Genomic DNA, 55,807 nt, shown 5'->3' with positions numbered 1-55,807 from the left:
GCCGCCGGGCGTAAGCTGGTTGAAGCCGTCGATTGCCCGAGCGACCTCGGGCGCGCAATTGCTGCCCTGTACAGCGACCGGCCAGATCAGCACCTTGCGCGGAAAACGGTCGCGCAGGCGGTGCAGGATGTCGCGGATCACCGCGCCTGAAGGAGAGGTCACAACACCGATGATCTTCGGCAGATAGGGCAGCGGCTTCTTACGCTCGGGCGCGAACAGCCCTTCGGTCTCAAGTTGTTTCTTACGCTTCTCCAGCAGCGCCATAAGTGCGCCCTGTCCGGCGACGGCAACCTCATCAACATTCATGTTGTATTTCGATTGTGCGCCAAAGGCGGTAAGGCGCCCGGTGACGACCACCTCAAGCCCTTCTTCCGGAACCACCGACAACCCTGAAATCTGACCCTTCCACGTGGTGCAGGCGAGCACGTTCCGGTCATCTTTGATGTCATAGTACAAATGCCCGGAACGCGCTTTGAACACGCGCCCAACTTCTCCGCGCACACGGATTCGTCCGAACGAGCCTTCCAGGGTGCGTTTCACCTCGCCAGAAATCTCGGAAACCGTGTATTCGGGGGTATTTTGACCCGGAAGCGGGTCGTCGAGCAGGTCGGACATTTCAGCGCCTTGTGTCAAATGCCCGCCCAGCTTAGAACGCCCCGCAAGCGAGGCCAAGCAGATCGGAGAGCATTCATGAACATCCTCATTCTCGGCGGCGGTGGGCGCGAACACAGCCTGGCCTGGGCGGTGATGCAGAACCCTAAATGCGACCGGCTGATCGTGGCACCGGGCAATGCCGGGATCGCGCAAATCGCCGATTGCGCGGCGCTGGATATCGAGAATGGCGGGGCTGTGGTCAGTTTTGCCGAAGAAAATGCCATTGATTTCGTGATCGTCGGCCCCGAGGCCCCCCTGGCCGCGGGTGTAGCCGACCGTTTGCGCGAAGCCGGCATTCTGGTTTTTGGCCCTTCGGCCCAGGCAGCCCGGCTGGAGGCGTCAAAGAGCTTCACCAAGGAAATTTGTGATGCAGCGGGAGCGCCCACAGCGGCCTATGCCCGGTTCACCGAGGCGGAACCTGCCAGAACCTATATCCGTGAGCAGGGTGCCCCGATTGTGGTCAAAGCCGATGGTCTGGCAGCCGGCAAAGGTGTGATCGTTGCCATGGACGAACAGACTGCCCTGGATGCCATCGACGATATGTTCGGCGGTGCTTTTGGCGGGGCCGGGGCTGAGGTTGTCGTCGAGGAGTTCATGGAGGGCGAGGAGGCCTCTCTGTTTGTGCTGTGCGATGGTGAAAACATCCTTTCGGTCGGCACTGCGCAGGACCACAAGCGTGTGGGCGAGGGCGATACCGGTCTGAACACCGGCGGCATGGGCGCGTATTCTCCGGCGCCCGTTTTGAGCGCCGAAATCGAAGCCCGCGCGATGGATGAGATTGTGCGGCCGACCATGGCCGAAATGAAACGCCGGGGCATGCCGTTTCAAGGTGTTTTGTACGCAGGTTTGATGATCAAGGACGGGCAGCCCCGGTTGGTGGAGTACAACGTCCGCTTTGGCGATCCGGAATGCCAGGTACTGATGATGCGCCTTGGGGCGCAGGCGATGGATTTAATGCACGCTGCCGCCGAGGGTCGGTTGAACGAGGCCCGGGTAAACTGGGCCGACGATCACGCGATGACGGTAGTGATGGCCGCCAACGGTTACCCCGGGTCATATGAAAAGGGTACGTTGATTAGTGGGTTGGACGCTTTGCCTGAAGACAGCATGAATATGATTTTTCATGCGGGAACCAAACTGGCCGGCGGCAAACTTCAGGCGTCGGGCGGTCGCGTTCTGAATGTCACGGCTCGCGGCGATACTCTGCACGAAGCACGGGATCGGGCTTACGCGATGGTGGAAGGTGTCGACTGGCCGGATGGCTTCTATCGCCGCGACATCGGCTGGCGAGCGCTCTGACCGGGGGGCTCCCGCGCCCTGTTGCTGCATCAAAGATGCAACGCCAAAGGCTTTGGGCCGGGCAGCTCGCTGTCGCGGGCTGCGGTTGGTTCATGACGAGCAGCTCAATTCACGTTCCATCGTGCCTTGCGAAAAGCGACCAAGTGACGTCTCTACCCAGCCCTCATTGAATCGCACACTCACAATGTCGCGCCAGTCGGCACTGGCGATGATGAGTTCTAGGCCTGTGCCACAATCCCTTACGCCGCCGGAGATAAAGTCTTCGCCGATCCGATGATTGGTCAGGCCCGGCCGTATGGCGATCTCTGTCAGAGCGCCGTCCACAAACCGCCAGATGCGAAGCGTTTTTGCAAGGTGAGGGCGGTCGATATAGGCAATTTCGATATTGCCGTCACCGTCCAGATCGGCGGCACCAATCGGGGCGAGCCAGCGGAACCGGGTGCCGATATGGGGTGTTGCAGCAATCTTTTGACCGCGCGCGTCGTAGATCGCCAGTTGCGCTCCTGTGCTGTCTTGGGATTCAACGACGATGGCTTCGCGCGACCCGTCCAGATCAACGTCCACTAACCGGGGCGCCAAGTCTTCGAAAACTCGATCTGATGGAAGTCGAATAATCTCGACCTTGCCATCGACCGTCAGTTCAAGCGCGCCATACTCGATATTGTCGCCCAATACACCGTGGGCATAGCGCGTGGTGGGTTCCGTGAAACGGGCACTGTCGATTGTGTCGGCTGCGGGCATTGAGGCAATACCTGCCGGCCACAGGCTCAACAGCAGCAGCGCGCCGCGAGCCCGGCCTGGCCACAGGCAAGCGGGCAGACGCGGCGCTTTGGTGCGCATCAGATCTGCTTTTCGGGCATCTGTACGATCAGGCCGTCCAACGCATCGGTGACCTTGATCTGGCAGGTCAGGCGCGAGCGGGCGGGGTCGGGCTCATAGGCGAAGTCCAGCATGTCTTCTTCCATGTCATCCTTGCCGGGGATTTTCTCGACCCAGTCGGGGTGGATGTAGACATGGCAGGTCGAACAGGCGCATGCGCCGCCGCAATCGGCTTCGATGCCGGGGATGTTGTTGTCACGGGCCCCTTCCATGACGGTCAGTCCGTTGGCGACCTCGACTGTGTGTTCGGTACCGCCATGCTCGACATAGGTGATCTTTGCCATTGCGTGCGTCTTCCTTTTGCGATGTTCGAAACGTTGTTTAGTGAAGGGATTTAGGTCTTTCCAGCCTCATTTGCGACTCAGCGTGCCGCGACTGGACTTTCCTCCCTTTTGTTCTATCTTTGTTCTCATGCTTGTTGTCCCTGTCCGCCCCGCATCCCCAAACAGCGGCTGGCCGCGCCCGCCCGCCTGCCTGCCCGCCTGTCAACTGGACGCCCCACCCGAAGGTGCGCGGGTGGCGGTGGCGGGGCTGGTGATCCTGCGGCAGAGACCGGGGACGGCCAAAGGGGTGATCTTTGTCACCCTTGAGGATGAGACCGGTGTCGTGAACGTGGTGGTCTGGCGCAAGATCTACGAACGCTTCCGTCGCGCGGTGATTTCGGGGCGGCTGTTGCGGGTGACGGGGCGGATGCAGCGGGCGCATTCTGTAACCCATGTGATTGCGGAAGAGATCGAGGATATCTCGGGCATGTTGGATGTACTGGTGCAGGGGGAAGGCTAAGGTCTTAACGGCAAACGGGTCCGCCGCGACGGCGCGCCGTATCAAAGTGGAAATGCCCCTTGTGATACTGGTCCGCATCGGGGCCGAGCACCGTACCGAACAGACCACAGGCGCCACCGTGTAGCCTGCGCATGACCTCGCCCAAATCTTCGTCGTCCCATCCGTCGCGAACGTTGATGATGGTGCCATCCTTCAACACAAAAGAGGCGATATCGATCGCTCGACCCCTGGCATGTTCGGACAGGCGTGCGCGGGGTTGGTTGTTCTGCGTCTTGCAGGAATAGTGACCGACAAGCCGCATCCCAATCAAGCCACCGCCATAGTCGGCAAAAGCCGGTTTGGCGACGACTTCTATCCATGTCTTGAACGTAATCGCCGTTTCGCAATCCATCAGCGCAAACTGGCTGAGCATGATGTCAGAAACCAGGTGAATCCGAACCGGGTCGGCAATCCCGCATCCCCGATACCGTCCAGAAATAGGTTCGAGTGTTTCACCCAGAATGGTCCAGTCACTGCACACCGCGCCACGCTCGCGTAGTTTCTCGCGCCCGACTGCGATCAGGCCGAATTTGCAGGGTCGCAGCGCTGGCCTCAGTGAGACCAATACCTCCGGGTTGGATTTTGCAGATGCGTCTTCGGCAAGTGGTTCTTCGTCACTGATCGGCTCGTACGCAATCAGGTGGGAGGGTTGAGCGAGCGGGCTTTCGGCGCAATCCTGTGCGGCAATTGCCGGACCGGCCCAAAGTATCAGAAATGTGGCCAATGCCCTCATAACTCAGCGTTTTCCTTCTTTGGCGCCAAATCCTTATCTGCGTGGCCCAGCTAAAGTAGAGCGAATGTTCGAATTAAAACAAGTATGAACCCCGATTTCTGCTTGTTTCAAATGGGTTACGTGACATCGCGTACCATATGCAGATGCAAACCAATCCCATGCGCTTCGTCCAGTGCCGGAACACGGGTTTCAACCTCAACCTGAAACCCGGTGTGCCGGTAAAAACCAACGGCCTCATTGTCTGCTGCGACATCAAGGCAAATCTGGGTGCACCCGTTTGCAAGAGCCCGTGTTTCCGCCTCATTCAACAGTTGGGCAGCGATGCCTCCGCCTTGTGCCCGTGGGCTTACGGCAAACTCAAGAATATAGTAGGAACCCTTCCGTGGAGCCGGGAAAAGGCGATCCATCCAATGCAGCGCGGATTGTAAATGCTGCGCGTCTTTGTCCCCAAGGGCAGATGCCTGACATTCCAGTGAAAAGTCGAAGTTTGCTGAATATTCATCTTCTGTATGGCCAATAAGCAGCCCAACAACTTCGCCATTGTCCGATGCGGTAAAGGCATTTCTATGCGAGAATAAGCCCTGTTTTTCGGGCCATTCGCAGCCGATAATGCTGTGCAAGACGGCCTCGTTTCCAAACATATACCCATTCAGTTTCGGATCAGTGCTCCAAAGGAGATTTGCCAGGTCCTGTGGCGATACAGATGTTGACGCAGGCGCTATTACGACGGTCAAATTGATGCTCCTGAGATGGATTTCCTTCTAATCGGTTTTGAAATTCACGCGCATTCTGTTTGCTCAGAATTGCAAGTTTAGGGCAGTTCTGGTGTGATCCAGACTAGCCACACCGCTTGGAGTTTATCAACATAGTCACTGACCTCACCTTTTGAACAAAACCCGCTGCGCCTGCCTGTCCCGATGATCCCCACGCAGTTCGGCATGCAGCGCACGGCCTGCCTGAACCCCCGGGCGGGCGCTCATCATCTCCAGCCAGCGGGCAAAGTGAGGTTTGTCGTCCAGCACCTGCTGCTGACCTTCCCACAGGCTGGCCCAGCCCCAGATGGACATGTCAGCGATGGAGTAGAAATCGCCCGCAACATACTCGTTTTCCGCCAATCTCCGGTCCAGCACGCCATAAAGACGACCGACTTCGGTGCGGTAGCGGTCCTTGGCATAGGGCAGGTCCTGCGGCGGGTCCAGTTGCGGGGCGTATTTCAGGAAGTGATGCGCCTGGCCGGCCATCGGGCCGACGCCGCCCATCTGCCACATCAACCACTCTTCGACGGCAATCCGGTCACGTTCGGTTTCGCCATAGAAACGCCCGGTCTTGCGGGCCAGATACATCAGGATCGCACCGCTTTCGAACACGGAAACGGGGGCTCCGTCCGGTCCGTCCGGGTCCATGATGGCTGGCATTCTGTTGTTGGGAGAGATTTTCAGGAATTCAGGGTCGAACTGCTCACCCTTCCCGATATTGACCAAATGAGTGGTATAGGGCAGCTCCATCTCTTCCAATGCGATGGACACTTTCCAGCCGTTCGGCGTGGGCCAGAAATACAGATCGATCATGGCATCTCCTCAGGTTGAGGAAATCATGAGGCTTTCTGAGCAAACGGCAAGAGCTGTTGCGGGCGGGGTATCGCAAAAAGCCGTGACCAGCGGCGGTGGGTTTGGGGTGGAAGACCGCGGCGCAGGGTCTCAAGGCAAATTCGCTCGGGATGACGCAGAAGGCAGTTGTAGACGCGCAATACACCGGGGCGGGTGTAGCTGGACCAATGGCAAATACGGCGCTGTGGGGCGGCAATCGGGTGGATCATCGAAGACAAATGATCCAGCGTCGCGTCGCAGTCGATTTGCAGCGTAACGGCATTTGGGGCTTCGAGACCGTTGCCGATGCTCCGATCGCCCAATTTGGGAGGCTGGACCAGGCGCTCGTAAAGAAAATCGAACAAATCGTTCTCGCGACTGGTGATATTGATCAGTTCAGCCTTTTGTCCGGCCGGAGTTGCAAGCGCTTCCAATGCCCGGGAGCGATAGGCAGCTCCGGTCATTGAGATGATACGGTCCAATGCGCCCGGTGGGATGTGATGCAGGGCTTCCAGGACCAGTTCCGTACCCAGGGAGTGTCCGATGAAATGGATCGGGCGGTTTGGGTTCAACTGATGCAGATCGGAAATGAGGCGCGCCAGGCTGCGACCGGCTGAACCGGCCCGTCTTTGGGCAGCCCATAGCGGCCCTCGGGCATCCCATCCGAATGCGACGGCAAGCCCCTCGTCCTCGAAACCCGAATCGAATCCCAACTGTTGTGGCCAGCTCGGGCTGTAGCAAGCCGGGTCTCGAGATTGCAGCGCCAGGATTTGCCTGTGCGGACAGGCGGTTGCGGCATCCGGACGATATTTGTAGCCGTGGGTCATTATGATGACTGGCCCCTCGGTGTCACGCGTCTGTCGCAAGGCGCTGTGCAGGGGTCGGGGGCTGCCGTGCAGCCGTACGGTGTCGCCGATGGCGTTGATCCTGATCACTGGCATTGCTCTGCCTCACACAAGATGTTGTGGTGCCGATCTTTCATAACGCTATGACGATTGCGTGAATGTCAGGTTACAGAACCGTGACGATGCATTCGGAATGCTTGACGCCCATTCACCTGAGGCGTAAAGGCAACAGCATCACGTGGCGATTTGTTACCGGATTGCGGGCCACGCTAAACAACACCGCTAAAAGGTCAGGATGAAAGACCCCTTTCGCTTGGCCGCGTCTGGGGTTTTTTGTTTGCCTCTATCCACGGGGCGGAAAGGAATGAGATGAGCGAGAGCTGGAACAAACGCACCCAAGCCATCCACGGCGGTATCCGTCGCAGCCAGTACAAAGAAGTAAGCGAGGCGATTTTTCTGACGCAGGGCTTTGTCTATGACACAGCCGAACAGGCCGAGGCGCGTTTTATCAAAACAGGCCCGGATGAGTTCATTTATGCCCGTTACGGTAACCCGACCGTGTCGATGTTCGAGCAGCGTATCGCGGCATTGGAAGGGGGCGAGGACGCCTTTGCAACCGCGTCGGGCATGGCGGCAGTGAACGGAGCGTTGGTATCCATGCTGCAGGCGGGGGATCACGTTGTCTCTGCCAAGGCGCTGTTCGGGTCCTGTCTGTATATTCTGGAGAATATTCTGACCCGCTATGGTGTCGAGGTTACGTTCGTCGACGGAACCGATCTTGAGCAGTGGGAGGCCGCAATCCGGCCCGACACCAAGGCGGTTTTCTTTGAATCCATGTCGAACCCAACGCTGGAAGTGATCGACATTGCCGCTGTGTCCAAACTCGCCCACGCGGTTGGTGCGGTCGTTGTCGTGGACAACGTGTTCTCAACCCCTGTGTTTTCGCGTGCGATCGAGCAGGGGGCGGATGTCGTCATCTATTCCGCCACCAAGCATATTGACGGGCAGGGCCGCGCTCTCGGCGGCGTAATCATTGGCACAAAGGACTTCATCCGCGGCACCGTCGAGCCATATCTGAAACACACCGGTGGCGCGCTGAGCCCGTTCAACGCTTGGGTCATGCTCAAAGGCCTGGAAACCATTGCGTTGCGGGTCAATGCACAAGCGGAAACGGCTCTGGCTTTGGCCGAGGCGCTTGAGGGGCATCCGGCGCTGGAGCGCACGCTTTATCCCGGCCTGAAAACCCACGCTCAGAACGCGTTGGTCCAGTCGCAATTGTGCGGCAAGGGCGGGACGGTACTGTCGCTGGATATTAAGGGCGGAAAAGAGGCCGCTTTTGCTTTCCTGAATGCGCTGAAAATCCCGGTGATCTCGAACAATCTCGGTGACGCCAAGTCGATCGCGACCCATCCCGCCACCACAACGCATCAACGACTGAGCGAGGAACAGCGGGATGAGCTGGGCATCACCCCCGGCCTGATCCGGTTTTCGGTCGGCCTAGAGGATGCCGGCGATTTGCTGTCGGACATCAATGCAGCACTGGCCGCGTCCCAGACGTGAAACGGGTCTCCGGGTGGAGCGTTCGCCCGGAGAACACTCGTCTGTGCCGCGAGGGCATGAGACGTTTTCGCACCGAAAAAGACGGATTTGCACAGATATTATCGATCCGGGCTGATATTTTGTGCGTATCGGGCTTACTGGTATGTGACCCGAAACCGTCTATAATCCGGCGGCCAAACAAGGAAACCCTGCGCATGAACCTGCATCCCCGTGACTTGGACAATGCCCCCGACCGCGATGAAGCCGCCGCTGCTCTGAGCGTGTTGCGGAAATGGGCGACTTCAGCTTCCGAAGCTGAAATCAGCCAGCTTGATCCGGCGATTGCACGCCTCGTGCCCGGCCTCGCGCCCGTTAACTATCCGTCACTGTCGCGGGAATATCCCGAAGGGTTCGTGGCGGATGAAGCGTACAAAGCCACCTTGCCGGATCTGCAGAACGGACCCGCCAGCCTGATCCGGGGTGCAAAGCAGCAGATTCAGCATGTCGGGATTTCCAACTTCCGTCTGCCGATCCGCTTTCACCGCAAACATGGCGAGGACCTGACGCTCGAGGCCTCGGTCACCGGGTCCGTCAGTCTTGAGGCCGAAAAAAAGGGCATCAACATGTCCCGGATCATGCGGTCTTTCTATAAGCACGCCGAGTGCACCTTCAGCTTTGAGGTAATGGAAGCCGCGCTGGAGGATTACAAGACAGACCTCGACAGCTTTGACGCGCGTATTCAGATGCGCTTTTCGTACCCCGACAAGGTCAAAAGCCTGCGGTCCGGGCTGGAAGGATACCAGTTTTACGATATCGCGCTGGAGCTGGTGGAGCGTGGTGGTGAACGCCTGAAGATCATGCATCTGGATTACGTGTACTCCTCGACTTGCCCCTGTTCGCTGGAATTGAGCGAACACGCAAGATCAACGCGCGGGCAGTTGGCTACGCCGCACTCGCAGCGTTCGGTTGCGCGGATTTCGGTTGTGGTGGATTGCAATGCCGACTGCCTGTGGTTCGAAGACCTGATCGCCCTGTGCCGCCGCGCCGTCCCGACGGAAACGCAAGTCATGGTCAAGCGTGAGGACGAACAGGCATTTGCCGAGTTGAACGCAGCCAATCCGATCTTTGTCGAGGATGCCGCCCGCCTGTTCTGCGCCGAATTGCATGCCGACCATCATGTTGGGGATTTCCGTGTGATTGCCAGCCATCAGGAAAGCCTGCACAGCCACGATGCGGTATCGATTCTCACCGAAGGCCCGACCTTTGAATCCGCCAGCCTGGACCCGCGTTTGTTCACTACGATGTTCCATGTCGGCTGATTGACGTTGCGGAACCCGCTGGAAACACGCTGAAAATTTGACCATTGGCGATTTATTGCCGCAATGCAGCGAGATATGCTGCAATTGCTTGGTTATTTGCGGTAACGTCGCCCCGAGCGCAGCTGCTGCCTGCCATAGTTGTGGTGCAGCCTGAAAGGAAGCCGGGACGTGCGACGCCTTGGACCGCGAATCCGTGAAACCGCCCGGAGGATCGGGACGGCCAGGGCTATTTTCTCTTATTCCGACTGCCTCGCTTTCACAGGAGAGAAATGTAATGAATCCGATTACCAATACCTTTGAATTCCAGGCGGCAGCCTTTCGTGTGGCGGGTTATGCAATGGCCAACCAGATGAAGATTATGCAGATCATGACCCGTTCGGCGATCGAACTGCCTATGGTGCCTGTGCACGCCCTGCATGCCGCGTCCGCGATGCCGCGCCCTGCATCGGCAAAACCCGCGTCAACGAAGGCCGTTGCAAAACCAAAGTCGCCTTCTGCGAAACCCGCCAAACCGGTAGTGGCCAAAAAGAAGGCAGCGCCAGCAGTTGCCAGGGCCAAGCCCTCGACGCCTCAGGCCAAAACGGCTGCACAGGCGAAACCGGCTGTTGCAAAGGCCAAGCCCGCCGCCACAAAGCCCGGAACAGCCACGCCTAAGGCAAAACCTGTGGCATCAAAACCGGCTCAGGCGCCCGCCAAAACCGCTGCGGCTGCGGCCAAAGCCAAACCGGCGGTGACCGCCAAACCTGCCGAGAAAAAGGCTGCAACCACACCGGCATCAGAGGCGACAAAGGCGGCACCCGTGGCTTTTAAACGTGCTACGCCGGCCAAACCAGATGCGCCCGTGACACCGGTGGCCAAAACTGCAACGACACAGAAAACTACCCCAAAGCCGTCTACGCGCGCTGCCGCATCTGCTCCGGCCCCCGCGGCACCCGCGAGATCGGCGGATGCTTCAATTGCGGAAGAGCAGCCCAAAGCATCGTCGCGTCGTACACGTGCACCGTCGAAACCACCCTCAATGCCGGCACCGACCGCAAAAACCGGCGACTAAGCGGGGATCATCTGCTTGACACGGTCGGGCAGGCGCGCCAACGCTGCCCGTCATGATGGATCTTCGCCCGGTCGGATATGTGATAGGCCTTTTGGTCGCCGTTCTTGGGGCGACCATGCTGTTGCCCATGCTCGCGGACCTGATCGACGGCCGGGGCGAATGGACCGTCTTTTTCGAAAGTGCGGTCATCACGATTCTGACCGGCGCGGTCCTTGCCATGAGCTGCGCGAACGGGGTGGGTGAGGGGTTAACCATCCGTCAGACCTTTTTGCTGACAACGGGTGTCTGGGTGGCCCTGCCGGTCTTCGGCGCCATACCCTTCCTTTTTGGTGAGACCGAGCTGCGCTTTGTTGACGCCTATTTCGAGGCGATGTCCGGCCTCACCACCACCGGCTCGACCGTGATATCGGGGCTGGACAATCTGCCGCGCGGGTTGTTGCTGTGGCGCGGTTTGCTGCAATGGCTGGGGGGAATTGGCATCATCGTGGTTGCGATGGTTTTCCTTCCCGAGCTGCGCGTGGGAGGAATGCAGATCTTCCGGTCGGAAGGTTTTGAAACTATGGGTAAAATCCTGCCTCGCGCGCAGGAAATCGCCGGGCAGATTTCGTTGATCTACGTGTTTCTAACCTTTGTCTGCGCCCTGGTTTATGCCGGGTTCGGCATGAATTTCTTCGACGCGACGGTGCACGCGATGACGACAATCGCAACGGGTGGGTTCTCGAACTACGACAGCTCGTTTGCAAGGTTTTCCGGTGCTACCGAATACGCAGCTTCGGTCTTCATGATTTTGGCGGCTTTGCCCTTCGTACGCTATGTCCAGCTTGCGAATGGAAACACCAGTTCATTGTGGCAGGACAGTCAGATCCGGGCGTTTCTGGCAACCATCCTTGTTTTGGTAATTGTCATGTCCATTTTCTTGACGTCGGTCTTTCCACACCACTGGGAGCAGGCGGTCAGGGAATCGCTGTTCAACATCACGTCGATCATCTCGGGCACGGGATATGCCAGTGTCGATTACATGGGGTGGGGCAGCTTTCCGATCATGGTGTTCTTTTTGATCGGGTTGATTGGCGGCTGTGCGGGGTCGACTGCGTGTTCGATCAAGGTATTCCGGTACCAGTTGTTATTCGCGTCGATCAAAACGCAGATCAACCGGATCAGAACGCCACATGGAGTGTTCATGCCAACATATGACGGCCGACCCATCGGTCGCGATGTTCTGACCTCGGTCATGAGCTTTTTCATGTTCTTTGTGCTGTCGATGGGTGTTCTGTCGTGGGCTCTGGCCTTCACCGGGTTGGATTTCATCACTTCGGTTTCGGGTGCCGCGACCGCATTGGCTAATGTGGGGCCCGGACTTGGATCTCAGATCGGCCCCGCCGGAAACTTCGCCGGTTTGAACGACACCGCCAAATGGCTGCTGACGATCGGCATGCTGGTTGGACGACTCGAGCTGTTGGCTGTTTACGCAATATTCACCGTGCAATTCTGGAGAGGCTGATGAGAAGACCCCTTGGTGCGCAAATTTCGCACATGCTCAGGGATCGGGGAGTGGATGTGATCTTTGGCATTCCCGGCGTGCATAACCAGGAAATGTATCGCGGGATCGAGGAGGCCGGGATCACGCATGTTCTGGCACGCCATGAGCAGGGCGCAGGGTTCATGGCTGATGGATATGCGCGCGCAACGGGCAAGCCTGGCGTGGCCTATGTGATCACCGGGCCGGGACTGTGCAATATCATGACCCCGGTGGGGCAGGCCTATACTGACTCGGTTCCGATGCTGGTGCTGTCGTCCTGCCTGGACGAAACGCAGGCCATGCGAGGCCAGTTGCACCAGATGAAAGATCAGCGTCTGGCTGCGGAAACGGTCTCTGACTGGTCATGTCAGGCGAATACTGCTGAGGCGGCCTATGGCCTCATCGAACGCGCCTTCGAAGAGTTGGAAGTGTCTCGCCCCCGGCCCAAACACATTCAGGTGCCGATCGCTCAGTTGGAGGCCGATGCTGATCCCGCGCCTTTCCCGAATCAACCGGCGCTGCGCACTCAGGTGCTGCCGCCTGACGTCGCACCGGTCTTGTCTCTGCTGAATATATCGAAGCGCCCGCTGTTCATTCTGGGCGGCGGTGCACGGTCGAACCTGTGGCGGCAGATCCTGACGCAGCTGGGTGCGGCCTGTTTCACCACATATGCCGGGCGCGGGATGGTGGGTACAGGCTATGCGCTGGACTTCGGTGCGATGTTGCCCCGCCCCAGCAGTGCCGAAGTGATTGCTTCCGCAGACCTCATTGTCGCCGTTGGCGCGGAACTGGGCGAAGTCGACCTTTGGCGGAATGATCTTGGTCACTCCGGTCATCTGGTGCGCGTCGATCTGGATCCCGAGGTGCTGTCGGATCGCCATCGCGCGGCAGTCAAGTTGCAGGCAGACGCCGAGAGCTTCGCTCACGCATTGTGGGCCGCGTCGGATCAGGTCAAACCCGCAACCGGTTGGACCCCGCAGGAGGTAGCCGACGCCCGCGCTCGGTGGCGCGCCGAAGTTGATGCAGAACGGCCAGGTATCGTGCCGGTGTCGGACGCCCTGCGCGCGGCCATGCCAGCGGATACCATGATCTACTCGGACATGACCCAATTCGCCTATGTCGCGAAAGAGATTTGGGACATGTCCTATCCCTACCATTGGCACCACCCGACCGGTTTTGGGACGCTGGGTTACGCTCTGCCAGCTGGTATCGGTGGAGCAGTTGCCCGACGCGGCAAGCCCACTGCGGTCATAGCGGGCGACTACGGCTTTCAATACACGATGCAAGAGCTTGGAACGGCAGTCGAATTGAACCTGTCTTTACCGATCATCCTTTGGGACAACGGCAAACTGAAAGAGATCGAAGACAGCATGGTGCGCGGCCAGATCGCCCCCAATGCGGTCGTGGCGCGCAACCCCGATTTCTGCAAACTGGCCGAGGCATTCGGCGCGTTGTCCGCCGAACCCAAGGAACTGACGGATCTGCAATCGGCTGTTCAGGCCGCTTTTGACGCTCCGGTTCCTACTTTGATCCGGGTGACGCCAGACATTCTTTAGCCGGGCACGAAAAACGGCACCGCAATTCAGGGGTGCCGTTTTTCGTCTTTTCCCGATGACCTTAGTCCCAGCAGTGCACCAGCACAGTCATGCCGCTGGCACGCCGGTTCAGTTCATTTGGTGAAATCGCCGAGGAGCCTTGACCGGATTGCCCGGAAACACCGGCTTTGGTCAGGACCTCTGTCAGGCTGTCCACATTTGCCGCAAGACTAACGCTGGCGGGCAGGGTGCGTCCTTCAGAGGGTTTGGGAAGCAGCATCCCGACCACATTTCCGTTTTGGTCAAAGACCGGCCCACCGGCATCGCCCGGCTGCGCCGACAATGCCAGACGCTTGACGCCGGTTTCCCCGTTCAGGCCGTGAACGTCAGCGATTTGCCCATAGGTCAGCGTCGGTGCGCCCAATGCGCCCTCATACGAGTAACCGGACACTGCGACTTCGGACTGAAGGCGGGGTTGTTCGGCATTGAACTCAGCCACGCTGATCGGGGCGAGGGTCTGACTGGGGCGCAATACGGCAATGCCCTGGTTGCCATCGGACCAGGCGACCTGAGCCTCCTGATCTCCATCCAGCGTGATGCGCGAGCAGCCATCGGTAATCTCGGACACTGTCAGAACTGAACCACTTGCATCCGCAAAGAAACCGGAACGGGACAGGCGCGGCTTGCGGACTTGCAGGCCGGAAACTAAGTCAATCCGTTGTTCCTTATCAGCACCGGCTCCGGCGTCCAGAACGGCGTTCGTGGTGGCATAGGTTGCACGCATCGCGGCCAGAACCCGCGCCCTGCGGTCGTCGTCTCCTTCGGGCCAGACCAGAGTGAAGCCTTTTATCTTGCCATCTTTCAGCGAGGCCTGAGTAAACGAGACGACACCGTTTCCACGGCCTTCGATGGTGAACGCATCCCGGCGCAGTTCACGCGGGCCGTTCAGCGGGACAATTTCCAGCGACTGCATCACTTCATAAAGCGCCTGCAGCGTTGACCGAGTGCCCTCCTGGCTGATCAGCAGCACTTGCGCGTCCAAGTCCGATGTCGAATTGAAATGTGCAAAAGGCGCCTCGTAGCGGTCAAAGGCGACGATACCCAGAGGCAGATCTATGGTGATCCCGGCTTGTTCGTCGACATGTCGTTTCATGCCGACGCTGATAAGCGGTGCGTTATAGTCGTCCATCAGTGTTTTGCGTTGCAAAGTCGTCAGCACGCCTGTGGGTTCGAAGCCGTTGAACCTTTGCCATTCCGACATCGAGCGGCGCGTACCTGCGCCGAATGCTCCGTCAATTGTTGAATTATAGAACCCGGCCGCCTGCAACGCGGTCTGCAGATTCTTGCGCTCCTGCGCGCTCAACAGGCGCTCGCCCTGCAGGGCCTGCGACCGGGTTTCTTCCCCCGGTTGCACGGAAAGGCTGGTTACAGGCTGTTCCGGTTGTGGCTCGACCGGTGGGGTGACGACGCCCCGGTCCAGAATGTTCGCACCGACCGGCCAGAATTGCTGCCCCAGCGCGCTGGAGAATGCGATGAAACTGTCCGTAGGGATTTGGCCTTCGGCTCGGTAAACGCGCAATACCTGCTCGGCATCCGAGCGCAAATATGGCCCGATAACAATGGCATACCATCCACTGTTCAGGCGAAATCCGTTCACGTCGGGCAAGGTTTGGGCATAGGCCTGCGCGCGGTCCTGCGCCTCGCGCAGCGAAGGTTGCGCCTCGACCTGAACCCAGACGCCCTGGTCTTGCTGAGCGATTGCAGCGCGCAGCCCAAAAGATAGAAACAATAGAATTGCCGTGAATATGCGTGTCATTTTCTGCCCGTTTTATGCAGCGTGTTTTCCTTGGCGCAGATTACGCGATTTCGCGGGTCAAACGCCATGCCCGCATTACGGGGAATTTCCTGTGTGGCTGCGCAGCGACAGGCTGGCGTGATTGGCCCGTTGACGCCCCTCGGCCCCTTGCATAGGAAGGGCAAAACCCACCGGAACCGGGCTAAGAAACGCCCAAAGGGAAAGTCATGACCCAACCGTCCAGCGCACCTCGTTCATTTCAGGAGATTATCCTGCGGCTCCAAACCTATTGGGCTTCGAAGGGATGCGCGATTTTGCAACCATATGACATGGAGGTTGGGGCAGGAACGTTCCACCCCGCGACGACATTGCGTGCGCTGGGGTCAAAAGCGTGGGCTGCGGCCTATGTGCAACCGTCGCGCCGTCCGACCGATGGGCGTTATGGAGAGAATCCGAACCGCTTGCAGCACTACTATCAGTACCAGGTGCTTATCAAACCCAGCCCGCCGGACCTGCAAGATCTGTATCTGGGATCGCTTCAGGCCATCGGCATCGACATGGATTTGCACGATATCCGCTTTGTCGAAGACGACTGGGAAAGCCCGACGCTGGGGGCGTGGGGCCTGGGTTGGGAGGTCTGGTGCGACGGTATGGAAGTCAGCCAGTTTACCTATTTCCAGCAGGTCGGCGGCCATGACTGCGCGCCTGTGTCCGGCGAGTTGACTTATGGTCTGGAGCGTCTGGCGATGTATGTACTGGGCATCGACCACGTGATGGACATGCCGTTCAATGACCCTCAATCGCCAAGCCCGTTGACCTACGGTGACATCTTCAGGCAAACCGAAGAAGAATACGCCCGCTGGAACTTCGATATTGCCAATACCGAGGTGCTGCTGCGCCATTTTGAAGAGGCCGAGGCCGAATGCGCCGCCATTTTAGCGCAGGAGCATGACGACCCGAAAACCGGCAAGCGCATAATCATGGCGCACCCCGCTTACGATCAGTGCATCAAGGCGTCACACATTTTCAACCTGCTTGACGCGCGGGGGGTAATCTCGGTCACCGAACGGCAGGCTTATATCGGCAGGGTCCGGGCACTGGCCAGGCAATGCGCGGACGCATTCGTTCAGACCGAGGCCGCCGGGTTCGAGGTCTGATGGGGCGTTCAGGCCAAACCCGGAAGCAGCGCTTTAAGCCCATCGGCGATCATGCCGATCGCGATGGCGGACAGGATCATGCCCATGAACCGGCTCATGATTACACGCGCGTTGTCCGACAGCCGTTCAGCCAGCCAGGACGCGTTCCAGAAGGTCCCCAAGAGCAAGGCGACGACAACCAGGAAAACTCCGGCATAAACAACGGTTTCAAGCGGGGTTTTGATGTGGTGCGCGTACAGGATCAGCGTTGTGATCGTGCCGGGGCCGACCAGAATGGGAAAGGCCAGCGGATAAAAGGCAACTGTGTCCGGCGCCGGGTAGGATTGCTTTTCCCCTTTGGTTCCGTGATGCGAACTGCTCTCGTTTCCGTTCAGCATATTGAGGCCGATCATCAGAACAACCAGACCGCCGGCAACCCGCAGGTGGTCGACGCTGATCCCGAACAGACCAAGCACCTGGCTGCCGACGGCCGCGAACGCACCGCCAAGGACCAGGCAATACAAGGCCGTTTTCACTGCGATTTTCCGTTGATCCGCCGCGGTCAGGCTGTCGGTCACACTCAGAAAAACGGGCAGGTTGGTGATCGGGTTCATGATGGCAAACAGCGCGCCGAAAAACCCAACGGCAAGGGTCGATTCCATAATGATAGCCTCGTTTCTGCCTCTTCCCATTGGGAACCTGTCCTATTTTACAAGAACTTGAAAGAGGCGGCGTGAGCGATGACGGGTAAACTGCTGGCAATTATCCTTTTGGTTTCTGCCGTGTTGGCCGGCGCAGGCATGTATTATCTGCAGGTCTACGGCTTCTACTACGATGTGGCGCCGCAACCCGGACAGGACGTTGCTCTGCTGGCCGAAGGGGCTGACGCGCCTACACCCATTGCATATTCGGCATTTAAGGCGATTGATGCCGACAGCTCTCCGATCCGTTACCGGGCGTGTTTTGAGACGGATCTCACACTGGATCAACTCGCTTCTTTTGTTCCTGCGGATGACCCCGAACCGCTGACTGCGCCGGGATGGTTTGACTGTTACGATGCCGTGTCGCTGGCGGAAGCTTTGGAATCCGGCCAGGCACAGGCTTTTGTCGGCACGAAGAACATCCACTTCGGGGTCGACAGGATCGTCGCCGTTACCAATGACGGCAAGGGGTATGTATGGCACGCGTTGAACAATTGCGGCGAAAAGGCCTATGACGGAACAGTCATAGGTGAAGAATGCCCGCCCAGACCGCAGAACTGAGGGGGAACCGGTGGGCTTTGTCGCCGAAATCCCTGATTTCCTGACGGCCACGTTGGGCTTTGCCGTCTACCTCATCGGGGCCGAGATCAATGCTCGCGTTGCCGCGCTGCGCAGCTTCAACATCCCCGAACCGGTGACCGGAGGACTTCTGGCGTCTCTGGTCGTTTTGTTGCTGTATCTGCTGTTTGAGATCGAACTGTCTTTTGAGCTCAGCACGCGTGACTTCCTGCTGGTACTGTTTTTTGCCGGGATCGGGCTGAACGCGCGGCTATCGGATTTAATCGCGGGCGGTAAGCCGCTTCTTTTTCTGCTTATTTTGACGCTTGCGACCATCGTATTCCAGAATGTGATCGGGGCATTCGGCGCATCGCTTTTTGGCTACCCGGCCCAAGCTGGTGTTCTGTTTGGATCGGCCGCTTTGATCGGTGGGCACGGCACGGCCATCGCCTGGGCACCCGAAGTCGCGCAGGTCGCTGGGCTGGAAGGTGCGACCGAATTAGGGGTGGCTGTGGCGACCTTGGGTTTGGTATTGGCCGCTCTGGTCGGCGGCCCGATCGCGCGCTTTCTGGTCGAAGGTCGCAACCTCAGCCCTGATCGTCCGGATGAGGAACACAGCGTCGGTCTGCCGGATGATCCCAAGGCCAAGAAACCCGATATCGATCATCTGACCATAATGCGCGTTCTTCTATACCTGAACGTTGCGATCATTCTGGGCTATATGCTGGGCGAGGCGATATCAGCCGCGGGCCTAAAATTGCCTTTGTTCGTGCCCTGCCTGATCATGGGTATTGTCATCGCCAATCTGCGCAGCGCGTTTTTCCCTTCCGCGCCGCCCGTTGCACGCACGCCGTCGCTGGCGCTGATTTCGGAATTTGCGTTGGGCGCGTTTCTGGCGATGTCCCTGATGAGCTTGCAATTGTGGACCATTGCAGAATTGGGCCTTGCTATTGTCGTGATCATGACGGCCCAAACCCTTTTTGCCGTCGTGTTCGTGTTGTGGGTTCTGTTCCCGGTCATGGGATCGAACTACCGCGCCGCCGTCCTGGCCGCCGGATTCGGAGGCTTTGCTCTGGGCGCCACCCCCACTGCAATTGCCAATATGACCGCCGTGACCAAGCGATATGGCCCTTCGCCTATTGCCTTTATCGTGCTCCCCCTTGTATCCGCATTCTTTGTGGATATCGCCAATGCCATCGTCATTCAGACGATTGTAAATTTCTAAGGACCGAAAATGCCCGACCTGCTGATCGAATTGTTTTCCGAGGAAATCCCCGCGCGCATGCAGACCCGCGCGGGTGAGGATCTGAAAAAGCGGATCACCGATGGTTTGGTCGAGGCCGGTCTGACCTACGCCTCAGCCGCCGCCCTCACAACGCCGCGCCGCCTGACGCTGGCGGTCGAGGGGATGTTGACTGAAAGCCCAACGATCCGCGAGGAACGCAAGGGTCCGAAAGTCGGCGCGCCGGACAAGGCCATCGAAGGGTTCCTGCGCGGTGCGGGCCTGACCCGCGACCAGCTTGAGGAACGCGAAACATCCAAGGGTGCGGTCTATTTCGCCACTGTTGAAAAAGCAGGACGCCCGGCGGCCGAGATCGTGGCCGAAGTGCTTGAGGCCACAATCCGCAACTTCCCCTGGCCCAAATCCATGCGCTGGGGCGGCGGGACCCTGCGCTGGGTGCGCCCGCTGCATTCGATCCTGTGCACCCTGACCGACGAGGCCGGCGCGCAAGTGGTGCCGCTGGAAGTTGAAGGGATCACATCCGGTGACACGACCGAGGGCCACCGTTTCATGGCGCCGGGTCGGTTTTCTGTTACCTCCTTCGAGGATTACGCCGCCAAGCTGAAGCGCGCCTTTGTGGTGCTTTCACCCGAGGAGCGCGCCGAGCACATCTGGAACGACGCGCAGAACATGGCCTTTGCTGCCGATTTGGAAGTGGTCGAAGACAGGGGCCTGCTGGCCGAGGTTGCCGGTCTTGTTGAATGGCCCGTGGTGCTGATGGGGCAGATCGACGAGGAGTTCCTGGAGTTGCCGCCCGAGGTGCTGCAGACCTCGATGAAAGAGCATCAGAAGTTCTTTTCCGTGAAGAACCCCAAGACGGGCCGGATCGAACGCTTCATCACCGTCGCCAACCGCGAAACCGCCGACAATGGCGCGACCATTCTGGCAGGCAACCAAAAGGTGCTGTCGGCCCGTCTGGCCGATGCGAAGTTCTTCTGGGAGAATGACCTGCGCGTCGCCAAATCGGACATCGCCCAATGGACCCGCGCGCTGGAGAATGTGACCTTCCACAACAAGCTGGGCACCCAGGCCGAACGCATCGACCGCATCGCCGCGCTGGCCCGCGAACTGGCCCCGGTGACCGGAGCGGATGCTGGTGACGCCGAGAAAGCCGCGCGTCTGGCCAAGGCCGATCTGAGTTCCGAGATGGTCTATGAATTCCCCGAACTTCAGGGGCTTATGGGCCGCTATTACATCGAAGCCGCCGGCGAGGACGCCGCCGTAGCCGCCGTGGCACAGGAGCATTACTCGCCGCTGGGTCCGTCGGACGACGTGCCGACCGCGCCGCTTTCGGTGACCGTGGCACTGGCCGATAAGCTGGATACGCTGACCGGGTTCTGGGCGATTGATGAGAAGCCGACCGGATCGAAGGACCCGTTTGCCCTGCGCCGTGCCGCGTTGGGGGTTATTCGGTTGATTTTGGAGAATGGGCTGAACGTACGCCTTGTTCCGTTAATCAGAAAGAAGTCCACCGAAGTCACAGGAGAACTGCGCCTCAAGGGTTTCTATGATCTGATGTCAGCAATCGACCATGTGAAGGCAGACATTGGAGCAGTGGGTAGAACTTTGGACAAGGCGATGAAAGTCGCAGTCGATTCCTTCTTGGAGCAACCAAACGACCGAACAGAGCAGTCAATTTTGGAAGCTTTCGGTCGAGTTCATGCACGTAACCTCCTCTCCTTCTTCCACGACCGCCTTAAAGTCTTCCTTCGCGACGAAGGTATCCGCCACGACATCATTGACGCCTGTATCGCGATGGAGGGGAATGACGACCTCAATCTGCTGGTCAAACGCGCCCGCGCCCTGAATGCGGTGATCGCAACCGAGGACGGGGAAAACCTCGTGCAGGGCTTCAAGCGCGCCAACAACATCCTGACGCAGGCCGAGGAGAAGGACGGGGTCGAATACTCCTATGGCGCGGATGTGAAATTTGCCGAGACGGACAGCGAAAAGGCGTTGTTTGCCGCTCTGGACCAAGCACAGGCCAAGATCGATCCGGCGCTGAAGGCCGAGGATTTCCCGACCGCGATGTCCGCCATGTCCGCCCTGCGCGGGCCGGTGGATGCGTTCTTTGAGGATGTGCAGGTCAACACCGACAACGACATCCTGCGCCGCAACCGTCTGAACCTGCTCAGCCAGATCCGGCAGGTCTGCTCCAGCGTCGCCGATCTGACCAAGATCGAAGGATAAAGGCACGGGCGCGCGGCAATGCGCGCCCAGAACGCCCTTGCGTGAAGGGCGCAGGCGCTTATGCTGCGGTGAAACAAAAAGGTGCCGCAGTGCAGAATAACCCGCATACCACGCTGATCACATCCGATGCGCCCGTTGCTGCCAACACCCATGGGGGCCGGGCAAAGTGCCTGCAACGACTGGTCCGGTTGGATATGCCCGTGCCGCGCACGGTGGCGCTGTCTTTTGACTCGGTGCATCATATCGCCGAAGGGCATGTCCCTGATATCGAGGCCATTCTGGAACAGTTCGATCCATCGGCTCTGCTCTGTGTGCGTCCAAGCTCCGAAGACCCGGACTGGGGCGGACCGGGTGCCGTATTGAACATCGGCATGAACGACGCCCGCTATCTGGACCTGTCCGCGGAAATGGGTCGGGACGCTGCGGCTGCGCTGTACCTGCGATTTGTTCAAAGCTATGCGATGCATGTTGCCCGGCTGGACCCGGACGTCTTCGACGATATCGACGCCGACGGCCGCGAGGGGTTGAGCCTGTCGTTGCGCGCCTACGAAGATGAAACCGATGAGGCCTTTCCGCAAGACCGGGGCGAGCAGTTGATTGCGGTCCTGCGCTCGATGGCGCGCGCTTGGGATGGGACATCCGCGCGTTTGTTGCGACAGGCCAAGGGCGCCCCGGCGGATGCCGGTCTGGGATTGGTCATACAGGAGATGATTCCGGGTGTCGGGCAGGGGGAATGCGGCTCGGGCGTGTTGCAACTGGTGGATCCGACCACGGGGATGCCCCAGATCACCGGGCGATATCTGAGCCAGAGCCAGGGCAGGGATGCCTTGGGCAAGGATGTGTCGGCGCTCTACCTGGAAAAGGACTCGCGCGGTCAGTCGCTTGAGGACGTAGCGCCGGACGCGTTCGCTGATCTCAAGGCCCACGCAGCCCTGATGCGCCAGAAGCTGCGCGAGGAAATGCAGGTCGAATTCGTTGTTCAGGACGGCGAGGTGCATATTCTGGACGGCGTTCGCGTTCAGCGCGGCTCGCGCGCGGCGATGCGGATTGCGGTGCGATTGGCCGAAGACGGTATTATCCCGCCGCAAGAGGCGGTGATGCGGATCGACCCGCATTCACTGAACGAGCTGTTGCACCGTCAGGTTCATCCGGACGCAAAACGCGATGTACTGACCACGGGGATTGGGGCAAGTCCAGGAGCCGCGACAGGAAAAATTGTCTTTACCGCCGCCGAGGCTCAGGCCAGTGCCGCGCGAGGAGAGCCGTGTATTCTGGTGCGCCGGGAGACCTCGCCTGAAGACGTGCGCGGAATGCATGCGGCGGTGGCGGTCCTGACGGAAAAGGGCGGGATGACCAGCCACGCCGCCGTGATCGGTCGCGGGCTGGGTTTGCCCTGTATCGTCGGAGCCTCGGAAATGCGGTTCCAGACCAAGAAAAAGTTGCTGACCGCGCCTGATGGGCGTGTGTTCAAGACCGGTGATACCCTGACCATCGACGGCAGTTCCGGGCAGGTATTGGCCGGTCAGCCAGCGATGCTCGAAGCCGCTTTGGACGATTGTTTTCAAACGCTGATGGGCTGGGCAGATGCCGAGCGGGACATCGAAATTCGTGCCAATGCAGACACGCCCGCGGATGCTCAGACGGCTCGGAACTTCCAGGCCCATGGCATCGGGTTGTGCCGGACGGAACACATGTTCTTTGATCCCGGCCGCCTCACGGTGATGCGCGAGATGATCTTTGCCCAGACGCCTTCAGGGCGCTCGGCGGTGCTGGAACGTCTTCTGCCCATGCAAAGGCAGGATTTTGTACAGCTTTTTCGGATAATGGAGGGGCAGCCCGTCTGCATTCGCCTGTTTGACCCGCCACTGCACGAATTCCTGCCCACGACCCGCAGCGGGCAGCGCGAGTTGGCCGAAGCCTTGGACCTGCCGGTTTCTGACGTCGAGCGCCGGGTCGTCGCGATGAGCGAATACAACCCGATGCTGGGGCTGCGCGGCGTGCGTCTGGGTGTGACCGTGCCGGAAATCTATGACATGCAGGCCCGCGCGATTTTCGAGGCGACGCTTGAAGCCAGCAAGGACGGTGACCCGGTGGTGCCCGAGGTAATGATCCCGCTGGTCTCGGCCAAGCGCGAAGTCGAACTGGTCAAGGCCCGTATCGATGCCGTCGCCGCCGAGGTCGCCTCGGAAAGGGGACAGGAATTCGATTATCGGCTTGGCGTGATGGCCGAAACACCGCGCGCCTGTCTTCGCGCGGACGAGATTGCGCCGCACACGGCCTTTCTCAGCTTCGGAACCAACGATTTGACGCAAATGACTTATGGGCTGTCGCGCGACGATGCGGGACGGTTCATGTCTGCCTACGTGCGTCTGGGTGTTTTCAACGAAGACCCGTTTCACGTTCTGGACGCGGATGGTGTGGGCGAATTGTTGCGGCTGGGGGCTGAACGCGCCCGTTCCGCCCAGCCCGACGTGACCCTGTCAGTTTGCGGGGAACACGGCGGAAACCCCGAATCAATCTCGATTTGCCGGGATTTGGGCTTTGACTATGTGTCTTGTTCACCGTTCCGGGTGCCGGTCGCTCGGCTGTCTGCCGCTCAACTGGCAATTTCGTCCAAACTTGGGGGTTGACTTGCCCCCAAAGCCCAAGGATTAGTGGGTTTGGGATGGACCTGTGGTCAAAACTTTTTGGCCTCACGGGCAAGATTCCACTTGCTTTTTTTTCAGAACTGGACGTTTCGCTTCGTCTGGGTTATGAGCCTCGTCGCGCCCGCCGGGGGAGGGTAAGGCGCGTTTGTGCCTGTGCGAGGTTATCTGATGAAACGCTACATAGTGGCTGTTGCCTTAACGGCGGCAACCGTGCTGCCGAATGTGTCCATTGCCGAACGGCAGGACGTAGAAGTGACAAAAGATGAGCTGGTTGCCCGCAATGAATTGCCGGGGCAAAGCTTTCGCGACTATCTGAAATTGTTCAAGCCGCGCAAAGCGCCCGAGCAGAAAATGTCCTATACCAAGGACTGGCTGGACCAGCAGCCGAAGGCGACCGGGGACGAAGGTTTCCGCTGCCTCGCCGAGGCGCTGTACTTTGAGGCGCGCGGCGAAAGCGTGCGTGGACAATTTGCTGTTGCCGAAGTGATCATGAACCGTGTGGAGAGCAGTCGGTTTCCGGACACGTTGTGTGGCGTCATCAAACAGGGGACAGGCAAGAAATATCAATGCCAGTTTACGTACACCTGCGACGGCTACAAAGAGGTCATCCACGAAAAGCGCGCTTATGAGCGTGTTTCGAAGGTTGCGCGGGCCGCACTTGACGGTATTGCCGACGAAATGACGGCCGGCGCCACGCATTATCACACCAAGGCCGTGCGTCCGTCCTGGTCCAGGGTGTACAAAGAAACCGCCCGGATCGGTGTGCATATTTTCTATCGGCACAACTACCGCACAGCCAGCAACTGATTGACGCACCTGCGCTGGAAGCTTCATGGCGCGGGGCAGGGTGCAGTCCTATATTGCGGGCCAGGAGGCCCGTAATGACATTGAACAGAAGACAAGTCCTGAAATCGGCAGCAGCCATGGCGCTGGTGCCAACCTTGGCACGGGCAACGCCCCCTTTGCTGGAGGCACGTGAAGCCGCTCAGCAGCTGGCGCCACAAGGGTATCCTGAGACCAAGATCTGGAGCTTTGGGGGTTCGGTTCCCGGCGCGACCTTGCGCCTGCAACAAGGAGAGCGTGTCCAGCGCAGACTGGTCAACCGGTTGCAGGATCCGACCTCGGTCCACTGGCATGGTATCCGTATCGACAACGCAATGGATGGCGTGCCGGGTTTGACTCAGGCAGTCGTTCCGCCGGGCGCCAGCTTTGATTACGATTTTGTTGTGCCCGATGCCGGAACCTATTGGTATCACGCGCATAACCGGTCGATGGAACAGGTGGCGCGAGGCCTGTATGGCCCACTGATCGTGGACGAGGCGAAGGGGCCGGACGTTGATCAGGATCTGCTGATGGTTCTGGACGACTGGCGCATTGATCCGGATTCCGGCCAGATTTCGGATGACTTCGAAAATGGCCATGATCTGAGCCATGCCGGACGCCTTGGTAACCTGATTTCGGTAAATGGTGCCTTCGATCCGTCCTTTTCAGTCAAGGGCGGCCAACGTCTCAGGCTGCGTCTGATCAATGCTGCGAACGCCCGGATATTTGACATCGGAGTAGACGGACTGGCTGGCTGGATTGTCGCGCTGGATGGAATGCCGCTGGAAATCCCTCTGCCGCTTGATGGTTCCTTTCCACTGGCGCCGGCACAACGGGCTGATCTTGTGGTCGATGTGACTGCCGAGGCTGGAAACACCGCCAGCCTGATCAGTGTTGAGCAGGATGGCGCGTATGGGTTGGTTCGCTTGGATGTGTCGGGGCAATCGACCCGTGCCGTCCGGACGGGAATCGATCCACTGCCGCCAAACCCGTTGCCCAGGGTATTTGGGCTCAAGGAGGCGCCGCTGCATCGGATGAGCCTTCAAGGCGGCGCAATGCGTTGGCTCGACAGTGCCCGGATCGGGGATGCGGAATTGTCTGGTAGGGAACTGGCCCAATTGGGTCGCTTCTGGGCCTTGAATGGATACGCAGAACGTCCCGGTGATCCGTTTCTGGACGCGACGTTGGGCAGCGTGCATCGTATTGAGTTTGTCAATGAAACGGCTTTTCCGCATGCTATGCACCTGCATGGGCATCATTTCCGGCTTGTACTGGACAAAGGCGAACTCGGCCCGTGGCGCGATACAGTTCTTGTCGAGCGTGGTCAGACACGGCAAATTGCGCTGGTTGCGGACAATCCAGGGAACTGGCTGCTGCATTGTCACATGCTGGGCCACGCCGCCTCGGGCATGATGAGCTGGTTTCGGGTCACTTAACGCCGCATTCGGCGGGTGGAATGGCGTTTGTATGAGTGTTATAGGCCCCTTCAACGCCTAGACTGGGCGAACATATCCACAGAGCCCGAAAAGGCACGCTCATGAGTTCAGAAATCCGCCTCGCCTTTGCGCATCCCTCCGAACGGGCTGAAGCGACCGCGCCAAGAGGTCCGCTCGACCGCATTTCTTTGCGCGACCATATCGTCGAGGTTGAGATCGGCGCGTTTCAAGCCGAGCGTGGCACAACCCAGCGCATTTGCTTTAACATTGTGGTCGAAGTGCGCCCGCTAACCGGTCCGATCGACGACGATGTGGATCGCATTCTGTCATATGACCGTGTAACCGAGGCAATTGCCTATGAGCTGGCTGCAGAGCGCCTGAACCTTCTGGAAACGCTCGCCGATCGAATTGCCGAGCGGATCTTGCTTGAGCCTCAGGCTGTAAGAGCTTTTGTCCGAATAGAAAAGCTGGATCGCGGGCCCGGCGCTTTGGGTGTCGAAATTGTGCGCGGCAAAGACGCAGTGCACCACGACGTTACCGAAGAAGAACGCCCCCATCCGCGTCTGGTATTCCTGTCGAACGAGGCGATTGCCTCGGGCAATCTGACCGGTTGGATTGACCAGTTGGAAAACCGCGTTCGGCCATTGATCCTGTGCGTCGGTGCTTCTGATCTCGCCGTACCGCAGACCGGGCACGCAATGACACAGCGTCGGATTGATCTTTTGGCGATCGAGCAGAACGCATGGGTATTGGCGGCGCGTGACCATCGTTGCGTTGTGGTCTCGACCCGGACCGAGCTGGACTGGGCCATGAAGAATGGCCAGATTTGCGTCTGGGCTCCGTCCAAAATCGTGCTGGACGCCGTGGACGGCCCGTCTGCGGCGCCTTCTGATGCGGTCGCGCTTGCCGCTTGGTTTGCCGCTACCTTTGAAGCCAGCGAGATGATGGTCATTGGCGGTGACCTTCCTAAAGAACCTAAAACGCCATTGCGTGCAGTGCCGGTGGGGCAGGCGCAACTGTGACGGTCTACTATCGACCGCTGGTCCAGCACGGCCCGTTGCGCCCGGATGGAGCGGCGGCGCTGGCCGGACAAGATCTATGGTTCACCCACGCCGAGCGACTGGTTCGTGGTGCGCCAGCTGAAATCGTAGAAATATGCGAAATACCAGATGATCACCTTGGATTCCTAACCCGCTTTCGTGAGGACGTGGCTGGGTTGAACATGGGTCACCCGCACATGATGGGCATTCTGAACGCAACGCCTGACAGCTTCTCGGATGGTGGCCTGCACAATTCCCTTGACGCAGCTCTTTCGGCCGCCGTTGATATGGTGGAACACGGGGCCAGTATACTTGATATCGGCGGAGAATCGACGCGACCGGGTGCTGCTTACGTTCCCGAAGACGAAGAAATCGCGCGCACCCGTCCTTTGATCGAAGCAATCCGGGCGGAAACCGATGCGCTGATCTCAATCGACACCCGGAAGGCCAGCGTTGCCAAAGCCGCTTACGAGGCGGGGGCAGGACTGATCAACGACGTGTCAGGTTTTACCTTTGATCCCGCGCTGGCGCCATATTGTGCTGAAATCGGTGCGCCGGTTTGCGTGATGCACATGCAGGGCGATCCGGCAACGATGCAGGACGACCCGAGCTATGACAACGTGCTGTTGGACGTGTACGATTTTCTTTCGTCTCAGGTGGCCCGGCTGGAAGCGATGGGGCTGAAACGTGATCTGATCTTTGTCGATCCCGGTATCGGTTTTGGCAAGACCGAAGAACACAATCTAACTCTGCTGCGCAATATCAGCCTGTTTCACGGTCTGGGCTGTCCGATCCTGTTGGGCGTGTCCCGCAAAGGTTTCATTGGTCAAATCGGCAAGGAACCGCGCAAGGACGCCCGCGCACCGGGATCAATCGCCGTGGCGTTGGCGGGATTGTCGCAAGGTGTGCAAGTTCTGCGCGTGCATGATGTGGCCGAGACCGCTCAGGCCTTGCGCCTGTGGGCCGCTGTCCGGTAATCCGGACGCAGACCAAATTCACGGAGTTCATTTGATGCGCAAGCTGTTCGGAACTGACGGGGTACGAGGCACCGCCAACACGCACCCGATGACGGCAGAGATGGCCTTGCGTATAGGTGCCGCAGTCGGGCGCTACTTTCGCCGTGATGCCTCGGGCGTTCACCGCGTTGTAATCGGCAAGGATACCCGCCTTTCCGGTTACATGCTGGAAAATGCGCTGACGGCGGGGCTGACTTCGACCGGGATGAACGTGCTGCTGCTGGGGCCGGTACCGACCCCGGCGGTGGGTCTGATGACCCGGTCCATGCGGGCCGATCTGGGCGTGATGATCTCGGCCAGCCACAACCCGGCCGAGGACAATGGTATCAAGTTCTTCGGTCCCGACGGGTTCAAACTGTCCGATCAGGCGGAGGTCGAGATTGAGCGGCTGATCGAAGAGGGTGTGAAACCGGCGCAGGCGCAGAACATTGGCAGGGCGCGCCGCGTGGATGATGCGCGGTTCCGGTACGGTGAGCGTGTGAAATCCTCGCTGCCGCGCGATCTGCGGTTGGATGGGCTGAAGGTGGTGATCGACTGCGCCAACGGGGCTGCACACCGCACCGCACCCGAGGTTCTGTGGGAATTGGGCGCGGATGTCATTCCTGTAGGGATCGCCCCGAATGGCAAAAACATCAATTTGGGGTGCGGTTCGACGCAGCCTCAGGTCGCTGCCGAAACGGTAGTGGCGCACGGCGCAGATGTAGGTATTTGCCTTGATGGCGACGCCGACCGTGTTGTCGTAATCGACGAGATGGGGCATGTGGCCGATGGCGACCAGCTGATGGCTCTGCTGGCGTCTGCCTGGTCAAGGGCCGAGCAACTGAAGGGTGGCGCGCTTGTGGCCACTGTGATGTCCAACCTCGGTCTCGAGCGCCATCTGGATGCGCAGGGATTGCGGTTGGAGCGAACCGCAGTGGGCGACCGTTATGTTGTCGAGAGGATGCGCGAGGGCGGCTTCAATCTGGGCGGCGAGCAATCCGGCCATATTGTGATGAGCGACTACGCCACAACCGGAGATGGATTGATGGCGGGCCTGCATTTCCTGGCGGAGATGGTGTTGACCGGGCGCAAAGCGTCGGAACTGGCACACCAATTCGAGACGGTGCCCCAATTGCTGAAAAACGTCCGCTACGGAGACGGGCAAGCGCCTCTTGAAGCTGCGAGCGTCAAGGCAGTTATCGCCGATGCCGAGGCGAAACTGATCGGACAAGGCCGTCTTCTGATCCGGAAATCCGGAACGGAACCGCTGATCCGTGTAATGGCCGAGTGTGAAGATGACGCACTTTTGGCGCAGGTCGTGGACGGTATTGTGGCCGAGGTTGAAGCGGCAGCAAGTTAACGCCCGAACAGGGTCTTGCGCAGACTGAACCACTGGCTGATCGCCATCCCTGTCAGGATCAGCGTCAGGGCGATGTAAAATCGCAATGGCAGGGCCTCGGACAGGATCCAGGCCCCAAAAATCATCGACCACACGGGAACCTGATAGTTTACCAATGTCATGAAGACCGATCCTGCGCTTCGGATGACGGATACCCGCAGCAGAGTTGCGAATGCAGTTGGGATCAGGCCAAGCGTGATCAGAGCAAGCCCGGATCGGGTGCCGCTCCAGGCTGGAACGCCCTCGGTTGCCAACATGATGGGAAGCAGGATGACTGCGCCGACGACCAGTGTCAGGGCCGATAGCGAAACTGGGTCGATAGGCGGGCAGCGACGGGTGAAGATCGACGCGCAGGAATAACAAAATGCGGCTCCGATACAGGCGATCTGGGCAAGTGGCTCTGCACCCTGACCCAGTTGCATGAGACCGGGACCAATCAGGACAAGCGCGCCGGTGAAGCCCAGCGTTACTCCGAATAACCGTCTTAGGTTCAGCGGTTCATCGGAAAAGAAATGCGCCAATGGCAACACCATCAGTGGAATCGCGGCCATCGAAAGCCCGGCAAATGCTGAAGGTACGAATTGTTGCCCCCAGCTGAGCAACACAAAGGGCAGGGCGGTCGAGAGAACACCGATCAAAATGATCGAGCCCCACAATCGGGCATCCGGATTGGGAAACCTGCGCCCTGTCAGACGCATCAACACCAAAAGTGTGACGGCCCCCAGTGTCGTGCGTGCAGTTGCGACTGTTACCGGTCCATATCCCTCCAGCGCAATGGCGACGACCATGAATGTCCCGCCCCAGATGAGGCCAAGCAGAAGGATGCCGCTCCAGTCTTGCTTAGTGGGTTGTTGAACCATTTCACCCACTTATCCCGCGAAGTTGTCAGTGTCACGCAGAGATGTTGACATTATGTAAGCTATTACTTACGGTAAGTAATGGCTTACGAAACTGTGTTTTCCGCCTTGGGCGACCCTACGCGCCGTCAAGTGTTCGAGGCTGTTGCCGAGCGGCCCCGCGCGGTCGGAGAATTGGCTGCTGACCTGCCGGTCAGCCGACCTGCGGTTTCACAGCATCTCAGGATTTTGTCTCACGCGGGCCTGGTTGAGTGCCGGGCGGAAGGCACGCGCCGCATATACGCGGCCCGAACCGAAGGTCTGGCCGAACTGCGCGCCTGGCTAGATCGCTATTGGGCAAATGTTCTGGACAGTTTTGCAGCCGAGATCAATCAAAAGGGGAAGGAATCGTGACGGGTCCCATTGTCAAAACCGTGGTTGTGAACGCAACACCCGAGCGTGCATTTGATGTCTTCGTCAACCGGATTGCGAAATGGTGGCCGCTGGACGGCCATGCCGTTTCGGCGTCGTGCGGTAAACCGGCGCTGGCAGTAGCGATTGAATCTAAAATCGGAGGATCTGTTTACGAGACGATGCATGATGGCACGCGTGCCGAATGGGGGCAGGTTCTGGTTTTTGAGGTTGGAAAGCAGCTGGCTTTCAGTTGGCATCCGGGCACGGAAAAGGATCGCGCCACGCGAGTTGAGGTCGTGTTCGAAGCTCAAGGAGAAGCGCAGACCAAAGTAACGCTGACCCATTCCGGCTGGGAAGTGTGGGCGACAGAAGCGCCGGACAAGCGCAACGGCTACGACGCCGGCTGGGATTTCGTGCTGGGTGAGTGCTTTGTTCGTGGTGCGCACGCATGAAAAAGGGCGGCCGCGTGTGGGCCGCCCTTTCGCAGACTTTCGCCAGACTTAGTTCTTTTCCTTGTCGACCATCTTGCCGGCCGAGATCCAAGGCATCATGGCGCGCAGTTTCGCTCCGGTTTCCTCGATCTGATGCTCATCATTGGCGCGACGAGCTGCTTTGATGGTCGGCTGACCAACGGCGTTTTCCAGCATGAAGTCACGAACGAACTTGCCTTGCTGGATGTCGTCAAGCACCGCTTTCATCCGAGCTTTGGTCTCGTCGTATTTCAGGATGCGCGGGCCGGTGACGTACTGGCCGTATTCGGCGGTGTTCGAGATCGAGTAATCCATGTTGGCGATGCCGCCTTCGTAGATCAGGTCAACGATCAGCTTCACTTCGTGCAGGCACTCGAAATAGGCCATCTCGGGCGCGTAACCGGCTTCGACCAGGGTTTCAAAGCCGCAGCGGATCAGCTCGACCAGACCACCGCATAGAACGGCCTGCTCACCGAACAGGTCGGTTTCACACTCTTCGCGGAAGTTGGTTTCGATGATGCCCGAGCGACCGCCACCGATGGCCGAGCAGTATGACAGGCCGATTTCCAGCGCTTTGCCGGTTGCGTCGTTATGCACCGCAACAAGGCAAGGCACGCCACCGCCTTTGGTGTATTCGCCGCGCACGGTGTGGCCGGGGCCTTTGGGGGCCATCATGATGACGTCGACGCCTTCTTTCGGCTCGATCAGTCCGAAGTGGACGTTCAGGCCGTGGGCAAAGGCAATGGCCGAGCCCGGCTTGATGTTGTCATGCACGTATTTCTTGTAGGTCTCTGCCTGCAGTTCGTCGGGCATGGTGAACATGATGACGTCGCACCATGCGGCCGCTTCGGCGATGCCCATGACTTCCAGACCTTCAGCTTCGGCTTTCTTGGCCGATGCCGAACCTTCGCGCAGAGCGACGACCAGGTTCTTGGCACCCGAGTCGCGCAGGTTCAGCGCGTGCGCGTGACCTTGCGAGCCATAGCCCAGGATAGCCACTTTCTTGTCTTTGATCAGGTTGATGTCGCAATCGCGATCGTAATAGACGCGCATTTTGCCGGTCCTTTCAGTTTCGATTGCAGTGCTTTTACCCATGCGTTTTGGTATTGGCGAGTGGTGCGAAAGTGAGTATTTGAAAAAAAGGTGAAGATTAATTCGCCAAATTGATGGAAAGTAAGAAATTCATGCTTGATGATCTGGATCGCCGCATCCTGCGCCATTTTCAGGCCGATCCGAGCCTTTCCGCCGCGGAACTTGCGGACTTGTGCCGGATCAGTTCGGGGGTCTGTTGGCGACGGATCGAGAAGATGCAGGCAGCAGGCATTATCCAGGGTCAAGAGGCCGTGATCGACTGGGCTGCGCTGGGTTATGCGGTGGAGGTTTCCCTGCGGGTCACGTTGGACAAGACGCAACCGCGGGCCTTCGACGAATTTACCGCCGCCGCGCGCGAGGTCGCTGAAGTCATCGAAATACAGACATTCCTTGGGCGGGTTGATGTCCGCCTGTCCGTACTGGCGCGCGATATGCCCCATTATCAGCAGGTTTACAGGGACCGTATCCTGCCGTTGCCACATATCGCAGATATCGAAGCCCTGATGCATATCGCGCGGCTTAAGCGCGACGAGGTTTTGCCGGTATGATCGATCTGGATGAAATCGACCGAATGATCCTGCGCGCATTGGTTCAGGACGCGACACAAAGTGCCGGCGCGCTTGGCCGTCGCTTTGGACTGAGCCAACCCGCCACGTGGCGGCGCATTCGGCGGCTGGAGAAAGCGGGCATCATCAAGGGGCGGCGTTTGCGGCTGAATGCCGAGGCTCTGGGTTTCGGTGTGACCGTTTTCCTCGGCGTGAAGCTGGCTCGAAAGGGACAAGTTAGCCTAGAGGACTTTGAACGCGCCGTGAGCGCCATTCCCGAGGTTCAGACAGTCGAGCACGTTCTTGGATTATACGACTATCGCCTGCGAGTGGTCGCACGTGATTTGTCCGACTTTGAACGGGTTCTGCGACGGCGGATCATGACGCTTCCAGGGGCGGGGGATGTCGAAGCAAATGTATTGCTGAGCGAGGAACGCCTGCCGGGGCCGATCGGTTGACTTTCGTCAGTATCTGGTGCGGATGCAAAAGCCCGGATGATGCGTCATGCGCGCAAATGCCATCGGCTGCCCGTCCTTCCAGGTGGTGCGCTCTAGCTGGATCATGGACGTGCCGGTCGTGGTTCCCATGTACTCGGCCAGCCGACTGTCGGCCGAGATCGCGCAGAACGCGATTTCCGCTTCGGTAAAAGGGGCCGCGTGCAGCAACCATTCATGCGGGCCGCTATTGCTCAGGTCGGCGTGTTCGACATCGGGTACGGTTTCGATATTGATCCAACGCTCTTCAAGCTGGAACGGTCGATTGTCTGCGTAGTGCATACAAATCACGTGCAACACGCGAGCGTCTGCTTCGACGTTGAGCTGCGAAGTCAGCCAGCCGGGGCTGTAGACAAGATTGCGTTCGACCAATGCATACCGGTATGTCGAGTTCTGGTTCTCAACCGCTTGACGGGCCAGAGAGATCTCCAGTTTCGCCTGCTTCCGGGGCTCTTTCTTGACACGGGTTCCGCTTTTGCGCTTGCGCTCGACAAATCCCTGCTCGGCCAGTTCGCGCAGGGCGCGGTTTACTGTGGCGCGCGCGCAATTGAATTCTTCGGCCAACTGCGTTTCGGTGGGCAAAAGGGATCCCTGCGGCCACACGCGTGCTTCGATCCGTCTTTTGACCTCGTCCCGTACAACCTGAAAACTAATCCGTTTGTGCGCAGTCACGTGCAGCAATACCTTTTCTAGTTCAAAGTGTGCTTATCTGGTCAGAAACACGCCATGGTGTAAAGAGAGGGTGACACTATTTGGCGTCATTTCTTCACTTTGTGGCGCTGGAAATATCAAAATAATACCGATGGTTACCGTTGACCCAAGGTCAATATTCCCGTTTCGATCATCTTTACCTTCGCGACCGGAGGGTGCAGAAACGTGGAAACGTCAGGAAAGGACAGAAGATGCCTGCATTGCTGGAACATGTTGACCCCGATGGCCTCGAAGAATTTTCGGTTGTCTTCACGGACCGCTCCCTCAACCACATGTCAGCGAGCTTTCAGCAGGTGATGCGTGATATCTCGGGATTGCTGCGCGAGGTGTACAACGCTGACGGGGTGGCGGTCATTCCGGGCGGCGGTTCATACGCAATGGAGGCCGTTGCCCGGCAGTTCGCACGCGGGGCCAGTGTTCTGGTCGTGCGCAACGGTTGGTTTTCCTATCGCTGGAGCCAGATCATCGAAACCGGGGGCCTGACAGCGAAGGCAACTGTTCTGAAGGCGCGTGAGACCGGGAATAGCAGCCCATCCCCTTTTGCCCCCGCACCGATTGAGGAGGTCGTGGCGACCATACATGAGCAAAGGCCAGACATCGTTTTTGCGCCACATGTAGAAACCGCCGCCGGTGTAATACTGCCCGACGACTACGTTTCAGCCATGGCAGCTGCAGCGCATGAAGTCGGTGCCTTGATGGTGTTGGACTGCATCGCCTCGGGCTGTGCCTGGGTCGATATGAAAGCGAGTGGTGTGGACGTCTTGATATCCGCTCCGCAAAAGGGATGGAGCGCCTCACCGTGCGCCGGTTTGGTGATGTTGTCGGATCAGGCCGAGGCCCGACTGGCAGAGACAACGTCGGACAGCTTTGCAATTGATCTCAAAAAATGGCGGCAGATTATGCAGGCCTACGAAAACGGTGGGCACGCCTATCACGCGACGATGCCGACCGATGCGTTGCGCGCGTTCCGCGATACGATGGTCGAGACACGGGATTACGGATTCGACAAACTGCGTGACGCGCAATGGGCGCTGGGCGCTGGTGTCCGCGCGATGCTCGGGGACAAGGGCATCATATCGGTCGCAGCTGATGGGTTTGGCGCACCGGGTGTTGTGGTCAGCTACACGTCCGATCCCGAGGTTCAAAGCGGTAAGAAATTTGCTGCGCTGGGTATGCAGATCGCGGCTGGTGTTCCGCTGCAATGTGACGAGCCCGAGGGGTTCAGCACGTTCCGTCTGGGCCTGTTCGGTCTCGACAAGCTGTATGATGTGGAGGGCACCATTGCGCGCCTGAAACGTGTCTTGGACCAGGTGCTGTAATGCTCGGTGAGCCTCAGCGCACGCCGAGGCCCATCTGCATAAGCGTTTTTCGCACCGGTGGCAGAGAATAGAGCGCGTTCAGCCCCATGGCCCGTGCATCCCGCAGCGGTCGCGCCTCTATCATCGAGGCGCGGTTCAACAGGTCGATTCCTTTGACACGCAGCGCGATCTCGTTATGACGCGCCTTGTGATACGCCTCGAGCATTTGCGCGTCTCCCAACCCGTCCGGGCGCGCTTGCGCCAGGTCCAGCAGACTGCGCAGATCGCCGAGCGACATATTCAACCCCTGCGCCCCGATCGGAGGGACCACATGGGCGGCTTCGGCCATAAGGGCGACACGCTCAGCCGAAAGGCGCTCGGCCGACTGGCTGATGATCGGCCAGATTGTCCGGCGTGAGGCCAGTTTCAGCGGGCCGAACAACCCGCAGGACCGTTCCGTCATCTCGGCCTCGAAGGACTCGGGGTCCAGGTTCAGAAGGTCGACGGCGCGGGGACCTCGCTCCATCCACACGATGGCCGACGAGGGCCGCCCCTGCCAATCGGGCAGCGGCACCAGCGTGAAAGGTCCACCGGAGCGGTGAATCTCGGTCGAGACATTGTCATGCGGAATCGGGTGGGTGACGGCAAAGGCCAGCGCTTTCTGCCCGTAACGTGTCGTGTGAACGTTGATACCAGCAGCTTCGCGCATGGGTGAAGCCCGCCCGTCTGCAGCCACCACGAGCTTGCAGCGAATGCGGGAACCGTCGCTGAGACCCACGCGCGCCTCGGCGGTGCGGGTGAACAGGTTGACGGTGCCGGTGCCCGGCCGGAAATCGACAGTTGGCAGCTCGGCAAGTCGCGCCACCATCTCGCGCCGCAACAGCCAGTTTGGCAGGTTCCAGCCAAAGGGCTGGTCGGAAATATCCGAGGCGTTAAAGTCGCGCACGACACGGGGTTCAGGTACGTCTCCGCCCGCATCCACAATGCGCATGATTTGAAGCGGCGCAGCATGCGAATCCAACCGCTGCCACAGGCCGCATTGCTCCAGCAGCCCGCGGGCTGGTTGAAGAAACGCCGTTGTCCGCAAGTCCGAACCGTCAGCATCCCGTTCGGTGACCGGTGGGGCGGGATCGACGCAAATCACGTCAAATCCGGCGGCTCCAAAGGCGGCAGCGGCAGTCAGCCCAGCGATGCCGCCGCCGGAAATCAGGATGTCACAGGTGTCAGTCATGGCGCAGGTCTCCGTTCCCGGCAGAACCTAGTGCCGATCAGTGCGCTGCGCCAAGTGACATCCTGTCCCGCGTCTCATCCGCGCGAAATCAGGATCAGGAGGATGAACATCATCGGCACCATTGCCAATGCGGGGATGTACAGGCCGGGCAGCCCGAACAACATCACCGAACAGCCCCACATACTGACGATTGCCGCCGCGGTGTAATACCAGTCTTCGGCTGCACCGTTGGCCGCATCGCGGGCCAGCCAGCCAAAAACGGGGATTGCAAACAACAGGCGCTGCCAGATGGGCAGGCGCCGAGGCATCTCGATCGCGCTCATGGGGGTCTCCGTTCTGTTCGTCGCAAAACGGCATATAGGAGCTATGCTGCAGGTGCAGAATGAGCAGATCGTCGCAGTGTGACAGGCTACCGCAGGCGGGCCAGAAAGCCGGTCAGATCGTCGGTGTGGTGGTGAATGTGATCCGCCTCGTGCCGATCCGGAGCCACGTGGACAGTGCGCATTCCCATCTCGTGCGGGGCGGCCAGATTGCGCGGGTCATCCTCGAACATGGCGGCTTTTTCCGTCTGGATACCGTCCTGGGCAAACACCGTCTCGAACGCGGCCTTTTCGGGCTTTGGGCGGTAGCCAGCATGTTCCACGCCATAGATCGCGTCGAAAAGGCCGCTCAGGCCACGCGCCGCCAGAACACGCTCGGCATAAGGGGCCGAGCCATTGGTGTAGACGATCCGCCGACCGGGCAGCGCGCGGATATGATCCGCCAATGCGTTGTCAGGCTCCATATGGCTCATGTCCACCTGGTGCACCGCATGCAGATAGGGGTCGGGGTCAAGATCGTGTTCTGCCATAAGACCGGCAAGCGTGGTGCCGTATTCACGCCAATAGTGGCTGCGCAGCCGGTCAGCCTCGGGGCGATCCACGCCAATGGCCTGAACGACGTAGTCCGTCATCAGCACCTCGATCTGATCGAAAAGACGCATATGCGGCGGGTAGAGCGTGTTGTCGAGGTCGAACACCCATTGGGTGACGTGATCAAAGGCCTGTTTCACCATGATCTTGGTTTAGGCTGGCTGGGGACGGTTTTCAATGCCTGCTCTTGATCGTTGGCCCCTGTGACGGATAGACATGTCCGAACGAGGAGACAAAGACCCCATGCCCCATACAAAACAGTCCAACAGGGACGCTTACAGCCTGATACTCGAAGCCATTGACGTGGGCGTGTACAAACCGGGCGATCGTCTTGTCGAGAGCGAATTGGCCGAACGGTTCGGCGTGTCGCGCACGCCGATCCGCGAGGCGTTGCAGCGGCTTGAGACGCAATCGCTGCTGGAACGGGACGGGCGGTCGCTGATTGTGGCGTCACTGGATCACAACCAGATGGCCGAGCTGTATGTGGTGCGGCGCGAGCTTGAGGGGCTGGCGGCGCGGTTGGCAGCCCGTCATGCAACCGAGGAAGAGATAAAGGTGCTCAAGGACATGGTTGCGGCGGATGACGCGCTGGTCGACGACCCGTCTGCCTTGTCGCGCGCCAACCGGCGGTTTCACGAGCAGATCCACCTGGCCTCACACAACCGGTATCTTGTGCAGCAGCTGGACCTTGTGCATCGGACGATGGCACTTATGGCGACGACTTCGCTGGCCGTTCAGGGGCGGGGTGAAATCGCGCAAAGTGAACACAAGAAGATCGTCGATGCAATCGCGGCCCGCGACGAAGATGCCGCGGCGCACGCGCTGAAAGACCACATCTCGATCGCTTTCATGACGCGCCTGAAGCAGGACGCGGTGCAGCGCGAGAAATAAGGCGATTGGCGGTCGGCATTTCCTCGGTCGCGTGGCCGTGTTGGGTCTTGTCCCAGAAGAACGGTTTGACCGCCAGCTCCCAAAGACCCTTGTAGGCCGCCAACACGCCCAACGGAAAATACAATGCCATCGTCGGAACCCATGGGATCAGGAAGCGCCTGTTCCCCGCCGCTACTCCGAGACCACCGACCAGGCAGTTGGCCGCCTCGGCGAGCAGAAAAAGGTAGAGGCAGGCCGTTAGTATTCCGGTGGGAACAATGCCCTGAAATGGGTGTGAGACCCCCAGAAAAGCCAGCCAAAACACCCAAAGCACCGGGGCCAGCAGGAACTGACCAATGGTCCCGAGAAAAAAGGCCTGGACACCCAGGAACCTTAGAATCCCCAGGTCGCGCAGCAATCTCCATGGAGATCGCATATGCACCAGATAGGTAACCATGAACCCTTTGAGCCAGCGTGAGCGCTGTTTGACCCAGGGCCAGGCGCGAAAGTTCGCCTCTTCATAGGTGGCCGTGTTCACGATTTCGGTCCGGTAACCCGCGCGGCACAGGCGCACACCCAGATCGGCGTCCTCGGTTACGTTGTGTGCGTCCCAGCCGCCTAGCTCCAGCAACTTGTCGCGGCGGAAAAAGAATGTTGTGCCGCCCAAGGGAACGACCAGACCCAATCGGGCAATTCCGGGCAGAATAACGCGGAACCAGCCACTGTATTCGATGGTGAAGCAGCGCGACCGCCAGTTGGTGCGCGGGTTGTAGTAATCCAGCGCGCCCTGCAGGCAAACAACGTTGTCAGGCGCATTGGCGAAGTGACGGACAACCGTTTCGATCTGATCCGGAACCGGGGCGTCCTCGGCATCCCAAACGCCTAGAATCTCACCCCGGCAAAAGTCCAACGCATAATTCATGGCTCGGGGTTTGGTCGTCAGCTTGCCGCGCTCGGGAACTTCGACAACGCGGATCCAGCTTGGCAGGCTCACATCACGTAAGGCTGCGCGGGTCACGTCGTCCCGTTCCTCAAGAACAAGGATCACGTCCAGCAGCGCTTTGGGGTAGGTCAACCGCTGTAGCCGGGCAATCAGGGCATCGGCGATCTCCTTCTCTTGGAACAGAGGGACCATGATCGAAACGCAAGGCAGGCGGGGCGGGGCACTCGACTCCGGTTCCGGTGGGGCCGGCTTTGGTGACAGGTATGCAATCAGGCCCGCCAAACGAAGAAACAGAAACATCACAAGCGTCAGCACCGTTACTCCAAACAAGAAGGCCAGCCCAATATGCGGCAGAGCCGCCATTGCGCAGCAAAGGATCAACAGCAGAACCACCGGAACCGACCGCGAGCGGGCCGTCCATGTGCGGCAGCTTTGTGCTTGGTCAACGCGTGCCTCCGCCGCCTGAGCTAATGGTTGCGCAAATACACACGCAATCGCTGCGTCGATCTGGTCAGTTCCGGCCAGAACAGGAACAGCTGAATGACCACAATCGCGCAGCGCCGCAGCCACAGGGTCGAACCGGTCCGGTCGCGACGTGGCTACCAGCAGCAAAGGTCCAATACGTGTCCAAGGAATGGCGTTGTGCTCCAACCAGAACTCGGCGGGTTTGATCGCACAAAGCTCCGGGTCAGGCGACGTTTGCGTGAAATCTGCAATTTGTAGTCCGCTTTGGTCAGACAGTGCCTTAAGTACGTCCTGCCGGTTGGCCCAGCCCTCACCCACCAGGATTTCGCCCAAGGGTGCTTTTTGCCGGTGTTGTTTATTCAGGGCCGCCGACAATTGCTGTGGTGTGATGATGCCTTGCTCCAGCAAGCAAGTGCCCAGTGGCTTTCGGGCGTCGGGTCCAGGAACGGGGAGAACCGGAGCCAGACGTTGAAAATTCAGTTCGACCATGAAGAAACCCTGCCGCCCGTGTTGAGCGACAGGGTTGTCAAAACAGGGTTAACGTCAGGTTAACGCTGAAGAATTGGGGGCTTAGGCCCGAGCCTTCCTGCCTGCCATGGCATCTGCAAAGCGTTCGAACAGATAAAAGCTGTCCTGCGGTCCGGGCGAAGCCTCTGGATGGTACTGCACTGAATAGACCGGGCGATCGGTCATGCGGATTCCGCAGTTCGAGCCGTCAAACAGCGAGCGATGTGTCTCGACGACACCATCAGGCAGGGACTGCGCATCGACGGCAAAACCATGGTTCATCGAGGTGATCTCGACCTTGCCGGTCTCAAGATCTTTGACGGGGTGGTTGGCGCCGTGATGGCCGTGGTTCATCTTGACGGTCTGACCGCCAAGGGCCAGTGCCAGCATCTGATGACCCAGGCAGATGCCAAAAATGGGAAGTTCGGTAGTGTCCAGGACTTCTTTGATCATCGGAACCGCGTATTCGCCGGTTGCGGCCGGATCGCCCGGACCGTTGGACAGGAACACGCCATCGGGCTCATGCGCCAGAACCTCGGCTGCCGTTGCGGTTGCGGGCAAGACAGTCACGTCGCAGCCTGCCGAGGCGAGGCAACGCAGGATGTTGCGCTTGGCGCCGAAATCCAGCGCGACAACTTTGTGAACCGGTGCTTCCTGTCGCTGGTACCCGTCAGGCCAGGCCCAACGCATCTCATCCCAGCGGTAGCTTTGGGTGCAAGTGACGTCCTTTGCCAGATCCATGCCTTCCAACCCGGCAAATCCACGTGCAGCGGCAATCAGGGCTTCAATGTCGAAATTGCCGTCCGGATCATGAGCCAAAGCTACATGCGGTGCACCTTGTTGTCGGATCGCGCGGGTCAGGCGGCGGGTATCGACGCCGCCGATTGCGATGCGACCGCGGCGCGCCAGCCAGTTTTTCAGTTCTTCGGCCGAGCGCCAGTTGGACGGCTCGGTCGGGTCCCATTTCACCACCATGCCCTCGGCCACTGGATCACCGGTCTCGTCATCCTCGGGGTTCACACCGACATTGCCTATATGCGGGAAAGTGAAGGTTACGATCTGGCCGGCATAGGACGGGTCAGTCATGATCTCCTGATAGCCTGTCATTGCAGTGTTGAAACAAAGCTCGGCCACGGTCTGGCCGGTTGCGCCGAACCCGTGGCCGTAGAACAGCGTTCCGTCGGCCAAAGCCAGACATGCGGTGGGCTTGGACGGGGCGTTCTGGGCCATGGCGCGACTCTCCTGCAGGGTAAATCGGCGCATTCCTAAGGGGGATACGTCGCAGGGTCAAGTCTGTTCAAATTTTGGGCTATTGTTGATTTTCAAAGGCTTAGCACTATTTGTACCCTGTTGTATCGTGCTTTTTGTTTCGATATGTTCGGGGTTCCGTTGCCATGGGGATGGACAGACCAAATGGATATGCGATCAAGGGTGAATGCCGCCCTGAAGCAAGCAATGAAAGACAAGCAGGCCGAGCGCCTGTCGACACTGCGCCTGATTAATGCCGCGATCAAGGACCGTGACATAGCCGCGCGCGCCTCGGATAATGAAGAGGCCAAGGGCTGTGGCGACGCAGAGGTGCTTGAAATTCTTGGAAAAATGACCAAGCAGCGCAAGGAAAGCGCACGCGCCTACGAAGAGGGCGGTCGACTGGATCTGGCCGAGCGCGAGATGCAGGAAGTTGCCGTCATCGAGGAGTTTCTGCCCAAGCAGCTGGACGAAGACGAGGTTGCCAAAGCCATTCAGACGGCCATTACCTCCACCGGTGCGGGATCGATCCGCGACATGGGCAAGGTGATGGGTGAGCTCAAGACACGCTACACAGGTCAGATGGATTTCGGCAAGGTTGGGCCGATGGTCAAGGACCATCTGTGCGCAGCTTCAAACGGCAACTGACGACGGATTACTGCGCGGCGGGATCGCGCAGTTTTTGCGTTAACTCGTCGTAAAGTGCGATGCGTTCGTCTTCGGACAGAAACGCCCCGATTTCCACTTCGCGCCCGTCGCCGATCAGGGTGACGTAGTGTGGAACGGGGCCACCGGTTTCGTGCATTTCCGGGCGCGCCCAGTGGCGGTTGCAGGACCACTCCAGATCGCCGGTTCGTGGGTTGTGATGAACCAACCGGGCCTGGCTTTGGCTGAGCGTCAAAATTTCGAACACGCTACGCGCGCGGTAGTTCATTTCAAAGGCCAGCCAAAGGCCCAGAACGGTGATAAGTAGGAACGGCAGAAGCCCCCACAAAAGCACCGAGCCCAAAACGGCCAGCAGAGGAATCAATCCAAACAGGAACACAGCCAGAATGACGCCCATCGCCGCACGCGGGGGCAGAGAATTATGTGGCCAAAGGCGCAATTCCTGCTCGGCTTCTGTGGTGTGTTTCCAACGATAAGGCATAGCTGTCAAATATCGCAACGCGGCCCAATGTCGAAGGAATAATCGTCAGACGACGTGACCAACTTTGGCCCATGACAGGGCATCCTCCAGCCGGTCATCCCCCCAGAACACTTCGTCCCGGACAACAAAACTGGGAGCGCCGAAAACACCCAGTTTGATTGCGGTCTCAGTTTCGGCCTCAAGCGCCTCGATTGTGTCGGGGCTGCGCGCACGGGCAAGAACCAGCCTCGGGTCTTCCTGACAGCGATGCAGTGCCTCTGAAATCGCCTGTTCCCCGCCGGCTTCAACCCCGTCCTCGAACCAGATGCGGTAGAGTGACTGGGTAAAGGATTTGCCCCAGCCTTCCGTCATGCCCAGCAACGCAACCTGGTTGGCAAGCGGAAGGTCCGAGATCGGGTAAGGCGCGGGCAGCTTGGCGTGGATCTGGTACTTGGCGGCCCGGCGTTCAATGTCACGCCACATATAGGCCGATTTTATCGGTTTGCCGGCAAAGGGGATGTTCTGTTGCGCGGACATGACGGCCCGGACATTGAAGGGCCTCCAATGAACGCTGACACCATTATCGTCACACCACCCGTCCAGCCGCATGATGGTCAGAAAGCTGTATGTGCTTCCAATAGAATACCAAAAATCGATTTCGGGCATGGACTGAGCCTCCGTCTGGCCGGTTCATTGCCCGAAACAGGATAGCCGATTTTTGTCGCTCTGGCGACCAACGCGCGGGTTCCGACGTTTCCTCAAAGAAAAACCCCGCCACTGGGGAGGGGTTTTGAACTCTATCTTAGTGGGATCAGTGCGCGTGGCCCTTGTCCCAGTCTTCCTGCTTCGGCAACTGCTCGAACGTGTGCTCGGGCGGTGGCGAGGGCAGGGTCCATTCCAGCGTATCCGCGTATTCGTTCCAGTAGTTGTTCTGGGTCACGCGTGCGCCACGGAACAGGGCGTAGAACACAATGCCGAAGAACAGCAGGAACGAGGCGAACGAGATGAACGCGCCAATCGACGAAACATAGTTCCACAGGGCAAATGCCTCGGGATAGTCGATGTAGCGGCGCGGCATGCCCTGACGGCCCAGGAAGTGCTGCGGGAAGAAGGTCAGGTTGGCGCCGATGAAGAACAGCCAGAAATGAACCTTGCCCCAGAACTCGGAATACTGGCGACCAGTCATCTTGCCGAAGTAGAAGTATACACCGGCAAAGATCGCGAAGACGGCACCCAAGCTCATCACGTAGTGGAAGTGCGCAACCACGTAGTAGGTGTCGTGATAGGCGCGGTCTACACCGGCCTGCGACAGTACAACGCCGGTCACACCACCAACGGTGAACAAGAACAGGAAGCCAAACGCGAACAACATCGGCGTCTTGAACTCGATGGAACCGCCCCACATGGTCGCAATCCACGAGAAGACCTTAACTCCTGTCGGAACCGCGATGACCATCGTGGCCAGCATGAAGTAAGCCTGCTGACGCAGCGACATGCCAACCGTGTACATGTGGTGTGCCCAAACAACGAAGCCCAGAACACCAATTGCGATGATCGCCCAGACCATCGGCAGGTAGCCAAAGATCGGCTTGCGCGAGAAGGTCGCGATCACATGGCTGATGATGCCGAAACCGGGCAGGATCACGATGTACACTTCCGGGTGTCCGAAGAACCACAGGATGTGCTGATACAGGATCGGGTCACCGCCACCGGCCGGATCAAAGAAGGTGAAGCCGAAGTTGCGGTCCATCAGCAGCATGGTGATCGCGCCTGCCAGAACCGGCAGCGACAGCAGAATCAGCCACGAGGTGACGAAGATCGACCAGCTGAACAGCGGTACCTTGAACAGGGTCATGCCCGGTGCACGCATGTTCAGGAAGGTCGTGATCATGTTGATCGCGCCGAGGATCGAGGAGGCGCCCGATACGTGCACGGCGAAGATCGCAAGGTCCATGGACATGCCGCCTTCGGTCGTCGACAGCGGCGGGTACAGAACCCAGCCCACGCCCGAACCAAGCTGGTCGTTACCACCGGGGCTCAGCAGCGAGGCGACGCCCAGCGACGTGCCAGCGACGTACAGCCAGAAGGACAGGTTGTTCATCCGCGGGAAGGCCATATCCGGCGCGCCGATCTGCAACGGCATGAAATAGTTGCCAAATCCACCGAACAAAGCCGGGATGACCACAAAGAACATCATCAGAACACCGTGATAGGTGATCATCACGTTCCAAAGGTGTCCGTTAGGGGTACATGGGTCGGCCATGAAGCCTTCCAGGCACATGTACTGCACACCTGGGTGCATCAGCTCGAGCCGCATGTAGACGGTCATCGCCACCGAGATGAACCCGGCGATGGCCGAGAAGATCAGGTAGAGAATCCCGATGTCCTTGTGGTTGGTCGACATGAACCAGCGCGTGAAAAATCCGCGCTGGTCTTCATGCTCGTGACCATGAATGGCTGCGTCTGCCATTTAGGTGCCTCCTGTTACAACTACACCGCGCAGTCGGACCTCTCCAACGCGCGGGATTCCTGCTGGTTTTAGAATGCGAGGGGGCGACCTTCAATGGCCGAGTTTGATCTGGATCAAGATTAATTGTCGCGGGGCGACGTTTGCCCAGCGGATTTTGTCACAGATGCGGGGTATCTGTGCATTGTCCGCCAAGTTTCAAGAGGCGCGTCGTCGAACAAAAAAACAACCTTGACCCTTGGAGGGCAGGGCCGCAGAAAATGGAGAAATCTCAGGACCGGAGAACGAAAAATGACCGCCTATGATCCCGAAAACATCTTTGCCAAGATTCTGCGCGGGGAAATCCCGGCAACACGCGTTTACGAGGATGACGAGACGCTGGCGTTCATGGATATCATGCCACGTTCCGACGGGCACCTTCTGGTGATCCCCAAGACACCCTGCCGGAACATACTGGATGCGTCGTCCGGGCAATTGTCCGCCGTGATGACCACCGTTCAAAAGCTGGCGCGTGCCGCCAAGGCGGCGTTTGACGCGGATGGTGTCACAATCCAGCAGTTCAACGAGGTAGCGGGCGGGCAGGAGGTCTTTCACCTGCATTTCCACATATTACCGCGCTACGAAGGTGTTGCCATGCGTCCGCCCGGCAACATGGGAGATTTCGACCTGATTGCCGAACAGGCCGAGAAAATCCGCGCCGCTTTGGCCTGAACCGCCCTTAATGCGACCCATCGCAGGCGTCGTGATCTCCAAACGCGTGCAACACGGCGCATACATGGTCGTGCTGCCCGTCACAGGCCGCGGTAATGCGCGCAAGTTCTTTTTCCAGTCGCTTTAGCTGCTGAATCCGATCGCGCAGATCGGCAAGTTGCCTCTGCGCGATATCATGAGCACGGTCCAGATCCGCACCCTGCGCGCCTTCCAATGTCAATAGGGCCTCGATATCCGCCAACGGCAATCCCAGATCCCGGGTGTGGCGAATGAACTGCAGGCGCCTCAGCGAAGCTTCGTCATAGCGGCGCTGGTTGCCAGCCGTCCGTTCCGGCTGCGGCAGCAGACCCTTTTCTTCATAAAACCGGATCGTGGGAACCTTGACCCCGGTGCGACGGAAAAGATCGCCAATCGACAACATTTTGTGGAAACCTCTTGAACCTCTAGTGACTAGAGGAATTACCTTGCGGTTAGCGAAGAAACAAGAAGACAATACCTATGCCACAACAGCATTCTCACGCGGGACATTCCCACAACCATATCGATCCTCATGCTGGCGACGCCCGGGTCGCCTGGGCCATCGCTGTAAACATGTTCCTGACATTGGCACAGATCGTAGGTGGTATTCTGTCCGGCTCATTGGCGCTGATCGCGGATGCGTTGCACAACTTTTCGGACGCCATAGCTCTGATCATTGCATTCTTCGCCCGCAAGATCGCGCGGCGCCCAGCCGACCCTCGGATGAGCTTTGGTTACGGTCGTGCCGAGGTCGTCGCTGCCCTGACCAACTACACCACATTGATCGTTTTGTCGGTTTACCTGCTTTATGAAGGCGTTATGCGGTTCGTCGAGCCGGAACCGGTCAATGGTTGGATCGTGGTCTGGATTGCCGGTATCGCCCTGATCGTTGACCTGATCACGGCCGCGCTGACTTACGCTATGGCCAAAGACAGCATGAATATCCGGGCCGCGTTCATTCACAACGTGGCCGACGCATTGGGATCAGTTGCCGTTATCATAGCCGGCGCAGCGGTCATCTTGTTCGGCTGGACCTGGGTTGATCCCGCAGTCACGATCCTGATTTCGGTCTATATCTTATGGCACGTCAAATCAGAGGTCGGAGAAACGATACGGGTACTGATGCTGGCTGCCCCGCCTGACTTGGAGCCTGAAAGCGTTGCTGTAGCAATTGAAAGTGCCGATGGCGTCGCAGATGTGCACCACATCCACCTGTGGAGCATGCAGGAAAATGAGCCGGCATTGACAGCTCACTTGGTTATCGCGGCAGAGGACTGGTCACGCGCGGCGGACATTCAGGCTGCCGTCAGGCAAATGCTGCAGGAACGCTTTGCCATCGGTCACACGACGCTGGAACTGGAATATTCGGATCGGGCCTGTTTGGAACCGATGCGATTTGGGCATTTGAAAAAGCACCGGCCCTAAAACGAGAATTGCCGTTCCGATATGGGGTCGGAACGGCAGACTCGTAACCAAAACACTTCTCGGATTTCTCGGGCTCTGCCCGGTTCACCGGTTAACACACCACTCACTCTTGAACGGTCATTACATACTACGTGGTTCCCAGCGGCTTGTATCGGGGGGACGTGAAGAAACCCTGAATTTTACGCTAATTAGGGTTAACCTAGGGGAAACTCCGTGGCTTTTTAGAAACAGAGTAACTTGTTCACGGCGATTGTTGTCACTTTTTGCGCTATTTCGCGATTCGGGCGGGTGATTTCGGCGTAACCTGTGAGGGGTGGGGCAGATCGAAAACTTCGCCGAACGTCTTTTTCAGCGCCACATCCACATCCGCCATTGTGACCGGTAAACCTAAGTCGACCAGCGATGTGACACCGTGTTCCTGAATGCCGCAGGGGACAATACCGCCAAAGTGATCCAGATCCGGTTCGACATTTATCGAAATCCCGTGAAAGCTGATCCATTTCCTCAGCCGGATGCCGATGGCCGCGATCTTGTCTTCGGCTGTCTGACCCGTCGCAGTAAGTGGTTTGTCATTGCGCTGGACCCAGACGCCGACGCGCCCTTCGCGTATTTCCCCGGTGACATTAAATTCCGCCAACGCAGCAATAACCCAGTTTTCCAGCTGTTCGACAAAACGGCGCACGTCATGGCCTCGTTTTCCGACATCTAGCATGACATAGACGACGCGCTGGCCCGGCCCGTGATAGGTGTATTGCCCGCCGCGTTTGCTTTCATACACGGGAAAGCGGTCGGGATCGGTCAGGTCTTCCCGTTTGGCGGATGTGCCAGCCGTGTAAAGCGCGGGATGCTCCAGCAGCCAGATGCACTCGTCTGCCTCGCCCGCCGCAATGGCGGCAACACGTGCTTCCATAAAAGCAATGGCCTCGTCGTAATCGGTCAGCCCGTCGGTCGTCTTCCATTCCATGTGATGTCCTTAGACGGTCTGCGGGGTGGGGGAAAGACCTCAGGCGGCCTCGGACAGGCACCTTTGGAGCGCCTGCGCATAGGTGTCGGTTCCTTGTGCGCCGGTCAGCAGATACTTGCCGCCGAACACCATTGCGGGGACACCGGAAATGCCCCGGCTGGTCCAGAACTGCTGTTTTTCTCGGACCGGTTCGGCATGAGCACCAGAATCCAGCGCGGCGTGTGCTGCCGTTGGGTCCAATCCGGCCGCCTCGACCGCGCCCATCAGGACCTCGGTGTCTGAAACGTCACGTTGCTGGGTGAAATAGGCATCGAACAGCGCCAGTTTGAGCGGATGCTGCCGCCCCTGACCCTCAGCCCAATCCAAGAGTTGGTGCGCCGCGAAAGTGTTGTAGATTCGGCTGTCGTCGTTGAAACTGAAGACGAACCCAAGCTCGGCCCCCAAAGTGGTTAGGCGGTCGCGGGCTTGCTGGCTCTGTTCTGCGGTCGAGCCGTATTTCTCCATAATATGTTCGCGCAGGTTTTGCCCCAATGGGCCCATGTTCGGGTTCAGTTCGAACGGATGCCATCGCAGTCGCGCCAGCACGTTTTCCTGCTGAAGCGCCAGATCAAGCTGGCGAAATCCCACAATGCACCAGGGGCACACAACATCCGAGACGACGTCGATCTGGACAACGGGGCGAGGGTCAGCGGCTGTCATGCAATGCTCCTGACTATAGGCTTTAGGATTTCATATGAGCTACAGATATGAAGTGCGAAAATGAAATCAATCCGCCCGTATATTTGCCTCTTCACATCCTGCGCCTGTCCGTCTATACGCGCCTCTACCAAGTCATTGGCAGTGCGGTCGTGGCGGAATTGGTAGACGCGCAGCGTTGAGGTCGCTGTGGGGTAACACCCGTGGAAGTTCGAGTCTTCTCGACCGCACCAAGTGCTTGATTTTCAACAGGTTTCTTCGCCGAATGTAACGGTAAATGGAGCCTTTTGAGATGGATGTACGGGTGCCAAAGGGCCTCTTTAAGAGAGGCAAGGGATACGCGGTCAGAGTCGCAGTTCCCAACGAATATCAAGCTATCATTGGCAAGAAAGAGATCGTGCGGGGTCTCGGAACGCAGGATTTGGCTGAGGCTTTAGTCAGACGAAAAGAGGTCTTGTCGGAAATTCTTGCCTCTATCGGTGAGGGTTCAATGCCTGAGCCTGTGATCAATCAAGTTGCACGACACAACCCGCAAGAAGGGAACACCGTAAGGGACACGGCTCGTCGCTGGATGACCGAAGCAGACGGTATCAAGGAGTCCACTAAGGTGAGGTACAGACAGCACCTTGAGGGCTTTGAGGCATTCGCTGGGAACATTGAGGTTACTGAAATCAACAGGGCGTTGGCTCTGGATTTCATGGAGTACCTCAAAAGGACACCCTCTGAACGTACTGGTGAACTTCTCTCGGCACGATCATTACAGTCCTATCAGTGCTGTCTGGCGTCCTACTGGCGCGTCTTGGATCACTGGGGCTTGGTTGATCCTGATGTACGCAATCCCTTTTCGTCTCTCCTGAGACGGGTGGCGGGTCAGAAGAAGAATGCAGACCCAAGGGAGAAGAAGCTAAGACCTGTAACCAGAGAAGAAGCTGAGAGCCTTCTCACATACATCGCTGGCAACTCCGCCCTCAAATACCAATTCGAAATGCTCGTCACCGTGCGGCTACTCTGGGTTACCGGATGCCGACTGAACGAAATCTGTGGACGTTCCCTGTCCGACATAGAGGACCGAGGCGATTACATCTGCATCAACATTCCTGAGAGTAAGACAGAAGCGGGGAAGCGGTCAGTCATGATCGTAGGTGAGGATGACTGTGCATTGCTTCGAAAGGCTATGAAGCAAGCAGCCATTGTCGAACCGGCTTGCCCAGAGAATGAAGGTCGGTTGTTCCCTCGGATCAACCTAGGTGGTTACGACAAGCAGCCTAGTCACTACCTCGGGAAAGCCTTGGAGAAGGCGAGGAAGAGTTTGGAGGGCGACAATTCCAAATGGGACATGCACTCGTTCAGACGAACCGCCGTATCGGCACTGGTGAACGCTGGTGTAGCCCGAGAGGCAAGGAACCTTGCAGTCGGTCACTCCAACAAGGATGACATTGGTATCAGCGTCTACGCCAAGAGGGCAGAGTTGGACGATGTGATCCTGACAACCTTCAAGGCATTGTATGATGAACTCGGGGGCAGTCTCGTGTCGCCCTCGGTTCGACTTGAAGCACACTGAAATTAAACCCCAAGAAACCAATCGAGTAGAGAAGAAAAAGAAGATGACAATGAAAAGCCTAGAACGCTGTCGGTGGCTCAAGCACTCCATGAGCGGGTTATGTTGCACTATCTGATGCTGGTCGACCAGAAGAACGCTGATTTGATCGCAGGGTTGGAACTAAAAACCGGATGGGGGCTGAACAATCAGTATGACCGGGAAAGCCTCAAGAAGCGGCTGATGGACGTCACGCATGCTTACGAGCAGGTGACCGGGGAAGCACATCCAGTTGACGCTGAATTTGCTGCCTTAGTTTGCTAAGGCTTAGTGAAACTTCGCAAGCAAGGGGCTAGCAAAGGCGCTGGCCCCTTTCTTTGTCGGATAGACTAGTTTTCTTTGGTGCCAGAGAGGATTGCTTCCAACTGTGCAACGAAGTTTTCCCCTCTCGGTGTCAATCGCAGTTCTCGTTTGCGACGGTCATTTGGGTTGATGGAAACACTGATCAAATTGACACCCGAATTCGGCATGTCAGCAGTACCTTGGCCCCAGTAATTCGTGTTTCTACTAGCTGCCGCAGTACCCAAGCCGACCCAGTTTTGTATATCCGCGGTTGTTACGCCCTGAGGTCGATCCTGATGTCTGGCTATGTATAGGAGCGTTAGAGCCGTGCTCAACTGCATTTTAGTATCAAACTGTTCGAACCGCCGTAGAAACTCGATTCCGGGTTGGATTTGGTGGTGCATTTTTTACCTATTAGTTACGATACCGGAGAGAAGTCTTCATCAATGTTAAGGGGTAATTGTAATAATTACAATTAATTGAATATATCGCCTTTACAATCTCTCCGATAAAGGATAGAAACTTGGTTAAGTTGGTGGTGCGAGTCTGTTCTGCTGGCTGGTTGCTGAAAGGCGGCTACGCTCTTTGATAATTGAATATGAAGGTCATCACCCTAGACCAGTCGGACGGGACGTATCCGATGCGAGATTGCTAGGTCTCATGGTGGGGTTGCTAGAAGAGACAGACATGTCTTTTCGATGATGCGTAAATGATGATCTAAATCTCACTACCTCTGGGTAAAACTGATGAGGGACGTGTGTTTAACCATCGCGGCTTCGGGGTTTCCTCACAGCGTCTTGCGACGGGACACACAGAAGCCTGATGTTCACTTCCAGAAACCGTAACTCAACACACTAGATTACTTTTGTGCTGCCTCATTTAAGGGGTAGAGCAGCACTTTTCCTTGTGCTGGTGAAAAGGGTCTTATCAAAGGCTCTCTTTCGCTGGTTCGGGGAAAACTCCAAGTGGCGCAACGATTGATGCGCCCCTCGAAAGACCATTTTTCAAGGAAAATTCATATATGGACAACAACAGAAACGCCCGATGAGGCGTAAACAAATAGTACGGCCAGTTCACCTCTGATCAGATTGAGCAAATCAGAGGGAAGGAAGAGGACAGTCTTACGGTCCAAGCGGATATCACCGTGTCTACCGGGAGCAACATGGAGCTAACCCAGATGATCCTGGGTGGGCCGAGTGACAACATGATTTCCTGCCAGGATTTTTGGGCATTAAATTCCACTTGACAACTTCTCGGCGATCAACCGACGATAGCAAGTATTATTTTTGGAGATTGTTTTTATGTTTCGAAGAGACTTGTTTCTCGCGATTCCGATTGTGGCTTTGGCCAGCTGTGCTTCGGTCGATCCAACGGATTATGTAACAAAATGGGATGACATTCCGACAGGCTTCTCGCTGTCTTGCCAAGTGGTTGGTCAATCTGGCCCACCTGAAAGAGCTGCAAGTGCAATACCTGATACTGGAATTGAGCGTCTGAATCGCGTATTGGCAGAGCTATTTCAGACTCCAGTGGCTGTGACCGAATCTGCAGTGCCCGGCATGAGAACAATACGTTATGAATCTACTTCTAGAGCCGTTAATTCACGTCTTAGCAACTCCGATTTCAAGAAACTTGAAAAAGAGCTCCAGCAAGGTTTGGAATTCTATAATCAGGATGTCTTTGTCGGCGATGCGGAAAGCTCGGCCGCAAATGTCTCGCTATTCAAAACCTATTTTAGGGCGTTCTTAAACGATGGTTTCGTAACTAGGAAAGGGGACAAGTTAAAGCAACTAGAGCTGAGTCTTACCTACGGTTCAGAACGATTTGGAGCGGCGACACGTATCTTTGCAGAAGCCCTTGCCGATTCAATTCGCCCTGCTCCTGTTTTAACGCGTGGTTCTGGCACAAAACTAGAGTACTTACCTGGTGAAAACTCTAACAAACCAACCTCGGTATCGTTTGGCGCAGTCGAAACCGCTGGCTTGACCTCAGATCCGAAAGTTTGTGGCATTACTGAGTTGGAATACAAGGTCATGCGCACTATTTCTGCGGCCGCTTCTGAGCAGTCCACTCGAGCTGCTAGTCTAATTATCGAACAATTTGGTGGCGCAGAGCTGAGCTATGTTATTGGCGGGAAGCTATCGATTGGTGACACGGAGACGCTCCCGACAATCGTGCGAGCCTTTGTTGGGACAGTTGTCGAAGCCGCTCAGCATGCAGCAATGTATGAGTTTTTTTACAATCTTTCGTATGAAACAATCGGTGGCAGCGAGCGCAATGAAAATGCTGGCGGAACTTCAATCAGGTTCATTGGTGTAGGAACGAGGGGAGCTGGGACAGAGTCTCCGATTGGTCCAAACCCTTTCCCAAAACTCGCTGCTATGATGAGCGAACTAAGCCGACAATGATCCATACCGCCATCGTGGCAATTCCACTTTGGCGAAGCGTTTTTCAATGTGCGGCAGCACAGGTTATGGCTGACAGATATGATTTGAGTATTTTTCTTGTTTGTAACTTGAATGAAAGGAATTGAGTAATGCTAAGTAACCAAAAGCCAGTACTGTCCGCGTGTTCGATGGTTTTCTGTCTGACTTGGTCAAGCGCGGTATTATCCCAGGGAAAGACTTCGTTCCAAGTGGATGAAAATCCAGAGTCCTTCTCTATTTCGCCGGTCGAGTTGGGGTCGGCAGCCCAAGTTCCAACTGAGCTTTCTACATTGCTACTCGAAGCACTACGAAACCAACCTGAAGGCTCAGAGGTCAATGTCGACGAACTGAGCTTCTTCGTTGCGTCCAAACAAATTCCAGGTGCAAGCTGGACGCAGTTTGCTCTCGGTGAAGTCGAAATCGGTCCAAACAGTTTCATCGCGGTTCAATCCGCTACTGACGGCGAATTTCAAATATTCCGGCCTGGCGATTTACCTGAGGCTGGTTACACAGCTGCATTTAATGGAGACACCGTTTTTGTCTATACTGGAATTCATCCCGAGGATACCGATTTCGGCAACAGTATTGAAACCGAAGGTGTAGGTATCGACGGAGCTATTTGGGGTACCGAACCGGGAAGGGGCATTGAGACAGGGGGCGTACCATTAGGCGGTGAACAACTGGGCCCAGAGTCACAGTGTGGAGCGGAAGATAATCGCCAACTTTCGCAACACGCTTTTGTGGGCCGGATTATGCCAGTTGCCTGTACTGGCTGGCTCAGTTCGAACGGCAAAGTGTTTACTGCTGGTCATTGCGTTGAACCGGCTACGGGAATGATTCAGATTGAGTTCAATGTGCCTTCATCCACGGTTAACGGATTACTAAGACGGTCGAAAATTAGAGACCAATACGACATCGATCACTCTTCAATTGTCTACTCCAAGCCTTATAAGATTGGGAATGATTGGGCTGTATTCTCTATCTTACCAAACAAACAAACCGGTCGTACGGCATTCGATGTACAAGGTAGTGGATTTGAGTTGTCAAATGCCACTCCGCCTTCCGAGGTCACAGTAATTGGCTATGGTGCAGACTTCACGCCGATGACATCACATCATGTTCAACAAGTCGACAAGGGTGGCTTAATTGGAGAATACCGGCGCGGTCCAAACAACGTCGTGCTCAAACATAAGGTGGACACTGAAGGAGGTAATTCTGGCTCCCCAATTGTTTCAACTAGCGGGAAAGGAGTCGAAACTTCCTACGGAATCCACACGAACGCCGGTTGCTTAGGCAATGCTGGTTCTAACAATGGTACTGGCTTTAAAAACAAAGCTCTGTGGACGGCCGCAAATTAAACCCGCTTGCAGAGTAGAATTCCGGCGTCTGGTGCTGGCTCACGCAAGGGAGCGATTGAGCCGGTTCCGGTTCTCAAAATGGATGATTGCACTAAATTTTTTCCTGGAAAGGATTTCAAAAGGGCCCACGCAAATGCCGCAACTGAATATTTGGACAACCATTCGATAGTCTTTGCGGTACACAAGGGAAGCCGGGCATTCTTCGAGAGAACTCAGAGGAACCGTGAGAACGCTGAGGCTGCAATAGCTCTAGGGTTACAATAGGAGGAATTTGGCCTGGCTTTTTTGCCAGTCCCATTTGACAGCCTAGAATTGGTGCTTTGACAGAAACAGACTTATCCCGGTCTGCGTCTTTTTAGTTTATTGGCCGCTGCCCGAATACGAGCCTTTTGGGCTGCTTCGTCCAATCCTGCCAAGTCTCCAATGCTTCTGATAAACTCCTTCATTTCTCCGGGTGGAACTCTGTCGGTAATCCTCAAGCCGAAAAGCGTCGGCATTATCTCACGGTCATTCTTTTTGTTTGCCTTGATAAATTTTGGATCAAGAATGAAGTGGTTCATCAAAAACTGAGGGTGCATAACGACATCCGCTTTCTGCTCGTGCTTTCGTAGTGCCCGGAGAACTGCAGTTTCCTCGGTCAACCACCAAGTTTTGTAACCGTAAAGATTTGTCGACACTCTCTCTTGTCTAGAAGTTCTCTCAGAATTCACAAACAATGCCATCTGTGCGTCATTCATTGCTAGAATTCGAGACCCATCAGTCGCAGCGTCTCGCTGTTGGAGAATTTCGCCTGCAACCTTCTCAGCGAGAGAGGTGTCGATTTTCTCTATTATTTCATCTATTTCGACAAACTCGAGATTGAATTGTCTGACGTCAGCACCAATGGGGCAGTTTGAGTCGATTTGATAAGAGAGGGTTT

The 55,807-nt window shown here is 57.7% G+C and carries 54 protein-coding genes, 1 tRNA gene and 1 riboswitch (1 of these 56 cut by a window edge); of the genes, 31 read left to right on the top strand and 24 right to left on the bottom strand.

The window, feature by feature from the left end; genetic code table 11:
* On the bottom strand, window positions 1-615 hold the start of the coding sequence (gene xseA, locus AC2TDJ_RS11685; RefSeq protein ID WP_480842367.1) for an exodeoxyribonuclease VII large subunit. 870 nt of this gene lie to the left of the window's left edge; the window shows 615 of its 1,485 coding nt (coding positions 1-615); it begins with the start codon at window positions 613-615; the stop codon falls past the left edge of the window.
* 75 nt (window positions 616-690) lie between these two features.
* Here xseA and purD point away from each other — a divergent pair, with 75 nt between their 5' ends.
* Window positions 691-1,953: a phosphoribosylamine--glycine ligase gene (gene purD / locus AC2TDJ_RS11680; protein ID WP_480842365.1), complete on the top strand. Its 1,263-nt coding sequence runs from the start codon at window positions 691-693 to the stop codon at window positions 1,951-1,953.
* Window positions 1,954-2,043: 90 nt separating this feature from the next.
* Here the strand turns inward: purD and AC2TDJ_RS11675 are convergent, their stop codons facing one another.
* Complete coding sequence (locus AC2TDJ_RS11675; protein ID WP_480842363.1) at window positions 2,044-2,793, bottom strand: FG-GAP repeat domain-containing protein; 750 nt, start codon at window positions 2,791-2,793, stop codon at window positions 2,044-2,046.
* Complete coding sequence (locus tag AC2TDJ_RS11670; protein ID WP_480842361.1) at window positions 2,793-3,116, bottom strand: 2Fe-2S iron-sulfur cluster-binding protein; 324 nt, start codon at window positions 3,114-3,116, stop codon at window positions 2,793-2,795. Before AC2TDJ_RS11670 ends, AC2TDJ_RS11675 begins: the two co-directional genes overlap by 1 nt.
* A 127-nt stretch (window positions 3,117-3,243) precedes the next feature.
* Here AC2TDJ_RS11670 and AC2TDJ_RS11665 point away from each other — a divergent pair, with 127 nt between their 5' ends.
* Window positions 3,244-3,615: an OB-fold nucleic acid binding domain-containing protein gene (locus tag AC2TDJ_RS11665; protein ID WP_480842359.1), complete on the top strand. Its 372-nt coding sequence runs from the start codon at window positions 3,244-3,246 to the stop codon at window positions 3,613-3,615.
* A 4-nt stretch (window positions 3,616-3,619) separates the two neighbouring features.
* Here the strand turns inward: AC2TDJ_RS11665 and AC2TDJ_RS11660 are convergent, their stop codons facing one another.
* From AC2TDJ_RS11660 to AC2TDJ_RS11645, 4 genes are all read right to left on the bottom strand, one after another.
* Window positions 3,620-4,387 (bottom strand): extensin-like domain-containing protein, encoded by a 768-nt coding sequence (locus AC2TDJ_RS11660; RefSeq protein ID WP_480842357.1) that lies wholly within the window; start codon window positions 4,385-4,387, stop codon window positions 3,620-3,622.
* Between the two features lie 116 nt (window positions 4,388-4,503).
* Window positions 4,504-5,121: a GNAT family N-acetyltransferase gene (locus AC2TDJ_RS11655; protein ID WP_480842355.1), complete on the bottom strand. Its 618-nt coding sequence runs from the start codon at window positions 5,119-5,121 to the stop codon at window positions 4,504-4,506.
* Window positions 5,122-5,265: 144 nt separating this feature from the next.
* The gene (locus AC2TDJ_RS11650; protein ID WP_480842353.1) at window positions 5,266-5,955 is read right to left on the bottom strand and encodes a glutathione S-transferase N-terminal domain-containing protein; all 690 of its coding nucleotides are present in this window, start codon (window positions 5,953-5,955) and stop codon (window positions 5,266-5,268) included.
* Window positions 5,956-5,978: 23 nt separating this feature from the next.
* Window positions 5,979-6,914, bottom strand: a complete 936-nt coding sequence (locus AC2TDJ_RS11645) for an alpha/beta hydrolase (RefSeq protein ID WP_480842351.1) — start codon at window positions 6,912-6,914, stop codon at window positions 5,979-5,981.
* 132 nt (window positions 6,915-7,046) lie between these two features.
* Window positions 7,047-7,124: riboswitch (SAM riboswitch) on the top strand.
* Between the two features lie 63 nt (window positions 7,125-7,187).
* Between AC2TDJ_RS11645 and metZ the strand changes: the two genes are divergently transcribed.
* The 5 genes from metZ (at window position 7,188) to AC2TDJ_RS11620 (ending at window position 13,802) form a co-directional block, all read left to right on the top strand.
* Window positions 7,188-8,378, top strand: coding sequence for an O-succinylhomoserine sulfhydrylase (gene metZ / locus AC2TDJ_RS11640; protein ID WP_480842349.1), 1,191 nt, complete (start codon window positions 7,188-7,190; stop codon window positions 8,376-8,378).
* A gap of 194 nt (window positions 8,379-8,572) precedes the next feature.
* Window positions 8,573-9,676, top strand: coding sequence for a GTP cyclohydrolase FolE2 (folE2, locus tag AC2TDJ_RS11635; protein WP_480842347.1), 1,104 nt, complete (start codon window positions 8,573-8,575; stop codon window positions 9,674-9,676).
* Between the two features lie 274 nt (window positions 9,677-9,950).
* Window positions 9,951-10,727 carry a hypothetical protein gene (locus AC2TDJ_RS11630; protein ID WP_480842345.1) on the top strand — a complete coding sequence of 259 codons (777 nt, stop codon included), beginning with the start codon at window positions 9,951-9,953 and terminating at the stop codon, window positions 10,725-10,727.
* A 52-nt stretch (window positions 10,728-10,779) separates the two neighbouring features.
* Window positions 10,780-12,228, top strand: coding sequence for a TrkH family potassium uptake protein (locus AC2TDJ_RS11625; RefSeq protein ID WP_480842344.1), 1,449 nt, complete (start codon window positions 10,780-10,782; stop codon window positions 12,226-12,228).
* The gene (locus AC2TDJ_RS11620; protein WP_480842342.1) at window positions 12,228-13,802 is read left to right on the top strand and encodes a thiamine pyrophosphate-binding protein; all 1,575 of its coding nucleotides are present in this window, start codon (window positions 12,228-12,230) and stop codon (window positions 13,800-13,802) included. The genes AC2TDJ_RS11625 and AC2TDJ_RS11620 overlap by 1 nt, the downstream gene beginning before the upstream one ends.
* A gap of 61 nt (window positions 13,803-13,863) precedes the next feature.
* Here AC2TDJ_RS11620 and AC2TDJ_RS11615 read toward each other — a convergent pair whose 3' ends face one another.
* Window positions 13,864-15,597 (bottom strand): serine protease, encoded by a 1,734-nt coding sequence (locus AC2TDJ_RS11615; RefSeq protein ID WP_480842340.1) that lies wholly within the window; start codon window positions 15,595-15,597, stop codon window positions 13,864-13,866.
* 206 nt (window positions 15,598-15,803) lie between these two features.
* Between AC2TDJ_RS11615 and AC2TDJ_RS11610 the strand changes: the two genes are divergently transcribed.
* Window positions 15,804-16,733, top strand: coding sequence for a glycine--tRNA ligase subunit alpha (locus AC2TDJ_RS11610; RefSeq protein ID WP_480842338.1), 930 nt, complete (start codon window positions 15,804-15,806; stop codon window positions 16,731-16,733).
* 8 nt (window positions 16,734-16,741) lie between these two features.
* On the opposite strand, the gene AC2TDJ_RS11605 is transcribed toward AC2TDJ_RS11610, so the two are convergent.
* A complete protein-coding gene (locus tag AC2TDJ_RS11605; RefSeq protein ID WP_480842336.1) occupies window positions 16,742-17,374 on the bottom strand; it encodes a MarC family protein in 633 nt (210 codons plus the stop codon).
* Window positions 17,375-17,452: 78 nt separating this feature from the next.
* Between AC2TDJ_RS11605 and AC2TDJ_RS11600 the strand changes: the two genes are divergently transcribed.
* From AC2TDJ_RS11600 to glmM, 9 genes are all read left to right on the top strand, one after another.
* Complete coding sequence (locus tag AC2TDJ_RS11600; RefSeq protein ID WP_480842334.1) at window positions 17,453-17,974, top strand: DUF6446 family protein; 522 nt, start codon at window positions 17,453-17,455, stop codon at window positions 17,972-17,974.
* Between the two features lie 10 nt (window positions 17,975-17,984).
* Entirely contained in the window at window positions 17,985-19,196 is a 1,212-nt protein-coding gene (gene gltS / locus AC2TDJ_RS11595; protein WP_480842332.1) for a sodium/glutamate symporter, read from the top strand.
* Window positions 19,197-19,205: 9 nt separating this feature from the next.
* Window positions 19,206-21,443 carry a glycine--tRNA ligase subunit beta gene (gene glyS, locus AC2TDJ_RS11590; RefSeq protein WP_480842330.1) on the top strand — a complete coding sequence of 746 codons (2,238 nt, stop codon included), beginning with the start codon at window positions 19,206-19,208 and terminating at the stop codon, window positions 21,441-21,443.
* A gap of 68 nt (window positions 21,444-21,511) precedes the next feature.
* Complete coding sequence (locus AC2TDJ_RS11585; protein WP_480843025.1) at window positions 21,512-24,073, top strand: putative PEP-binding protein; 2,562 nt, start codon at window positions 21,512-21,514, stop codon at window positions 24,071-24,073.
* A gap of 186 nt (window positions 24,074-24,259) precedes the next feature.
* Complete coding sequence (locus AC2TDJ_RS11580; RefSeq protein WP_480842328.1) at window positions 24,260-24,898, top strand: cell wall hydrolase; 639 nt, start codon at window positions 24,260-24,262, stop codon at window positions 24,896-24,898.
* 74 nt (window positions 24,899-24,972) lie between these two features.
* Complete coding sequence (locus AC2TDJ_RS11575) at window positions 24,973-26,349, top strand: multicopper oxidase family protein (protein ID WP_480842326.1); 1,377 nt, start codon at window positions 24,973-24,975, stop codon at window positions 26,347-26,349.
* Between the two features lie 101 nt (window positions 26,350-26,450).
* Window positions 26,451-27,371: a dihydroneopterin aldolase gene (locus tag AC2TDJ_RS11570; RefSeq protein ID WP_480842324.1), complete on the top strand. Its 921-nt coding sequence runs from the start codon at window positions 26,451-26,453 to the stop codon at window positions 27,369-27,371.
* A complete protein-coding gene (gene folP / locus AC2TDJ_RS11565; RefSeq protein WP_480842322.1) occupies window positions 27,368-28,366 on the top strand; it encodes a dihydropteroate synthase in 999 nt (332 codons plus the stop codon). Before AC2TDJ_RS11570 ends, folP begins: the two co-directional genes overlap by 4 nt.
* A gap of 34 nt (window positions 28,367-28,400) precedes the next feature.
* A complete protein-coding gene (gene glmM / locus AC2TDJ_RS11560) occupies window positions 28,401-29,744 on the top strand; it encodes a phosphoglucosamine mutase (RefSeq protein WP_480842320.1) in 1,344 nt (447 codons plus the stop codon).
* Here glmM and AC2TDJ_RS11555 read toward each other — a convergent pair.
* A complete protein-coding gene (locus AC2TDJ_RS11555; protein WP_480842318.1) occupies window positions 29,741-30,643 on the bottom strand; it encodes a DMT family transporter in 903 nt (300 codons plus the stop codon). The genes glmM and AC2TDJ_RS11555 overlap by 4 nt on opposite strands.
* 78 nt (window positions 30,644-30,721) lie before the next feature.
* Between AC2TDJ_RS11555 and AC2TDJ_RS11550 the strand changes: the two genes are divergently transcribed.
* Both AC2TDJ_RS11550 and AC2TDJ_RS11545 read left to right on the top strand, forming a co-directional pair.
* Entirely contained in the window at window positions 30,722-31,033 is a 312-nt protein-coding gene (locus tag AC2TDJ_RS11550; protein WP_480842316.1) for an ArsR/SmtB family transcription factor, read from the top strand.
* On the top strand, window positions 31,030-31,485 hold the full coding sequence (locus AC2TDJ_RS11545; protein WP_480842314.1) for an SRPBCC domain-containing protein: 456 nt from the start codon (window positions 31,030-31,032) through the stop codon (window positions 31,483-31,485). Before AC2TDJ_RS11550 ends, AC2TDJ_RS11545 begins: the two co-directional genes overlap by 4 nt.
* Before the next feature lie 48 nt (window positions 31,486-31,533).
* Here the strand turns inward: AC2TDJ_RS11545 and ilvC are convergent, their stop codons facing one another.
* Window positions 31,534-32,556 carry a ketol-acid reductoisomerase gene (ilvC, locus tag AC2TDJ_RS11540; protein ID WP_480843024.1) on the bottom strand — a complete coding sequence of 341 codons (1,023 nt, stop codon included), beginning with the start codon at window positions 32,554-32,556 and terminating at the stop codon, window positions 31,534-31,536.
* A gap of 131 nt (window positions 32,557-32,687) precedes the next feature.
* On the opposite strand from ilvC, the gene AC2TDJ_RS11535 reads away from it, so the two are divergent.
* Window positions 32,688-33,143: an Lrp/AsnC family transcriptional regulator gene (locus AC2TDJ_RS11535; protein WP_480843023.1), complete on the top strand. Its 456-nt coding sequence runs from the start codon at window positions 32,688-32,690 to the stop codon at window positions 33,141-33,143.
* Window positions 33,140-33,598: an Lrp/AsnC family transcriptional regulator gene (locus AC2TDJ_RS11530; protein WP_480842312.1), complete on the top strand. Its 459-nt coding sequence runs from the start codon at window positions 33,140-33,142 to the stop codon at window positions 33,596-33,598. Before AC2TDJ_RS11535 ends, AC2TDJ_RS11530 begins: the two co-directional genes overlap by 4 nt.
* Before the next feature lie 6 nt (window positions 33,599-33,604).
* Here the strand turns inward: AC2TDJ_RS11530 and AC2TDJ_RS11525 are convergent, their stop codons facing one another.
* Window positions 33,605-34,306, bottom strand: a complete 702-nt coding sequence (locus AC2TDJ_RS11525; protein ID WP_480842310.1) for a histidine utilization transcriptional repressor HutC — start codon at window positions 34,304-34,306, stop codon at window positions 33,605-33,607.
* 230 nt (window positions 34,307-34,536) lie between these two features.
* Here AC2TDJ_RS11525 and AC2TDJ_RS11520 point away from each other — a divergent pair, with 230 nt between their 5' ends.
* Window positions 34,537-35,664: an aminotransferase class V-fold PLP-dependent enzyme gene (locus AC2TDJ_RS11520; RefSeq protein WP_480842308.1), complete on the top strand. Its 1,128-nt coding sequence runs from the start codon at window positions 34,537-34,539 to the stop codon at window positions 35,662-35,664.
* Window positions 35,665-35,677: 13 nt separating this feature from the next.
* On the opposite strand, the gene AC2TDJ_RS11515 is transcribed toward AC2TDJ_RS11520, so the two are convergent.
* The 3 genes from AC2TDJ_RS11515 to AC2TDJ_RS11505 form a co-directional block, all read right to left on the bottom strand.
* Window positions 35,678-36,874, bottom strand: coding sequence for a UbiH/UbiF family hydroxylase (locus AC2TDJ_RS11515; RefSeq protein WP_480842306.1), 1,197 nt, complete (start codon window positions 36,872-36,874; stop codon window positions 35,678-35,680).
* A gap of 74 nt (window positions 36,875-36,948) precedes the next feature.
* Window positions 36,949-37,197, bottom strand: a complete 249-nt coding sequence (locus AC2TDJ_RS11510; protein WP_480842304.1) for a hypothetical protein — start codon at window positions 37,195-37,197, stop codon at window positions 36,949-36,951.
* Between the two features lie 86 nt (window positions 37,198-37,283).
* Entirely contained in the window at window positions 37,284-37,928 is a 645-nt protein-coding gene (locus AC2TDJ_RS11505) for a pyrimidine 5'-nucleotidase (protein ID WP_480842302.1), read from the bottom strand.
* Between the two features lie 100 nt (window positions 37,929-38,028).
* Between AC2TDJ_RS11505 and AC2TDJ_RS11500 the strand changes: the two genes are divergently transcribed.
* Window positions 38,029-38,676 (top strand): GntR family transcriptional regulator, encoded by a 648-nt coding sequence (locus AC2TDJ_RS11500; RefSeq protein WP_480842301.1) that lies wholly within the window; start codon window positions 38,029-38,031, stop codon window positions 38,674-38,676.
* Here AC2TDJ_RS11500 and AC2TDJ_RS11495 read toward each other — a convergent pair.
* Both AC2TDJ_RS11495 and carA read right to left on the bottom strand, forming a co-directional pair.
* Window positions 38,633-40,552 carry a glycosyltransferase family 2 protein gene (locus tag AC2TDJ_RS11495; RefSeq protein WP_480842299.1) on the bottom strand — a complete coding sequence of 640 codons (1,920 nt, stop codon included), beginning with the start codon at window positions 40,550-40,552 and terminating at the stop codon, window positions 38,633-38,635. The two genes, AC2TDJ_RS11500 and AC2TDJ_RS11495, sit on opposite strands and share 44 nt — an antisense overlap.
* An 81-nt stretch (window positions 40,553-40,633) precedes the next feature.
* The gene (gene carA, locus AC2TDJ_RS11490; protein ID WP_480842297.1) at window positions 40,634-41,800 is read right to left on the bottom strand and encodes a glutamine-hydrolyzing carbamoyl-phosphate synthase small subunit; all 1,167 of its coding nucleotides are present in this window, start codon (window positions 41,798-41,800) and stop codon (window positions 40,634-40,636) included.
* Window positions 41,801-41,983: 183 nt separating this feature from the next.
* Between carA and AC2TDJ_RS11485 the strand changes: the two genes are divergently transcribed.
* Window positions 41,984-42,466 carry a GatB/YqeY domain-containing protein gene (locus AC2TDJ_RS11485; protein WP_480842295.1) on the top strand — a complete coding sequence of 161 codons (483 nt, stop codon included), beginning with the start codon at window positions 41,984-41,986 and terminating at the stop codon, window positions 42,464-42,466.
* A gap of 7 nt (window positions 42,467-42,473) precedes the next feature.
* Here AC2TDJ_RS11485 and AC2TDJ_RS11480 read toward each other — a convergent pair whose 3' ends face one another.
* The 3 genes from AC2TDJ_RS11480 to ctaD all read right to left on the bottom strand — a co-directional run bounded on the left by AC2TDJ_RS11480 (window position 42,474) and on the right by ctaD (window position 45,414).
* A complete protein-coding gene (locus AC2TDJ_RS11480) occupies window positions 42,474-42,965 on the bottom strand; it encodes a DUF2244 domain-containing protein (protein ID WP_480842293.1) in 492 nt (163 codons plus the stop codon).
* A gap of 45 nt (window positions 42,966-43,010) precedes the next feature.
* A complete protein-coding gene (locus AC2TDJ_RS11475; RefSeq protein ID WP_480842290.1) occupies window positions 43,011-43,610 on the bottom strand; it encodes a DsbA family protein in 600 nt (199 codons plus the stop codon).
* Window positions 43,611-43,755: 145 nt separating this feature from the next.
* The gene (gene ctaD / locus AC2TDJ_RS11470) at window positions 43,756-45,414 is read right to left on the bottom strand and encodes a cytochrome c oxidase subunit I (protein ID WP_480842288.1); all 1,659 of its coding nucleotides are present in this window, start codon (window positions 45,412-45,414) and stop codon (window positions 43,756-43,758) included.
* Window positions 45,415-45,702: 288 nt separating this feature from the next.
* Between ctaD and AC2TDJ_RS11465 the strand changes: the two genes are divergently transcribed.
* Window positions 45,703-46,122, top strand: coding sequence for an HIT family protein (locus AC2TDJ_RS11465; protein WP_480842286.1), 420 nt, complete (start codon window positions 45,703-45,705; stop codon window positions 46,120-46,122).
* A 7-nt stretch (window positions 46,123-46,129) separates the two neighbouring features.
* On the opposite strand, the gene AC2TDJ_RS11460 is transcribed toward AC2TDJ_RS11465, so the two are convergent.
* Entirely contained in the window at window positions 46,130-46,543 is a 414-nt protein-coding gene (locus AC2TDJ_RS11460; RefSeq protein ID WP_480842284.1) for a MerR family transcriptional regulator, read from the bottom strand.
* Between the two features lie 77 nt (window positions 46,544-46,620).
* Between AC2TDJ_RS11460 and AC2TDJ_RS11455 the strand changes: the two genes are divergently transcribed.
* Window positions 46,621-47,565, top strand: a complete 945-nt coding sequence (locus tag AC2TDJ_RS11455; protein WP_480842282.1) for a cation diffusion facilitator family transporter — start codon at window positions 46,621-46,623, stop codon at window positions 47,563-47,565.
* Between the two features lie 268 nt (window positions 47,566-47,833).
* On the opposite strand, the gene lipB is transcribed toward AC2TDJ_RS11455, so the two are convergent.
* Together lipB and AC2TDJ_RS11445 are read right to left on the bottom strand one after the other, a co-directional pair.
* Window positions 47,834-48,529, bottom strand: a complete 696-nt coding sequence (gene lipB / locus AC2TDJ_RS11450) for a lipoyl(octanoyl) transferase LipB (RefSeq protein ID WP_480842280.1) — start codon at window positions 48,527-48,529, stop codon at window positions 47,834-47,836.
* Window positions 48,530-48,568: 39 nt separating this feature from the next.
* On the bottom strand, window positions 48,569-49,228 hold the full coding sequence (locus AC2TDJ_RS11445; protein WP_480842278.1) for a DsbA family oxidoreductase: 660 nt from the start codon (window positions 49,226-49,228) through the stop codon (window positions 48,569-48,571).
* A 143-nt stretch (window positions 49,229-49,371) separates the two neighbouring features.
* On the opposite strand from AC2TDJ_RS11445, the gene AC2TDJ_RS11440 reads away from it, so the two are divergent.
* The 5 genes from AC2TDJ_RS11440 (at window position 49,372) to AC2TDJ_RS11420 (ending at window position 54,888) form a co-directional block, all read left to right on the top strand.
* Window positions 49,372-49,458: transfer RNA gene (locus tag AC2TDJ_RS11440), tRNA-Leu, on the top strand.
* A gap of 44 nt (window positions 49,459-49,502) precedes the next feature.
* Complete coding sequence (locus AC2TDJ_RS11435; protein WP_480842276.1) at window positions 49,503-50,786, top strand: DUF6538 domain-containing protein; 1,284 nt, start codon at window positions 49,503-49,505, stop codon at window positions 50,784-50,786.
* Between the two features lie 99 nt (window positions 50,787-50,885).
* Window positions 50,886-51,086, top strand: coding sequence for a hypothetical protein (locus tag AC2TDJ_RS11430; protein WP_480842274.1), 201 nt, complete (start codon window positions 50,886-50,888; stop codon window positions 51,084-51,086).
* Window positions 51,087-52,405: 1,319 nt separating this feature from the next.
* Complete coding sequence (locus AC2TDJ_RS11425; protein ID WP_480842272.1) at window positions 52,406-53,512, top strand: hypothetical protein; 1,107 nt, start codon at window positions 52,406-52,408, stop codon at window positions 53,510-53,512.
* A 227-nt stretch (window positions 53,513-53,739) separates the two neighbouring features.
* Window positions 53,740-54,888, top strand: coding sequence for a trypsin-like serine peptidase (locus AC2TDJ_RS11420; protein WP_480842270.1), 1,149 nt, complete (start codon window positions 53,740-53,742; stop codon window positions 54,886-54,888).
* Between the two features lie 335 nt (window positions 54,889-55,223).
* Here AC2TDJ_RS11420 and AC2TDJ_RS11415 read toward each other — a convergent pair.
* On the bottom strand, window positions 55,224-55,807 hold a 584-nt coding region (locus tag AC2TDJ_RS11415), incomplete at its 5' end, for a hypothetical protein (protein WP_480842268.1).

This window comes from Ruegeria sp. HKCCD6647-2 (genome assembly GCF_057221075.1).
Note: the sequence above shows the minus strand (reverse complement) of the source record. Positions and strands in the feature narration are given on the sequence as shown.

What these genes read in the sequence shown, in the direction of transcription:
- purD (WP_480842365.1), top strand. Translation starts at nt 691, where the DNA reads ATGAACATCCTCATTCTCGGCGGCGGTGGGCGCGAACACAGCCTGGCC.
- AC2TDJ_RS11675 (WP_480842363.1), bottom strand. Translation starts at nt 2,793, where the DNA reads ATGCGCACCAAAGCGCCGCGTCTGCCCGCTTGCCTGTGGCCAGGCCGG.
- AC2TDJ_RS11670 (WP_480842361.1), bottom strand. Translation starts at nt 3,116, where the DNA reads ATGGCAAAGATCACCTATGTCGAGCATGGCGGTACCGAACACACAGTC.
- AC2TDJ_RS11665 (WP_480842359.1), top strand. Translation starts at nt 3,244, where the DNA reads ATGCTTGTTGTCCCTGTCCGCCCCGCATCCCCAAACAGCGGCTGGCCG.
- AC2TDJ_RS11660 (WP_480842357.1), bottom strand. Translation starts at nt 4,387, where the DNA reads ATGAGGGCATTGGCCACATTTCTGATACTTTGGGCCGGTCCGGCAATT.
- AC2TDJ_RS11650 (WP_480842353.1), bottom strand. Translation starts at nt 5,955, where the DNA reads ATGATCGATCTGTATTTCTGGCCCACGCCGAACGGCTGGAAAGTGTCC.
- AC2TDJ_RS11645 (WP_480842351.1), bottom strand. Translation starts at nt 6,914, where the DNA reads ATGCCAGTGATCAGGATCAACGCCATCGGCGACACCGTACGGCTGCAC.
- metZ (WP_480842349.1), top strand. Translation starts at nt 7,188, where the DNA reads ATGAGCGAGAGCTGGAACAAACGCACCCAAGCCATCCACGGCGGTATC.
- folE2 (WP_480842347.1), top strand. Translation starts at nt 8,573, where the DNA reads ATGAACCTGCATCCCCGTGACTTGGACAATGCCCCCGACCGCGATGAA.
- AC2TDJ_RS11630 (WP_480842345.1), top strand. Translation starts at nt 9,951, where the DNA reads ATGAATCCGATTACCAATACCTTTGAATTCCAGGCGGCAGCCTTTCGT.
- AC2TDJ_RS11625 (WP_480842344.1), top strand. Translation starts at nt 10,780, where the DNA reads ATGATGGATCTTCGCCCGGTCGGATATGTGATAGGCCTTTTGGTCGCC.
- AC2TDJ_RS11620 (WP_480842342.1), top strand. Translation starts at nt 12,228, where the DNA reads ATGAGAAGACCCCTTGGTGCGCAAATTTCGCACATGCTCAGGGATCGG.
- AC2TDJ_RS11615 (WP_480842340.1), bottom strand. Translation starts at nt 15,597, where the DNA reads ATGACACGCATATTCACGGCAATTCTATTGTTTCTATCTTTTGGGCTG.
- AC2TDJ_RS11610 (WP_480842338.1), top strand. Translation starts at nt 15,804, where the DNA reads ATGACCCAACCGTCCAGCGCACCTCGTTCATTTCAGGAGATTATCCTG.
- AC2TDJ_RS11605 (WP_480842336.1), bottom strand. Translation starts at nt 17,374, where the DNA reads ATGGAATCGACCCTTGCCGTTGGGTTTTTCGGCGCGCTGTTTGCCATC.
- AC2TDJ_RS11600 (WP_480842334.1), top strand. Translation starts at nt 17,453, where the DNA reads ATGACGGGTAAACTGCTGGCAATTATCCTTTTGGTTTCTGCCGTGTTG.
- glyS (WP_480842330.1), top strand. Translation starts at nt 19,206, where the DNA reads ATGCCCGACCTGCTGATCGAATTGTTTTCCGAGGAAATCCCCGCGCGC.
- AC2TDJ_RS11580 (WP_480842328.1), top strand. Translation starts at nt 24,260, where the DNA reads ATGAAACGCTACATAGTGGCTGTTGCCTTAACGGCGGCAACCGTGCTG.
- AC2TDJ_RS11575 (WP_480842326.1), top strand. Translation starts at nt 24,973, where the DNA reads ATGACATTGAACAGAAGACAAGTCCTGAAATCGGCAGCAGCCATGGCG.
- AC2TDJ_RS11570 (WP_480842324.1), top strand. Translation starts at nt 26,451, where the DNA reads ATGAGTTCAGAAATCCGCCTCGCCTTTGCGCATCCCTCCGAACGGGCT.
- glmM (WP_480842320.1), top strand. Translation starts at nt 28,401, where the DNA reads ATGCGCAAGCTGTTCGGAACTGACGGGGTACGAGGCACCGCCAACACG.
- AC2TDJ_RS11555 (WP_480842318.1), bottom strand. Translation starts at nt 30,643, where the DNA reads ATGGTTCAACAACCCACTAAGCAAGACTGGAGCGGCATCCTTCTGCTT.
- AC2TDJ_RS11550 (WP_480842316.1), top strand. Translation starts at nt 30,722, where the DNA reads ATGGCTTACGAAACTGTGTTTTCCGCCTTGGGCGACCCTACGCGCCGT.
- ilvC (WP_480843024.1), bottom strand. Translation starts at nt 32,556, where the DNA reads ATGCGCGTCTATTACGATCGCGATTGCGACATCAACCTGATCAAAGAC.
- AC2TDJ_RS11535 (WP_480843023.1), top strand. Translation starts at nt 32,688, where the DNA reads ATGCTTGATGATCTGGATCGCCGCATCCTGCGCCATTTTCAGGCCGAT.
- AC2TDJ_RS11530 (WP_480842312.1), top strand. Translation starts at nt 33,140, where the DNA reads ATGATCGATCTGGATGAAATCGACCGAATGATCCTGCGCGCATTGGTT.
- AC2TDJ_RS11520 (WP_480842308.1), top strand. Translation starts at nt 34,537, where the DNA reads ATGCCTGCATTGCTGGAACATGTTGACCCCGATGGCCTCGAAGAATTT.
- AC2TDJ_RS11515 (WP_480842306.1), bottom strand. Translation starts at nt 36,874, where the DNA reads ATGACTGACACCTGTGACATCCTGATTTCCGGCGGCGGCATCGCTGGG.
- AC2TDJ_RS11510 (WP_480842304.1), bottom strand. Translation starts at nt 37,197, where the DNA reads ATGAGCGCGATCGAGATGCCTCGGCGCCTGCCCATCTGGCAGCGCCTG.
- AC2TDJ_RS11505 (WP_480842302.1), bottom strand. Translation starts at nt 37,928, where the DNA reads ATGGTGAAACAGGCCTTTGATCACGTCACCCAATGGGTGTTCGACCTC.
- AC2TDJ_RS11500 (WP_480842301.1), top strand. Translation starts at nt 38,029, where the DNA reads ATGCCCCATACAAAACAGTCCAACAGGGACGCTTACAGCCTGATACTC.
- AC2TDJ_RS11495 (WP_480842299.1), bottom strand. Translation starts at nt 40,552, where the DNA reads ATGGTCGAACTGAATTTTCAACGTCTGGCTCCGGTTCTCCCCGTTCCT.
- carA (WP_480842297.1), bottom strand. Translation starts at nt 41,800, where the DNA reads ATGGCCCAGAACGCCCCGTCCAAGCCCACCGCATGTCTGGCTTTGGCC.
- AC2TDJ_RS11485 (WP_480842295.1), top strand. Translation starts at nt 41,984, where the DNA reads ATGGATATGCGATCAAGGGTGAATGCCGCCCTGAAGCAAGCAATGAAA.
- AC2TDJ_RS11480 (WP_480842293.1), bottom strand. Translation starts at nt 42,965, where the DNA reads ATGCCTTATCGTTGGAAACACACCACAGAAGCCGAGCAGGAATTGCGC.
- AC2TDJ_RS11475 (WP_480842290.1), bottom strand. Translation starts at nt 43,610, where the DNA reads ATGCCCGAAATCGATTTTTGGTATTCTATTGGAAGCACATACAGCTTT.
- ctaD (WP_480842288.1), bottom strand. Translation starts at nt 45,414, where the DNA reads ATGGCAGACGCAGCCATTCATGGTCACGAGCATGAAGACCAGCGCGGA.
- AC2TDJ_RS11465 (WP_480842286.1), top strand. Translation starts at nt 45,703, where the DNA reads ATGACCGCCTATGATCCCGAAAACATCTTTGCCAAGATTCTGCGCGGG.
- AC2TDJ_RS11460 (WP_480842284.1), bottom strand. Translation starts at nt 46,543, where the DNA reads ATGTTGTCGATTGGCGATCTTTTCCGTCGCACCGGGGTCAAGGTTCCC.
- AC2TDJ_RS11455 (WP_480842282.1), top strand. Translation starts at nt 46,621, where the DNA reads ATGCCACAACAGCATTCTCACGCGGGACATTCCCACAACCATATCGAT.
- lipB (WP_480842280.1), bottom strand. Translation starts at nt 48,529, where the DNA reads ATGGAATGGAAGACGACCGACGGGCTGACCGATTACGACGAGGCCATT.
- AC2TDJ_RS11445 (WP_480842278.1), bottom strand. Translation starts at nt 49,228, where the DNA reads ATGACAGCCGCTGACCCTCGCCCCGTTGTCCAGATCGACGTCGTCTCG.
- AC2TDJ_RS11435 (WP_480842276.1), top strand. Translation starts at nt 49,503, where the DNA reads ATGGAGCCTTTTGAGATGGATGTACGGGTGCCAAAGGGCCTCTTTAAG.
- AC2TDJ_RS11430 (WP_480842274.1), top strand. Translation starts at nt 50,886, where the DNA reads ATGTTGCACTATCTGATGCTGGTCGACCAGAAGAACGCTGATTTGATC.
- AC2TDJ_RS11425 (WP_480842272.1), top strand. Translation starts at nt 52,406, where the DNA reads ATGTTTCGAAGAGACTTGTTTCTCGCGATTCCGATTGTGGCTTTGGCC.